Genomic DNA, 51,683 nt, shown 5'->3' on the forward strand with positions numbered 1-51,683 from the left:
GCTGCCCACTGCACAACCACAACGGCAAACCCTACATCGCAGCGGTGATCTGCTTCCCCAACGGTGAACACACCTTCTACCTGAAACAACACCTGCACGAAGGGGAAGAGGTTTACTGTACCCCCGGTTGTGATAGCGGCCTGATCGACATCAGAGGCACCCGCATCGCCCTGGCCGTGTGCGCCGACTTCACCCACCCAAGCCACGCCGCCACCGCCGCCGCGCAGCAGGCGGACGTTTACCTCGCCAGCGCGCTGATCTCCCCAGGCGGCTACGCCTACGATGCCGAGCTGCTCGCCGCCATCGCAAAACGCCACCAACTTCCGGTACTGCTCGCCAACCACATTTCCACCACAGGCGGCTGGCAAACCTGCGGCAATAGCGGCGGCTGGAACGCTGCAGGTGAGCTAGCGGTAAGCGCTAATGGCACTCAGCCCTGCCTGGTGCTGTGTCGTACTCACCACGGTGCCATAAGCGGTAGCGTGGAAGTGATGACTCGCCTTCCTCCCAAAGCACCCATTATCGACTAAAAACTAAGCCGCCGAGGTAGGCTTAACCCATGCTTGCTGCTAGGCTCAAAGTATTAGAGCGAATAACGCCGCAGGGACAACACAATGCAGAATGCCCGCATAACGCTTCACCCAAGCAAGCAGCGCATGCAAGTGCGGGTGGATGACATTCTGCTAGCTGACTCCACCAATACGCTGGGACTCTGTGAACACGGCTACCCGCCATGCCACTACTTCCCACGTGATGACGTGCGGATGGGCTTACTCACCGTTTCAGAAACGACCACTTATTGCCCGTTTAAAGGGCATGCAGTGTATTTTTCGCTGGGTGAGCGGCGGGATATTGCTTGGAGTTATGAGGAGCCGATTGAGGGGGGGGAGGCTATAGCGGGTAGGGTTGCGTTTTATGAGGAAGTAAGCGAATGAGGCCTTTTCACTAAATCGGTCATGCTGGGGAATGTAGTAGTTGTTTGAGTTTTGAATATATAGCCTAATGAAAATTTGCGTATATAAAAGTCAGAGGCATGAGAAAATCTGGCAGGCAGCAACTACAGAAAAAATGCCAACACGTTCATTCAATTATGAGTGCGCAGTATAATACGCTGTTATGCGGTTAACATTAATTTTTTCACAGTCTTTTTAAATGAAAAGGAAGTTAAATGCCAATGAATCCTATTGTTAAGGCGCAACTAGGTACATTTATTAAAATGAATCCTAATGCAACATATAGTGAATCAGATTTCTTTGAGGTCATGTCAATTTTCTCATTGGAGAATGGCATTCTTGGAGAAAATATTGACCCCTTTAGGGCTCATTTAAAAGGTGATGAGTTTGGTATAGATGGCATTTCTATTTTTATTCAGGGAACACTTTGCACTGATGTTGATGAGGCGGAAGATATTCTCTCTGTTGGAAAAAAGCATACCTCTGAATTCCGTTTCTATCAGTCAAAAACATCGGATAATTTAGATTATGGAAATGTTTCAAAATTTTTAGATGCGGTATATGACTTCTTTACTAATCAGAGTTTTGTAACTGGAACGCAATTAGAAAACTTGATTGAAGTGAAAGACAAGATATATGAATCAGCAGCTAAAACAAGCCCCACATTAAGATGCTTCTACTGTACTACAGGTTCGGGGCAAGTTTCTGATATGATTCAAAAGTTAATTGATGCCAACAAAGATCGGTTGGCTGAGTTAAATATATTTGAAGAGGTTCACATAGAATGTATAGGTGCCAAAGTAATTCAGAATGGTTTTCGATCTGCTACTAATTCATCATCTGCCAAGTTAAACTTTCCAAAAGCGATAACGATGCCAACCCATGAGAAAGTTGACGAGGCATATATAGGGTATGTTCCTGCATCTGAAATTCTAGAGATATCACTTGGCGATCCTGATCAGGATGGAGTTCGGCATATAAATAGGTCGCTATTCTACGATAATGTTAGGGATTTCAACCCGGATTCTGAAATAAATAAGAGAATTATTTCAGAGTTAGAATCGGGTGATAATGCTTCTTTTGTTTTCAAGAACAATGGAATAACCGTAGTCTCGAAAAGTATAGATCGTAAAAGTGATACTTTTACTATTGAAGACTACCAAATTGTTAACGGGTGCCAAACCACCAATATATTAGCTCACATTAGAGAAAAAGCTGAGGGTATTTCAGTTCCACTACGCCTAATCGGCTGTAGTGATATTGATTTTGTGTCTAGTGTTATAATTGGTACTAATAGGCAAAATGAAGTGAAAGAGGATCAGTTTTGGGCAATGCGCCCATTTATGAAAGACTTAGAAGAATATTGTGCCTCTCAAAGTGGTGATAGCAGAATATTTATAGAAAGACGTGATAATCAGTATCGAGACATATCAGTTGAACGCACGCGTATATTTAAGCCTTCGGATCTGATGAAGGCTGCTGCTGCAATGTTTTTCCACCAACCGCATCGAGCGGCACGCGATCATAGAGGGATTCGAAGTGAGTTTTCGGAGCGAATATTTACAGAAGGTCATAATGTTGAGCTCTATCATGTGGCTGCCCTAGCGCTGTATAAATTTGACTTCCTGGTGCGCACGGCAAAGATAGACAGGTCTAGAGTTATTTATAGATTCTATGCTTTATATGCTTTATTTCGAATGCATTGGAGTACACCTGATATATTAGATGCATCACCTAAATCGCAAAAAAAAGTCCGGGACGCAGTGATTGATGTTTTGAATGATAATGAGGCGTTTTCAGTTAAAATAGAAGAGGTTGCTGGCCACATTGAAAAAATAATATCTGAGGCTGGTATAACTACTCGTGAAAAAATTCGAGATTACTTAAGAGCTGAAAGTGTAGTAGATGAGTTTAGTAGTAGGTTTTTTCAAAAAATAGTGTAATGGTGGTCCGTATATGAAGCGCTAAATCTGGCGTGGAATATAACTAGGCTTTATATCGGCCTGCGTTGAATGTCCGCTCTTGGCTGAAGGCCGACATTACCAGCACTGCTAATGTCGGCTTTGATTACATATTACTACATATCACTAACCCTCATAACTTTCCTAGTAACCGCCTCATTCAACACTCCGAGCTTGGCTTCCACCACAGTGAGCCATTCACGGGCGCAGGTGATGCCAGTGTACATTAGCTCGCGTGTCAGGATGGAGTTCAGAGTGGGCGGTAGTAGTAGGACGATGCGCAACAACTCCGAGCACTAGGATTTGTGGGCAGTCATCGCAACACGGTTTCCGCCGCTTGCAGGAGGCATTGATTTTATTTCTCATAGTCAATGTCACTTAGTATAGATTAGTGATAATATGAGTTGCCATAGAACTAACTTAGATGGCAAAAGTTACAACCCACTTATCATGAAAACAGCTTCCGAGTAAAAATTATTAAAATTTAGTGGGTGAAAATCAAGGAAGGTATTAAAACTTTGATTTATAAATTTTCAGCATCATAGGGGTAGTATGTACATACTTAATGTTGGTTATTTTATAGACCTTGAGATATGTGTTTTCGATGCTTCTAAAGATAATTATGAAAAATTAAGATAGGCTCGATTCGCTAGGGTTTAATTAAAAATAATGCCTTGAGGATATGCTGGCAATAATTTTATTGTGACTAGTGAACTTTATTTTTTTAGCTATAGCTATATTTGAAAACTATATAATGGCTTTTTAAATTCGTTGGGGAGATTAGAGTTGATAGAGGAAGACTATAAAAAAGGTTGGCGACAGCATTTTCCTACCTATCATTTTGATGACCGGGATATTGCGCTGGAAGAATATAAAGTTGCAGCGAAAAACCTAGAATCAGAAGAGCGGGTTTTTCTCAATGCATCGAATGTGTCTCTTGTGTCGACGGCAGCCCTAGGATCACTGCTAGTAGGGTCATCAGATAGATTAGCTTCTGTGTTTGAAGGTATAATACCAGCTTATATAATCTCCATTGTTTTAATTTCAATAATTTTTGGTTTTGCTTTTGTCACTCTTAAGTATTTTGTTGATCGTCAAAGATCAATAGTTTTTTCAGGTAGGAAAGTCATTATTTTAAGAAGAATGCTTGGGCTTAGCTATGGGAGAGTTCAGCTATTATTGCCTAACTGGAGAGTTGAGGGAGCAGATCAGCCGTTAGCGGTACGTTTGTTTCCAGGGTGGTTTACCTATGTTGCTTATCCCTTTTGGATTGTGTCTATAATATCTACTTCAGTGGTATTTTTTTTAAGTGCATACATAGTTAAGCAAAATCCAGGTTTTTTTGAAGAAATATCCCCAGTATTATTTATCGTTTGCTTTACTTTAGTATGGTTTTTTTCAACTGTTTTTGTTTATAGGGTTTCGTTGCTAGATATACATGAGACATCTAGGCTGCTTTTCTATCGAATGGTAGCCAAGTTGATTAGACTTCCTTTGGTAGAAAATTTTGAATATATAATTTATCGAGCAAAACTGTCTTTCTATGAAACGGACAGGCTTGGAATAAATACCACTAAGCTAAAAGAGTTTCTTGTTTTTATAGAAGATAAAAGATTTTACGCTCATAGAGGTATTGATTATCGTGCAGTTTTGAGAGGTGTTCTTGGTATTGTTAAGATAAAAAACAGATCAGGTGGTTCAACTATTGTTCAGCAGTTGATAAGAACATTGTTTGTTTTAGATTTGAAAAAAAAGTATCGACGGAAGTTTTTAGAACTTTCTTTGGCTCCATGGGTAACAAGTATTTTTTCTAAAAATACTATTTTAGATATGTATATTTCTGCTGTTCGTTTTGAGAAGGGCTGTTTTGGTGTTGTGGAAGCAATGGAATATTTTTGGTCTAAAGTAGAAAAAAACCCTACAAATGCTCAAGCTTTTTTTCTTATAGAACGCGTTAGTAATGTACGTTCACGTTTGCTAGTGCGAAAAATTATTGAAACGGCTAGATCGGCACAGCGTAATAGCTTGATGGATGAAGAAGATTTAAAAGAATTGTTTTTCCTTTATTATCAAGCTGTTAAAAGAAACAAGATTTTAGCTTCAAATGATCAAGTTGAAAACCTTCGAAGCTCATTGGCTCCTTTTTAATGTTCGGGTTATATGCCGTTAATGATTTTAAATTTTTATTAGTTGCTGTGTGCTAGTTAGAGGCTGTTAGTTATATGCACTGGTTTGAAAGGCAGAGTGCGAAATAATGCGTATATTTTTAGTTTCGTGATTTTTGCATGAAAAATAATTTTATTAATTATCGCTTTTTTAAATAAGCCCTGGTTAATCAGGGCTTTAAAAAATACTGTCTATTTTTTGTGATGGTGGGGCTTGAGGTCTTTGTGTTTCGACTGATTCTCCGGCGTAACGCGACGTCGCTGGTCGGTTTTTCCTGTAGACTCAGCTTTAGGTTTAGGACCTGGCTTTATTGTCATGTTGATTGCATCCTTTTACTGAGGTTGGTGTGTATTCAGCGTTAAAATGCTTACCTAGCCTTACTCTTATAGCCTAAATTTTGCTATTGGCAACTATTAATTAACATCAGTTCCAACCCCACTAACCCTAACCACCTCCCTCATCACCGCCTCATTCAACACCCCGCGCTTGGCTTCCACCACCGTGAGCCATTCGCGGGCGCGGGTGATGCCGGTGTACACCAGCTCGCGGGTCAGAATGGGGTTCAGGGTGGGAGGCAACAGCAGGGCGGTGTGCAAGAACTCCGAGCCTTGGGATTTGTGTACCGTCATCGCAAACACGGTTTCCACCGCGTGGAGGCGGGAAGGCAGCACCCAGCGGATGGGTTTGTCGGTGTCGCTAGTGGGGAAAGCGACTCTTAATAGCTTCTGCTGCGGGTTGCGCGGGTCGGGTACGGCCAGGGTGATGCCGATATCGCCGTTCATCAGTTTCAGGCCGTAGTCGTTTTGGGTGACCAGTACCGGGCGGCCCTCAAACCAGCCTTTCTCCAGCGTGTAGTCGCTGCCGAACAGCAGCTTTTCGCCGCGCAGCGTGCTGGCGATGCGCTGGTTCAAGCCTTCTACGCCCCAAGGGCCTTTGCGCAGCGCGCACAGCAGTTGGAAATGGCTGTAGGCGCTGAGTACTTCGCTGGCCCAGGCGTTGTAGACGGCGGGGCTCTCCTCGAAGGATTCCCCCCGTGGGCGCTGTGCTTGCAGCACCTTGAGGTAGTGGCGGTAGCCCGTGGGCGGGGCGATGGGCTGGCCCTGGTGGTCGGTGCGGCCTTCGCCGTTGCCTGTAAAGCCGCTGGGGCTGCCGTGAATCACCAGTTTGTCCAGCGCGGCGTCGTCACTCATCACCAAATGGTGAATATCCGGGTAGCCGTGGCGCAGCACGGCGGTGACGGCCTGCTGCTTTTCCCGCTCGCTTTGCGCATGGCCCGGTTGGTTGATGGCCTTGGCGAGCTGGCCGATGCCGCTGCGTTCATTGAAGCGGTGGCTGACCCGCAGCATGGTAATGGCCTGGTCCAGCGGTTGGCCAGCGGGGTCGATGAACTCCGCTGGCAGCGGTTGCCCGGTGGCCTGGGCCAGCCATTCGGCGGTGGCCGGGGTGTAGTGGGCGGCTTCCGCGCGGCGGCACAGGTCGCCGAGTACCGAACCGGCCTCTACCGAGGCGAGCTGGTCTTTGTCCCCCAGCAGTATGCACTGGGCATGGGCGGGCAGGGCGCTGAGGGTGGCGGCCATCATTTCGATATCCACCATCGAGGCTTCGTCGATCACCAGTACGTCCAGCGTCAGCGGGTTGGCGGCGCTGTGGCGGAAGTGGCGGGTGTCGGGGCGTGCGCCGAGTAGGCGGTGCAGTGTCGTCACTTCCGTGGGAATCTCGATCTCGCTAGCTGCCGCAGAAGGTGAGTGTTCACTTAACAGCGTTGCCAACTCAGCGAGCGGTAACGCATTCACTTGCCCGGCGATGGATTCGTTCAAGCGGGCGGCGGCTTTGCCGGTGGGGGCGGCCAGGCGGATGCGCAGCGGCTGGCGGGGGTGCTGGGCGAGTTGCAGGGTTTGCAGCAGGGCGAGCAGGCGCACCACGGTGGTGGTTTTGCCGGTGCCGGGGCCGCCGGTAATGATGCCGAAGCGGCTGCGGGCGGCCAGGGCGCAGGCGGTTTTTTGCCAGTCCAGGGCGTTGCTTGGCTTGAACAGAATGCTCAGGGCTTGGGGGAGTAACTCAGGGTGACTGGCGTCACCCATCGCCCAATGAATTGGCCTCCCACTTTGGCTTTCTGTGCCCGTACTTTCTGTGCCTGTGCCTTCCAGGCGGGCGGCGATGTGTTGGTGGAGGCTTTGTTCGTACTGCCAGTAGCGGCGCAGGTAGAGTCGCGTTCTGGGGGTGCCGCTGGCTGAGTGAGTGGTTACTACTACCAGCGGCGTGTTGCCGGGGCCTTCGCTGGTGAGCAGCGGGTGGTGCAGGGCGGCTTGCCATTCGTGGAGCGTGAGCGTTGCCAGCACGTCGCTGGGTAGCGGCGGCGGGTCGGTGAGGTCGTCGCCTTCGGGCGGTAGCGAAAGGGCGAAATCCGGCGCGTTGAGCGTGGCGTTGATATCCAGGCACACGTGGCCCCGGCCTAGCTGGTGGCTGGCCAGCGCTGCCGCCAGTAGCAGCAGCGTGGGGGCATCCGGTGCTTCGCTGGCGAGAAAGCGCACCAGGGCGCGGTCCAGGTCCCGCAGCCAGCCGCGTGCTACCCAGCGTTCGCACAGGGCCAGCAGTTCCGGGGTGCTGCTGAGTGCAGGATGGGCGCTGGCGGTGGGCGCATCGCCGAACATGTCGAAGGTGTGGGTGTCGTGCTGGCGGCTCATGCCGTGGCCTCCTGCTGGGTGGCGTGGGGCTCGCCTGCAAACAGGCTGTCTAGGGCTTCGATGAGTTCAACCGGGGCGGGTTCGCCCACTACACCACGCCCAGGGCTGCGGCTGCCGCGTAGAAATACCGTCATCGAACCGCCCAAGTGCTGGTGCGGGTCGTAATCCGGCAGGCGCGCTTTTAACAGCCGGTGCATGGCGAGCAGGTAGAGTGCTGCCTGCAGGTCGTAGCGTTTGGCGAGCAGCGCGTGGCGCAGGGCCTCGGGTTCGTAGGCGCTGTCGTTGGGGCCCAGGTAGTTCGATTTCCAGTCCAGCACGTAGAAGCGCCCCTGATGCTCGAAGGCCAGGTCGATGAAGCCTTTCAGCATGCCGTTGAGGGTGTCGGCATCCAGCGCGGGGCGCTCGATGCCTGGCAGTAAGTGCTTGCTCACCAGCGCGTCGATGGCCTGAGTGTTCACCCGCTTGGCGGCAAACCAGAACTCCAGCTCTACCTGGTAGCTTTCCAGCTCATTCAGCGCCACGCTTTGCGGGGTGGGCGCGGCCAGCGGTAGCGGCGTGGTGAGCAGGGCGCTTAGCCAGCCCGCCAGCGGTGCTTGCCATGCCTGCCAGCCGCGTAGCTGTACCCGCCGCCACAGCATGTCGTTGAGCGCGTCTCTATCATGTGCGGCAGCATCGAAACCTTGCTTGCCCGCCCACTCCAGCAGCCCGTGTAGAAAGGTGCCGGGGCCGGGGCCACGGGGGAATTTGTGCAGGTGATACGCTTCCGGTTGGGAAAGATCCCGAGGTTCATCCAGTACTTCGAAGGCGGTGGCTTCCTGGGCGGTGGTGGGCTCCAGCGGTGGCAGCACCGGGGCGGTGAGCGTGCCGGAAAGCCGCAGCGCGGAGTAGCTGGCAATCCACCAGTGCTCCTTGGCCGGGCGCGTGGGCGTGCGGGCGTGGCCCAGGGTGGTGCTTTCCGCCACGGGCGTCACGCGATCAGCGGTGGGCTCGGGCGGCATGCCGAGGTGGATGTCGCTGCCTTCCACCAGGGCATCGAGCGCCTTGGGGAGCGCATCGGGGGAAAGGGTGCTGCCACCGGTCAACAGGTAGCCCAGCGCGCTGTTTTCCAAGCCTTTTAGCGGGGCCAGCCCCAGCCAGGTGGCGTGGCGGGCACGGGTGAGCGCGACGTAGAGTTTGCGCAGGTCTTCCCCCAGCCGTTCGCGGTCGGCGGTGGCGAGTATCGTGTCATCGGCGTCCAGGCTGAGCTGCAGGTTGCCCTCGCTGTCGTGCCAGCGCAGTGGTACGTCTTCGGCTTTCACCGGCCGGTGGTTGGCGATGAAGGGCAGGAACACCAGCGGGTACTCCAACCCTTTGGATTTGTGGATGGTGATCACCTTGACCAGATCCGCGTCGCTCTCCAGGCGCAGCTTGTGGCTGTCGCCGTGGCTTTCCGGGTCGGCAATGGCATCAAACAGAAAGCGAATCAGCGCGTGTTCGCCGTCCAGCTCGGCGCTGGCCTGTTGCAGCAGTTCGCCCAGGTGCAGCAGGTCGGTGAGCAAGCGCTCACCCTCTTCGAACTCTGCCAGCAGGCGGGCGGGAATCTCGAAATCCACCATGATGCGGCGCACCAGCGGCAGCACGCCCTGGCGCTGCCACAGGCGGTGGTAGTGGCTGAACTGCTCGACCCGCGCTTCCCAGGCCAGCTCGTTCTGCTGCAGGTGGTCCAGCTCGGCAAGGCTGAGCCCCAGCACTGGGGTGGCCAGCGCGGCGCGCAGGTGCGCTTCGGCCTGGCGGGAGCTGGCCAGCGGCTCGGCGCAGGCGCGCAGCCAGCGCTCTACCTGGGCGGCCATGGGCGAGCTGAACACCTTGTCGTGGTCCGACAGGTACACGCTCTTAACCCCTCGGCTGGCCAGCGCCTGACGAATGGCGCGGGCTTCCTGCAGGCCGTTCACCAGCACCGCCATATCGGAAGGCTTGAGCGGGGTGAGCGCGTCGTCGGTTTGAAAGCCGCTCTTGCCGTGTTGGCCAGCGTTGAGCAGTTCCGCCATGTACGAGGCGCAGCGTTCGGCCATTTCGGTCTGGTAGGCGGTTTTGGAGAGCGGCTCGTCGGCGGCGAGTGGCCAAAGCGTCATGGCGGGCAGTGGTTGGCCCTGGTGAACGAGCTGTTCACTTCGGCCTTTGGCGTCTACCGGCAGAAACGGCAGTGGGTTGTCGCCGCCTTCTTCGCGGAACAGGAAGGCCCCTGCCGGATGTTCATCGGCATAGCGGAAGCAGTGGTTCACTGCCGCTACCATGGCGCGGCTGGAGCGGAAGTTGGTGCCCAGCGTTACGTGGCGGCCTGCGGTGTCTTCGCGGGCTTTCAGGTAGGTGAAGATATCCGCGCCGCGAAAGGCGTAAATGGCCTGCTTGGGGTCGCCTATCAGCAGCATGGCAGCGTCGCGGCGGGGTTTGGCGACCTCGTACACCGCGTTGAAGATGCGGTACTGGTTGGGGTCGGTGTCCTGGAATTCGTCGATCAGCGCCACGGGGAACTGGCGCAGTATCTGCGCGGCCAGCGCCTCCTTGTTGGGGCCTTGCAGGGCGCGGTCCAGGTGGGTGAGCAGGTCGTTGGGGCCCATTTCGGCGCGGCGCTCCTGCTCCCGCTCCAGGCGCACCTTGCACCACTGCACGGCATGAATCAGCAGGTCGTTGCGTGGCTCGGGCAGCGTGTTGAGGGCGGCGGGCAGCTCGGCCAGCGCTTGCCAGGCCTTCGGGCAGGGTGGCGCGCCCTCTTTCCATATTTCCGCCATGCCGTCCGGGGTCAGGCGTTTCCAGGCGGCGGGGGTGAGCGCGGGGCGCTCTAGGTCGCTGTCGCTCCACTCCCGCAGTGCGCCTAGCCAGTTGGCGCGGCTTTTGGCGTTGAAGCTTTGGCCTTTGAAGGCTTTGCGCGTGGCGGCGTCTTCCAGTGCGGGCACCAGGTCGTCCAGCCATTCGGGCCAGGGGGCTTTCAGGGTGCTGAGCAGGGCGCTGCGCTCGGCGGCGGCGGTGCTTAAGGTGTGCGTGGGCTCGGGGCGTGGGGCACCCAGCGCATCGCTTTCGTGGAGCAGTTTGCGCACGTCCTGATGCAGGTGGTCGGGGGATTTCCAGTAGCTGGTGATGCTGCCCAGCGCCTCGGCGTCCAGCGGGTAGTAGAAGGTGCGCCAGTAATCGCGCACCACTTCTTGCTCCAGTTCGTGCTGGTCGTTTTCCAGGTTGAGCGAGAACAGGCTGCCGCTATCGAAGGCGTGTTCCCGCAGCATGCGGTAGCACCAGCTGTGGATGGTGGAAACCGCGGCTTCGTCCATCCACTCGGCGGCCAGCTCCAGGCGGCGAGCGCAGGCGGGCCAGGTGGCCTCGGGGTACTGGCTGCGCAGCGCCAGAAGAAGAGAGTCTTCACCCTGATCACGAAATACGGCAGCCGCCTCCACCAGCCGATGGCGAATGCGTTCGCGCAGCTCCTGGGTGGCGGCGTTGGTGAACGTGACCACCAGAATTTCCGGCGGGGTGAGCGGGCGCACGAAGGCGGTGTCGTCCTCGCCGTGCTGCCCGCCCAGCACCAGGCGCACGTAGAGCAGCGCGATGGTGAAGGTTTTCCCCGTGCCCGCGCTGGCTTCGATCAAACGGCTGCCGTGAAGCGGCAGCGTCAGCGGGTTTAGCGGGGCGGGCTGGCTCATTCTTCTTCTCCGAACATCACGGCAGGCGGAAAGCAAAGCGCCTTGGGTGGGTGACCCAAGGCACCGGCACTATATCGCGTCGCCGGGTGCTGGGCAAAAGAGCAAAGCAGCGTTAGAGGCTGGTTTGAAAGACGCTATCGAACTCGCTGGAGAAGTCTTGGGTGGCTGGAAAAATCCCTAATTGTTCAGCGCTCCATGTCACGAGTCTTTTTGACGTGATGAGAAGAACGTCAGAAAGTTCGTTCAACAGGTTAAAGTGCTCTGCTATTTGCGCGTAGTGCGTCGAGTAATCATGAGCGGCAATATTGCGAATGGCACGACAACGCTGCCAGTCGCTGGTGGCGTCCACGACGCCTTGTTTTTCAAACAGCGAAAGGACTTTGAGAAAGCTGTCGGTCGATTCACCTGCCAACAGAGCGCTGTGCCTCATGGCAGACGCAATGGAGTCCTGGAGTTTGGCAAAGCGCTCATTGATAGCGGCCAGTGTTTCAAAAAGGTCGACGTCTTTTTTATGGTCGGCTAACCAGTCACCGTCCAAAGGCCATGTGACTTTTTTGCGTGACTGGTGAAGAAACCAGGCGCAACGCTGGATGGCTTCAAGCAGCTGCGCCAGATAACGCTGCTGTTCGCTAAGGACATCTTGGCTCATGCCGCTTCCTCAAGCGTTATTGAGCGTGACTGTGCGAGCGCCATGGCTTGAAACGGGGTGGGTTCCGCCTTTTTTACGTAGGTTACGAGATCGAACGGTAGCTGGAGGCGCTGTTCAAGCGCCATTTTGAGTTCAGCGCAGGCAAGTAGCGAAATAGCGGTGGGTGAGATAAGCAGTAAATCGACATCGCCGCCTCGCTTACCATCGTCTAGTCGCGAGCCGAATACATGCACGGCCACCGAAGGCCCAGCAAACTCACGGACGGCTGTCAGAATAAGCTCACGCTGTGATTGAGAAAGACGCATGGGGTCTGCTCCTCGCTGAACGCTAATGTTTTAAAGGTTAGCACTCTATTGCCGATGGCGGATAGTCGCTCAACTGCCCGCAAGTTAGGGCAAAAGAGGGCAGGGTGTGAGGTATCGCTGCCAACTGCTAATCTAGTGGGCTAGCCGCTCTTGGCGATCTGTTGACGCTGGTGAAGGGATCTCATGCTGACCTCGCTTCTGGATAACGATTTCTACAAGATCACGATGCAGAATGCCGTGATCAAACGCTTTCCCTATGCCCATGCCCGTTACGCCTTCATCAATCGCGGGGAGCATGCCTTTCCCGAGGGCTTTGGTGAGGCGCTGCGCGGGGAGGTAGACCGCATGGTGGCGCTGTGCTTGACCGAGGAGGAGAAGCGCTATCTGGAAACCACCTGCCCTTACCTGGACCCCACCTATCTCGATTTTCTGGCGGGCTTTCGTTACGACCCCCGCGAGGTGACCATCGAGCAGCAGGGCGGCGAGCTGTCGGTGGTGATCGAAGGGCCTTGGTACCGCACCATTTTATGGGAAGTGCCGCTGATGGCGCTGATCAGCGAGCTTTGGTATCGGCTGCGCGGCGTGGCGGTGTCGGAAGAGGATGAAGCGCTCATCGAGCAGCGCACCCGGGAGAAGATCGAACTCTACCGCCAGCACGGGCTGAAGATTGCCGAGTTCGGCACTCGTCGGCGCTTCTCGTTTGCGGTGCATGACCGGGTGGTGAAAGCGCTGCGCCACTACGGCGGGGAGGCCTTCAGCGGCACCAGCAATGTGCTGCTGGCCATGCGCCACGGGGTGAAGCCCATCGGCACCCACGCCCACGAGTGGTTCATGTTCCACGGGGCGCGTTTCGGTTTCAAAATGGCCAACAGCCTGGCGCTGGAGCACTGGGTGGATGTGTACCGGGGGGATTTGGGCATCGCGCTCACCGATACGTTTACCACGCGGGCATTTTTCGAGAGCTTCGACAAGAAGTTCGCCAAGCTGTTTGACGGGGTGCGCCACGATAGCGGCGACCCGATCGAGTTCGCCGATGCCACCATTGCCCATTACCGGCGCCTGGGCATCGACCCGCTGAGCAAGACCATCATCTTCTCCGATGCGCTTACCCCTGAAAAAGTGGAGCGCATTCGCGCCTTCTGCCAGGGGCGCATTGGCATGGCCTTCGGGATCGGCACCAACTTCACCAACGATATCGGCGTGGCGCCCATGAACATGGTGATCAAGATGGTCGAGGCCCGCCCCGAAGGGCAGGGCTGGCTGCCGGTGGTGAAACTGTCCGATGTGCCCACCAAGAACACCGGCGACCCGGAGATGATTGCGTTGGCGAAGAAAGTCCTCAGCATGGGCCGTTCATAGCCGTGTGGCTTTACTCCTTTTTGCCCTTAACAGCGAAAAAGAGCGGCGCGTAAAGTGATTCGGTCAGTGTGGCAAAAGTGTGCCCGTTGGCCTGCTCGAAAAACAGCCGCTCGAATCGGGGCCACTGGTGGCTCAAGTACGCGCTTTGCGCGGCTTCGCCGGTGACCTTGTAACCCCCTTCATAGGCGGCTTCGGCGGCAGCAAAGGCGTCGCTGTCTCGGCCTTTCTCCTGCGCTATCTCCGGCGTGCCTTGCTTGGCCAGCCAGGCAAAACCGGCCTGTGGGGCCAGCGGCAGCGGGGTTTGCTGGCCCGCTTGCCAGGCGGCGAGCTGAGTTTCCAGGTGCTGGCGGGCGGTGTCGGCGGCTACGGGTTCCAGCGTGACATGACCGGCTTTGGAAAGTAGCAGGGAGGTCATCGGGCCGCTGAGGTTGCCTGCCAGGTGGGCAACCCAAGGGCGCAGCAGGTGGCTCCAGCGGTACTGGCCGCGCCCGCTGCCCTGGCTGATCAGGCTGCTGCTGAGCAGCAGCAGGCGGCAGCGCTGGCCTGCCTCATCCTGGCGCAGCTCGCCCAGGGGTTCTTCCAACGTGAGGCCGTGGGCCTCGAACTGCACCTGTGCGTCTGGCAGCGCGTGCGGCCACGCCGTGAGTGCTTCTTCGTAGGCGTTGAACAACTCTTCCATGGGGTCGGCGAGGGCATCGCGCATGCGCTCGCCGAAGGCACCCATGGCCAGTACCCCTTGGCCTTGAAAGCGCTCCAACGCGTCGTGCAGCGCCTCGATACGCGGTTGGCCGTGGTCCACTGCGTGGCGCTGGGCGGCAATCAGCTGGTCCTGGAGCTGCCAGTTTTGCAGGCCATCCAGCGCGAAGGGCTCGGCGTCCAGCTCGGCGATTGCCTCCTGCTCGAAATAGACCCCCAGCCGGGTATTGAAGAAGCTGCGCACCGGCTCGCGCAGAAAGCCGCCCAACTGCGCCAGCGAGAGGCTGGTGGGGGCGTTTTCCGGCGCGGGTAGCATGCGCTCCACCGCGGGCGGCGTGCGGGGGGCGTGCACTTCCCGCCATTCGTGGGCGTAGGTGAACAGGCGGCTGGCCGGTTGGTTGAAGTAAGCGCGGCTGAACGGCTGCAGCGGGTGTTCGGTGGTGAGACTTTCCAGCAGCGGCGCGCCGGTGTGCGTTTGCCAGCCAGCCTCCAGGTGGTCGCGCAACTGGCCCACCAGTACCGAGGGGGGCAGCGGGGAGTTGTCGATCTGGCTGCGGCCCATCCAGCTGATGTAGAGCTGGTCCCGGGCGGAGAGCAGCGCTTCGAGAAACAGGTAGCGGTCGTCTTCCCGGCGGGAGCGGTCGCCGGGACGGTAGTCGCTGCCCATCAGGTCGAAATCCAGCGGTGGCTGGGAGCGGGGGTAGTCGCCGTCGTTCATGCCCAGCAGGCACACCCGCTTGAAGGGGATGGCGCGCATGGGCATCAGGGTGGCGAAGTTGACCGCTCCGGCCAAAAAGCGCTGGGAAAGGCTGTGTTCATCGATTTGTGCCAGCCAGTGTTCGCGCACCATGGAGAGCGGCAGCGGGTCGTCGAGTTCTGCTTCCTGGCTGCTTTCCAGCATCTGCTGCAAGCCGTTTTCCAGCTTGGTGAGCATGATGCTTTCCTGGGCATCGTCGGTGAGGAAGAAGGTTTCCAGCAGTGCCCGCAGCCGCGCCACCCAGGTGGCGGCATCGGTGGGTTGGCAGAAGGTTTCCCAAGTGGCGTCGAGTTTTTCCAGCAGCGTGGCCAGCGGCCCTGCCAGGCTCGCTTCCAAGCCGCCAATATCATCGAAGGGCTCGATGCCTTGCCAGGCGTGGCCGTCGCCCACGGTGTAGCCCAGCAGCAGGCGGCGCAGGCCGAAGGCCCAGGTGTTCTGGCTCAGCCCGCTGGGCAGCTCCAGCCGCTGGCGTTGCTGGGCGTTCAGCCCCCAGCGGATGCCCGCGCCTTCCATCCAGCGCTCCAGCACCGGCAGGTCGCGCTCTTCCAGGCCAAAGCGCTGGCGCAGGGCGGGCACTTCCAGCAGGTCGAGCACATCGCTGACCGTCAGGCGCAGCTCTGGCAGGCGCAGCAGTTTTTCCAGCGCGATCATCAGCGGCAGGCGGTGGCGGCTGGCCTGGTCGGAGAGCGTATAGGGAATATGCCGCGGGTCGTCCGTGGGCAGCTGGCCAAATACCGCTTCGATGTGCGGGGCGTAGCGGTCGATGTCCGGCACCATGACGATGATATCGCGCGGACGCAAGGCCGGGTCGGCGCTGAAGGTGGCCAGCAGCTGGTCGTGGAGAATCTCCACCTCACGCTGGGGGCCGTGGGCAATATGAAACACGATGGAGTCATCGGTGGCGGACAGCGCTGGCCACTGGGCTTGGGTTTCTGCCACCGGGCGCAGCTCGCGGATATCGTCTTGCAGCTGGCTGAGCAGGCAGTGGCGCTCCTCGCCGCTGAACGGCTCGAACATATCGATGCGCAGCGCCTGCTGCTCGAAAAGCGTTTGGTAGTTGCCCGCATCGTCGTGCTCATCGAGCAGCCGTAGATAGTCGCGGCCCTGCTTGCCCCAGGCGGCCAGCAGCGGCTGGGCGTGCAGGTGCAGGGCGTCATCGGCATCGCCGGTGCCCAGCACGTCCAGCGTGTCGGGCATGCCGGTCTTGCGCCGCTGGCGATAGCGCTGGGCGCGCAGCAGGTCTTTGTGTTCGATGATGTCTGCCCAGTAGAACTGGCAGGGGTTGTGCACGCACAGCACGATCTGGCAGCAGCGGGAGAGCGCCGCCAGCGCTTCCAGGGTTTGCTGAGGCAGTGACGAAATACCGAAAATGATCAGCCGCCGGGGCAGCCCTGGCGGGCAGGCCTGGCCTTCCAGCTGTTCGGTGGCCTTCAAAAAGCGCTGGTGTACCTGGGCGCGGCTGCTGTTCAGCCCGGCATCACCTTGGGTGGCGGCCACATCGTCACGCAGGATGCGCCACAGCGCAGGCTGCCAGCACTGGTGCTCTTCCAGCGGGCGGTGTTCGCCTCGGGCGGTAATCAGCACATCGTGGCCGTTGGCCCAGGCGTCCAGCCAGTCGGCGCGGTACACCTGGTACTGGTCGAAGAGATCCGCCAGCCGCTCGGCCAGCTGGTAATGCTTGCGCTGATCGCGGTCGGTTTCCAGAAACTGCGCCAGTGGTTCGAACACCGGCTGCCCGGCCAGGGTGGGCAGCAGGCGCAGCAGCCGCCACACCAGGCGCGATTTATCGAACGGCGAGGTTTCCGGCACGGCGTCGGCATCGTGGGAAACGTGGGTGAGCACCCGGCGGTAGGCCTGCCATAAAAACCGCGCGGGCAGCATCACGTCCAGCGCCGCTGCAATGCCCGCACCGCCGTTGCCGGGGTCTTCCGCCAGCGCAAGCTTCAGCCACTGCCCAATGCCGTTGCTCTGAACCAGAATGGTTTCGTTCTCCAGCGGCCCCAGCGGGTGCAGGCGCATCCACTCCACCGCCAGCCCCCGCAAGTCCTCCAGGCGATTGGCGTGTACCACCATGAACCCGGGGGTGAGCGAAGTGGGGGAGAGCAGGGCATTGGCAGGCATACGGCGGCGTTCCTTCACGGCAATCGGCGTCTCGGGGATGCGGTCACGCTATGGTGCCATAAGATGGAGGTTGTCGTGTGTCTCTGGAGTAGGAACTTTTACACATCCTGAGTTATCATAAAAGATAACTTGATCGGAGCTGTGCTATGGAGTGGCAGGTTGAGTTTTACCCAGGCGTAGAGCAAGAAATTTTAAGCATGCCACCCAAAATACAGGCCAGAATGCTTCGGTTGCTGGAGATGGTAGAGCAGCATGGTGCTCACTTAGGGCCTCCTCACACGGAGTCCATGGGTGACGGCCTGTTTGAGATTCGAGCAAAGGCACAAGAGGGGATTGGCCGTTCCTTGTTCTGTTACGTGCATGGGAAACACATCGTCGTCCTGCACGCATTCGTCAAGAAAAGCCAGAAAACGCCGCGTCAGGCGTTAACATTAGCGCGGACAAGACAGCGCGAGGTGCAGTCATGATGAACTTAAAGGCACTAAAAGAGCAGGCGCTTCAGAACCCTGAGGTGAAGGCGGAATATGAACGTCTGGCACCGGAGTTTGCATTGGCCTCCACGCTTATTTCAATGCGCCAGCGTGCCGGGCTGACTCAGGAAGAGCTTGCCAAACGTCTGGAGACGCAGAAAAGTAACATTAGCCGCCTGGAGCGAGGAAGCAGTAACCCCGGTTGGAAAACGTTGCAGCGCTATGCAGATGCCTGCGGCTTCGAGCTGACGGTACATGTGGAACCACAAAAACAACCCTCCCACTAGACAACCAATCGCTCCCATGACGGCGGCCTTTCGTGCGTCATTGGTTCAAGCCGAAAGTCACCGGAGTCTTCTAAAGCTGCCGATGGGAGGGCGAGCATCATTACCAAAAGGAGCGGCTTACGGCGCTTCTTCTTCCTTGAACGCCTTCAATCCGCCTTCGATATTCACCACTTGGGTATAGCCCAGTTGCTGCAGGGTGTCGGCGGCCAGGGCGCCGCGATTGCCGCCTGCGCAGTGGCACACAATGGGCGTGTCTTTATCGGGAATCGCTTCCTGGATGCGCATTTCCAGCGTGCCCCGGCTGATGTTGAGGGCGTTTTCGATATGCCCCTGCTCGTACTCTTCCTTGTCTCGCACGTCCAGCACCACGTGGCCCTGGGCGATGCGCTGTTTGGCATCGCTAGGCGATACCTGGGTGGTACGCTGTTTGGCGGCTTCTGCAAGGCGTAGAAACTCTTCTGAATGATGGGCCATGGGGTGCTCCTGGTAGGTGGCGTTGGAAGGAGTCTCAACGTTGCTCAACCGTCATGGGCATGTCAATAAAATCGTGTATGGTTATTGGCTGCCTGTTGTTCAACGTTGCAAGGAGCTGAGCTTATGTCGGAACCCCGTCCTTCCTCTGATACTGCCGTATCGCCTGCTCGCATTCGAGAGGTGTTCTGGGTCTTTTTGGCGCTGGGGCTTACCTCGTTTGGCGGGCCGGTGGCGCACTTGGGCTATTTTCGTACGGAGTTCGTGGCCCGCCGCCAGTGGCTCAGCGAGAAAGCCTATGCGGATTTGGTGGCGTTGTGCCAGTTCTTGCCCGGCCCGGCCAGCAGCCAGGTGGGGTTTGCCCTGGGCCTGCTGCGGGCTGGCCCCTGGGGGGCGGCCATGGCCTGGCTGGCCTTCACGCTGCCTTCCGCGCTGGTGCTGGCGCTGTTCGCCATGGGGGCGGCGGTGCTGGATGGGCCGATGGCCAGCGGCATCATCCACGGCTTGAAAATCGTCGCGGTGGCCATCGTGGCCCATGCCGTATGGGGCATGGCGCGCAACCTTTGCCCGGATAAAACCCGGGCAGGCATTGCCCTGGCGGCGGTGTTTGCCGTGGCCATGGTCAGCGGCCCGCTAGGGCAGGTGAGTGCGATTGTGCTGGGGGGTATGGCAGGGCTGTTGCTCTGCCGCGAAAGCGCTCAGGGCGAGCTGGCGGATTCGCTGCACTTTGCGGTGTCGCGCAAGGTGGGCTTGATCTCTCTGGGGCTGTTCGTGGCGCTGCTGGTGCTGTTGCCGCTGCTGGCGGGCGGCGCCATGTGGCTGGCGGTGGTGGATGCCTTCTACCGCTCGGGGGCGCTGGTGTTTGGGGGCGGCCACGTGGTGCTGCCGCTGCTGGAAGCCGAAGTGGTGCAGTCGGGCTGGATCACGGCGGATGAGTTCTTGACGGGCTATGGCGCCGCACAGGCCGTGCCGGGGCCATTGTTCACCTTTGCGGCTTACCTGGGTGCACTGCTGCCTGGGCTGCCCAGCGTGGTTGGTGCAGTGCTGGCGCTGCTGGCGATTTTCATTCCCGGCTTCCTGCTGCTGGTGGGCGTGCTGCCGTTCTGGAACCGTTTTCGCCAATGGGGCAGTGCCCAGGCGCTCATGCGCGGTGCCAATGCGGCCGTGGTGGGGATTCTGGGGGCTGCGCTCTACGACCCCGTCTGGACCAGCGCGGTGGTGGGCCCGTACGAGTTTGCCCTGGCGCTCACGGGCTTTTTGCTACTGACCGTGTGGAAGCTGCCAGCCTGGCTGATGGTGATCGTGGTGGCCTTGGGTGGGGTAGTGATGGCGGCGTGAAGCGCGGCACCTGACATGAACGATTCGCCCCACGAGCGTGGGGCGATCAGGCATTACCTATATACAGCGCACGCCTATGGTATACAGCGCACGCCTATGGTGCAGTACAGGTGTGGTGCCGAGGTGTGATGGGGAAGTGACGTCGAGGCTGCGGCTATGGCGCCTCCAGCTCTAGGGTGCGACGCAGGACATTGAGTTCATCGATGTCCAGATGCTCCAGCCTTCCGGCGAGCAGGTCGCTGATCTTCTGTACTGGCAAGCCTGCCCGGCGGGCAATTTCTCGGCTTCCCAGGTCTGATACGGCGATCAGACGTGTGATGATGCGCATGAGGCGCGTGCGTTTTTCCAGTTCCCTGACGTCGAGGTCAGGGCTGCTTCGCGGAGGATCCTGCACTTCTGCGTGAGCAGTCGAGTATGCCGTACTCATGTGACTCCATGGGTCTGAAATGACAAACACACAATGCCGCCAACTCACGCGCTTTTCAATGCCTATTTAGATGAAAATTTCACGACCATGAGACAGCCCGCAAACGCGCTGGCTCTGGTAAACTATGCCCCTTCCCATTTTTTCAATGAGCCGCAGCCTGTACGCGGCTCGTTCCACTGTTTTTCGCTAGAACAGGCCATGGGCCGAGGAGTTATTGCATGTCGAACAGCGCACCCAAGGTGGGCGTGATCATGGGGTCGAAGTCGGATTGGCCGGTCATGGAGCACGCGGTGGCGATGTTGGAACGGCTGGGTGTTGCCTACGAAACCCGCGTGGTCTCGGCACACCGTACCCCGGACCTGCTGTTCGACTATGCGAAAAGCGCAGCGGAACGTGGCCTTCAGGTCATCGTGGCGGGCGCTGGCGGTGCGGCGCACCTGCCGGGCATGGTGGCCTCGCAAACGGCGCTGCCGGTGCTGGGTGTGCCGGTAGAGTCCAAGGCCTTGAAGGGGCTGGATTCGCTGCTCTCCATTGCACAAATGCCGGGTGGCATTGCCGTGGGCACGCTGGCCATCGGTAAAGCCGGGGCCACCAATGCGGGGCTGCTGGCGGCGCAAATCGTCGGCTTGCAGGACAGCGCCGTGCGTCAGGCCGTCGAGGCCTTCCGAGCAGAGCAAACGCAGCTGGTGCTGGATAACCCGGACCCCCGCCCGGATGCGCCTGCGGCCAGCGAATCGGCACAATAGGAAGCCCATCATGAGCGTGCATAGCAATCGCGTAAAACACATTGGCGTACTGGGTGCCGGGCAACTGGGCCGTATGCTGGCGTTGGCGGGCTACCCGCTGGGTAACACGTTTACCTTTCTGGACACCACCGGCAACCCCAGCGCCGGTATCGGTGAGGTGGTGGTCGACCCGGATAACCAGCATCTGGCAGCGTTCCTCGACAAGGTCGATGTGGTGACCTACGAGTTCGAGCACCTGCCCGTGGCGCTGGTGCAGCAGATCGAACAGCACAAGCCGGTCTACCCCAGCAGCCGTGCCATTGCCGTGTGCCAGAACCGCGTGGAAGAGAAGGCGCTGTTCGACCGGCTGGGCATCCCGACGCCTGCCTACCGGGTGGTGGAGAGCGCCGAGCAGCTGCAGGCCGCTGCCACTGAGCTGGGCTGCCCCGTAGTGGCCAAATCCGTCACCGAAGGGTACGACGGCAAGGGCCAGGCGGTGCTGAAAGCGCCAGAGCAGGCCCAGGCCGCCTGGGAGTCGATTGGCCATTCCCGGTTGATCGTGGAAGCCTTCGTCGATTTCGTGCGCGAAGTGTCGCTGATTGCCGTGCGTGGCCGCGATGGGGAAGTGGTGTTTTACCCCATGGCAGAGAACCAGCACGTAGACGGCATTCTGCGCTATTCGGTGGCGCCGCTGCCCGACCTGGACGACAGCGTTCAGCAAACCGCCGATGGCTACATTCGTGCGCTGCTGGATGAGCTGGATTACGTGGGCGTGCTGGCGCTGGAGCTGTTCCAGACCCGCGACGGTAGCCTGCTGGCCAATGAGATGGCCCCGCGGGTGCATAACTCCGGCCACTGGACCATGGACGGCGCGGTGACCAGCCAGTTCGAAAACCATCTGCGGGCCGTACAGGGCTTGCCGCTGGGTTCGACTCAGGCGATTGGCCCCACCTGCATGGTCAACGTGATTGGGCAAGAGGGAGACAACCCCGCGCTGCTGGCGATTCCCCATACCCACCTGCATCGCTACGACAAGGCCGAGCGGGCGGGGCGCAAGCTGGCCCACGTGAACGTCGTGGCGGCCAGCCATGCAGAGCTGCTGGAAAAAGTACGCGCCTGCCAGGCACTGCTGCCGGGTGCCCCGGCGGTCGAGTGGAGCTTTGCCGACACGCTCTGAGCCGTGCGTTCGATGGCTGTCATGCTCTCTTCAAAGCCGCCCTTCGAGGCGGCTTTTTCATGTTCGAAGGCTACTTTTGCTGCGTAAACATGCTAAAAGATAAGGCGTGATAAAACGTTTGTATTAATCAATAAGATTGGCCCATAGGCCAACGAAAACGGGGGTTCTATGTCGCCCAGCAAGCCAGCGGCGCCGACAGCAACTGCGTCAGGGTTACGCAGCGGCTACCAGCGCGATCACCATCTCACCCTGCAACAGCTGCGCGGAGAAAAAGTGCGGTTGTTGTATGACAACCTTTGGCAACCGGTGCTCAGTAGCGTTTTGGCGGGCGGGTTGCTGGTGGCGGCGATGTGGCCCGTGGTGGAAGGCTGGGTGCTGTTGGGTTGGTATGCTGCCTTGGTGGTGGTGTCGGGATTGCGTTTGGCGTTGGCTCACCGTTTCAAGCGCTTGCCGATTCAGCAGCAGCAACGGCACCGGTGGCTACGCTGGTTTGCCATGGGGGCCATTGTTTCCGGGGTGGTATGGGGCAGTACGGGAGTGCTGTTGTTCAGCCCTGAATATCCGGGGCAAATTGCGGCGCTGTCGATCGTGCTGGCCGGTATCGCGGCGGGAGGCGTCACGACGCTGTCATCGGTGTGGTGGGTGGCCACTGGCTTCGTATTGCCCATCCTGTTGCCTTTGAAATTCCAGTTCATGCTGATGGGAACACCGCTTTCCGTGTTGATCGGGCTGATGCTGGTCCTGTTTCTGCTGCTGATCCTGATCACCAGCCGCCGCTTGAGCCGCACCATCCATGACAATATCGCCCTACGCGTTACCATGGCGGCCCGTGAAGCGCAGCTGAAGGAAAGCGAAAACCGTTACCGCTCGATTTTTCAGCACTCCCCTCTAGGTGTTTTGCACTTTGACGACCAGGGGCAGATCACCGACTGCAACAACAAGCTGCTGGAGATCCTGGGCGCCGAGCGTTCTCGTCTGCTGGGCTATCGCATGTTGGACCGTTCAGCCGACCGAAGCGTTGCCCGGGCCGTTTCCGCGGCGCTGGAAAAAGGCACCGGCTACTACGAGGGGACCTATCGGCTGCCCCAGGCCAGTGAGGGGACGCCGCTGCGAGCGTTCTTCAACGGCGTACATGGCATGGGCAACCGGATGATCGGTGGCGTGGCGATCATCGAAGACTTCACCGAGCGCAAGCGCAGTGAGGAGATCATTTATCGCCAGGCGTACTACGATGCGCTGACGGATTTGCCCAATCGGCGCCTGTTCATCGAGCGTATGGCAACGCTGTGCCAGGAGGAGGAGACGCCGCAGCGGGGTGGCCTGGTGATGTTCATGGACATGGACCGCTTCAAACTGATCAACGACACCCTGGGACATGCCGCGGGCGATGACCTGTTGGTGCAGGTGGCGCGGCGCTTGGAGTCATGCCTGCGCGACGGTGACATGGCCGCTCGGTTGAGTGGCGATGAGTTCGTGCTGCTGGCGCAGTTTTCAGAGCCTGATCTGGACAAGCTGAGCGCCCTGGCCGAGCAGTACATGCAGCGAGTGAAGCAGGCGCTGTCGGGGGAGTATCGGCTGGAGAGCCGCTGGGTAGAGGTGACCCCGAGTATGGGGTACACCTGCTTTGAAGCGTCTACCTGTGACCATGCCGAAGTGCTCAAGCAGGCCGATACCGCCATGTATCAGGCCAAGCTGGAAGGTCGTGATCTGCTGCGCCGCTACCAGCCCTGGATGCAGGACGAGGTCAATCGGCAGGTGGCAGAAAAGACGTTCAACCTGCCAGTTGGCCGCTGATCAATAGCCACAGGGCAATCAGGGCGAAGTGCCCCGGGTACCAGGCCAGCCACAGGCGGCGGGGCATGGCCAGCGCCACGGGCGGTACGCGCTGGGCGGCGCCCGCGGCCAGCATCAACACCAGAACGCAGGTGCCGACGGTAAAGGATTTGGCCATGTCCGACGCGTTCATCTGCCCGGCGATCCACAGCACCGGAAACGCTGCCAGACCCGCCCACAGCCGCGATTTGAGGGCATCGCGGGTTTCGCTGAGGGCCTGCATGGCAAACATGAACAGCGGAATCAGCAGCAGGCCGTTGTGGCCATACTCCACCCAGAAGCCCAGCAGATACCAGACGGTGACACACACGGCGGCCCCCAGCATCAGCCAGACCAGACCCAGCGTCTGTGCCTGATAGTGCTGCCACCCCTGGCGTACCAAGGCACCGAGTGCCAGGCCGCTGGCCAGCGTAAAGCAGACATTCAGGATAAACGCATCCGAGGCCCTGGGCATCATCATGTAGGGCACTTGTGCCGCGATACCGATGATCAGGATACGGCGCGCGTAGCGCAGCGGGTTGCGGGTGTTGAACAGGCCGTGCCAGGCCACCATGGCAGCAAACAGCGGAAAGGCAATGCGCCCAATCGAAGAGCCCGCCCAGCCCAGATCCCAGGCATCGGGCAGTACGTAGCGGGTCAGGTGGTCCACGGTCATGGTGAACAGCGCAAGCCACTGGCCCCAGGCGGTCCAATGGGACGAGGGGCGCATCGTCTCGGGTAGGCCCGTGGAGGGCGTTGCGTGTGCCGCTGAGTGTTCTGCCATGTTACCTCCTTGTAAAAGCGCATTATGCCATTAAAGACCCGCATTGGCTGAGCAAGTTCGCTGGGCGGCCTCAGGGCGCTCAGGGGGCGCTGAAAATCGGTTTGCCCAGCGCCCACACGTGGTCAATGGCCCAGCGGCCTTCGCTCAACACGATGAAATCGGCATCCGAGCCGGGTATCAGGCGGCCTTTTTGGGGAAGCTTCAAGGCATCGGCGGCGGTGGTGGTAGCACATTGCAGGGCGTGTTCCATGCGGATCTGGTGGTCGTTGACACACTCGCCCAACACGTCGAACAGGCTGCTGAGTCTGCCGGGTTTCAGGCCCACGAAACGGCGCTGGTCATCGAACTCTGGCAGCGAGGCGTTGGCGTCCGAGGAGAGGCTGAGCTGGCTCGGGTCGATCCGCGCTTTCAGTGCCCGCGCTACCGCCTCGGAGGCGGGCACTTCGCCACCGGCCAGCAGCTCGGGGGTGGTGCTGGTGGTGAAATCGATGCGTCCGCCTTCACGGGCAAAGCGCAGGCCGTCTGCGAACAGTGCGCCGGTACGGTTGATGTGGGTCGGGTAGAACTGCGTGATGGGAATGGCGCTGGTGCTGGCCACCTGACGCAGTGGTTCCAGGTGGGAGTCGGCGTCGCCGGTATGAATGAACACGATGCCGGACTTGCCTGCCAGCAGCCCGGCCGTGCGGGCGTCGGAAGCCAGTCGCGTCAGCTCCTGGGTAGTGGGCTGGGAGCCACGGTGGTCGCTGATGGCCACTTCACCCACCCCGATGAATTCCGGCACGTAGAGAATGTCGCTGGCCACCGTGCCGGTCAGTGTGACCGGAGGCAGCTGATAAGAGCCGGTGTAGGCGTAGGTGCTCAGCCCACCGGCAGCGAGTTCTCGCGCCTTGCCGATCAGGTTGGCGGGGGTGCGGGTAAGGGCATCGGTGCCCAGAGCGCCAATCAGGGTGGTCACGCCTGAAGCGCAGGCGTCTGCCAGGCTGAGTTCTGCAGTGCGGTTGCCAAACCCGCCTTCACCGCCCCCGCCAATGTAGTGCACCAGCGGGTCGACCAGCCCCGGAATCACCCGACGGCCCTCCAGGTCGATGGTCTTGATCAGCGTGCCCAGTTGGTACGCTTCGTTGGCATCCAGCACGGCCGCGATGCGCTGGTCGGCGATCAGCAGGTGGCACAGCCCGCGGGGTTCTGGGGCAAAAAGCTGGGCGTTTTTGACAAGTGTCAGCATGGGCTTTCCGGAAAAGTGATGAGCAAACGTTACGCGCCGACCAAAGGCCGGCGCGTGTAGGCGGTGTGGCGCGGTTCAAGCGCGGCGACCGCCGATCTTACAAGCGTACATCGTAGTTGAAGTAACGGTTCATGATTTCATCATAAGTGCCGTTCTCTTTCACCGCACGCAGGGCGTCGTTGAAGCGTTCGGCGAGGGCCTCGTCACGGGGGCGAAATGCCATGCCAACGCCTTGGCCCAGGATTTCCGCGGGCTCTTTGATGAAGTCGCTGATGCGTTGGAAGTCGCTTTCGGGCGTGTCGATGTCGATGGCGGCTTCGGCAATCGGGTAGTCCATGAACGTCAGGTCCAGGCGGCCTGCCAGCAGGTCGGTGACCACATCGTCCACACCGGTATAGCGGCGGATTTCCAGCACGTCGCCGTAGAGTTCGGTGACATAGTTATCCTGCAGGGTTGCTCGCTGTACGCCGACCGTGAGCCCTTCCAGGCTGGCCCGGTCTTCGATGTCGATATCGTGGGCGTGGGTCGTGATCCAGGCGCTGGGAGTGGTGTAGTAAGCCTCGGAGAACAGCACACGCTGGGCGCGCTCGTCGGTAATCGCCATGGACGACATGATGGCGTCGTAGTTGCGGGCCAGCAGGCCGGGAATGATGCCGTCCCAGTCTTGTTCTACCCAGGTGCAGCTCACTTCCAGGTAGTCGCATACGGCATTGCCCAGCTCGATTTCAAAGCCGGTGAGGGTGCCGTCGGCTTCCCGGTACATGAAGGGCTCGTAGGGAATATCCACACCCAGACGGATCTCGTCGTAGTCCCGGGCCAGTGCGGCAGTGGATACCATGGAAAGTGAAGCACCAGCCGCCAGCACGGCAGCCACGGACAGCGTTGCATAACGCATGGTCAGTCTCCTGAAGCGATGTTAGTTAGGTATGCAGGTGTTGCTTTATGCCAAGCGCCGAAAGGGGCGGCTACAGCATGGGGTGCGCCAGGCGTGGGAGTGCCCTGCGTCGATCACGCATGGCAACATGCACGCACAGGGGCGTGTTTCGGCACGGGCGTGCCAAAGAGGGGGCTATTCGTCGAACCACTCGCTCAGGTAGAAGCGGGCAATGGTGCCACGGGTACCTGGGCGTTGCGCATGGGGCGCAGAGGGGAGTAGGCGGTCTGGAGTCATGGTATTGGCGTGCTGCCATGCCTTCCCTGAGGAAGGCATGGCGAGACGGTCAATGCTTACTCTTCGCCAAAGTAGCGAGTGTAGATTTCATCGTAGGTGCCGTCTTCCTGCAGTTCGGCCAGTGCTTCGTTGAAGCGCTCGGCCAGGGCCTGGTCGCGCTGGCGGAAGGCGATGCCAAAGCCGTCACCGAAGTACTCCTTGGGCTCGCTGATGCGCTCGCCTACGACCACGTACTCGGTATCTTCGTTGTTCAGCAGGGTGGACTGGCCGATCGGATAGTCGAGGAAGACGATATCCAGGCGCTGTGCCTGCATGTCCAGCACCATGTCGTCAGCGGTGGAGTAGCGGCTGACGCTGGCAATACGGCCGTACTGGTCGGTCACGTAGTTGTCTTGCAGGGTGCCGCGCTGTACGCCGATGGTCTTGCCGGCCAGGGTCTCTTCGTTGGCGTCACTGAGTTCCAGGCTGGCGGGGGCAAACCAGGCCGACGGCATGGTGATGTAGGGGTCGGAGAACAGCACCTGCTGACGACGCTCGTCGTTGATGGTCATCGACGACATGATGGCATCGTAGTTACGTGACATCAGGCCCGGAATGATGCCGTCCCACTCCTGCTCGATCCACTCGCAGGTCACGCCGATGCGCTCGCACAGGGCGTTGCCCAGGTCGATATCGAAGCCGGTCAGCTCGCCCTCGGGGGTGCGGTATTCCATGGGCTCGTAAGGTACGTCCACACCGATACGCACGTGGTCGTAATCACGGGCTTGGGCAGAAGACGCAGCAGCCACGGCCAGGCCCAGCAGAGAAACGGTCAGCAGTTTTTTCATTGTAGACTCCAAAGGAAGCAGGTTCACCAGAGGTGATCCCCTTTAAGCTACCCCAGCTTGCGGTTGGCGAAAAGGGGGATGACCTGAATTAAACCAACGCTTGTTTTACGTTGGCGTGCGTTGGATTTTTCGTCATGCTCAGGTTTGTGGCCGCAAATGTGCCAGCAGCCGTTTTTCCAGGTAACGGAAAAAATACAGAATGGCAAAAGTGAGGCACAGATAAATGGCCGCCACGAACAGGAAGGCATCGAAGGGGGCATAGAAGCGTGCATAGACGAAGCGTGCGGCCCCGGTCAGGTCCATCAGGGTGACGACGCTGGCAATGGCGCTGGCATGCAGCATGAAGATGACTTCGTTACCGTAGGCGGGCAGGGCACGGCGAAAGGCGCTGGGCAGGATGATACGGCGCATCATCAGGCTGTTGGACATGCCATAGGCCTTGGCGGCTTCGATTTCACCCCGTGAGGTGGCCTTGATGGCACCCCGGAAAATCTCTGTGGTGTAGGCTGCCGTGTTCAAGGTGAAGGCGATCAGTGCCGGGTAGAAGGCTTCGCGCAGCAGCGGCCACAGGAAGGTTTCCTGAATGCCATCGATGAACACCACCCCGTAGTAGATGATGTAGAGCTGAATGAGCAGCGGGGTGCCACGAAACACATAGGTATACACATAGACCGGCAGGCTGATCCATTTGTGCCGTGAGCTACGCATGATGGCCAGCGGGACAGCCAGGATCAGCCCGGCCACCAGCGAGAGGAACACCAGCTGTGTGGTGGTCACCAGGCCTTCCCAGTAGTAGCCCAGGGTGGTGGGGGTGAAGATCAGGTTACCCGCCAGTAAATCGTTGAACCATGCAGAGATGTCCAGCATGTCACTGCCCCCCGAAGCCGATGTCGTAACGTTTTTGCAACCGTGCGAAGACCCACTCGGAGACGCTGGCAATCAACAGATAGGCCGCCGCCACCGGGATCAGGAAGACAAACGGCTCGTGGGTGGCCCGAGAGGCTTCTGCCGCCACCCGCACCATGTCCGTCAGGCCGATCACCGACACCAGAGCGGTGGTCTTGAGCAGTACCATCCAGTTGTTGGAGAGGCCGGGCAGCGCATGACGCATCATCTGGGGAAAGCGAATACGCCGAAATACCAGTGCGTTGCTCATGCCGTAGGCCTTGCCTGCCTCGATCTGGCCATTGTCGACGGCCATGAATGCCCCGCGAAAGGTTTCGCCCATGTAGGCGCCGAAGATGAAGCCGATGGTGATGACACCGGCCGCGAAGGCGTTGAAGTTGATGTAGATGTCGATGTCGTAGCGGTCATAGAGCATATCGCTGATCGCATTGACCCCGATCTGCCCGCCGAAGAACAGCAGCATCATCAGCACCAGGTCGGGCACACCACGAATCACCGTGGTGTAGACCGTTGCGCTACGGCGCAATAGCCAGTTGCGGGACATTTTGGCGCTGGCGGTCAAGAGCCCCAGCACAATCGCCAGAATCAGCGAGAGGAGGGCCAACTGAACGGTCACGCCTGCGCCTTCCAGCAGGCGGGGGCCATAGCCTTGCAAATCAAGCATCGTGCATGCCTCGCAGGTCAGTATTTGGGCGCCAGAAACTGCTTCAGGCGCGGCGATTGCGGGTTGCCCAGCACGTCATCGGGCGTACCGGCTTCTTCCACGAGGCCCTGGTGCAGGTAGATCACCTTGCTGGACACGTCCCGGGCAAAGCTCATCTCATGGGTCACCACTACCATGGTGCGCCCTTCGTTGGCCAAATCGCGCATGACCTTGAGCACGTCGCCTACCAGCTCAGGGTCCAGCGCCGAGGTGGGCTCGTCGAACAGCATGACTTCCGGGTCCATGGCCAGCGCCCGGGCGATGGCGCCACGCTGCTGCTGGCCACCGGACATTTGCGCCGGGTAGGCGTTGGCACGCGCGCTGAGGCCGACTCGGTCGAGCAGAGCATGGGCGTGTTCGATGGCTTCTTTCTTGGGTTTACCCAGCACGTGAATCGGCGCTTCGATGATGTTTTCCAGCAGCGTCATGTGGGCCCACAGGTTGAAGCTCTGGAAAACCATGGAGAGCTTGGCGCGCATCTGCACGACCTGTTTCCAGTCGGCGGGTTCGCGGCCATGGCGGGTGGTCTTGAAGCGGATCTGTTCGCCGTGGACGATCAGGTCGCCGTCATCGGGCTGTTCCAGCAGGTTCATGCAGCGTAAAAAGGTGCTTTTGCCAGACCCTGAAGCACCAATCAGGGTGATCACATCACCTTTCTGGGCTTCAAGAGAGAGGCCTTTGAGGACTTCTGTATCGCCGAAGCGCTTTTTGATGTTACGCACTTCAAGGGGAGTCGGCGTAGCGGCCATAACTTAGGCTCCAGTACAGGGTTGCCGCAGCAACAACGAATGAGTGTCCGTGTTTCTGTGCGGCTGGCGCGAAAAAAGGGGCGATTCTATCAGGAGTGCGCCGGAGACGCGTACTTTATCAGGCCGACCTTGGTCGTGTTGCCTGAAGAGCACTCCTGATGGCCCCTCTACGTTATTGTTATCTAACTGCCTTTTTCATCAACGGGACTTTCTGTGGCTAGTTTGCCGTCCGTTCCGGCGCCACCAGCAAGGCGGCCCGAGCACCTATCTCGACTTGTGCGTTGGGAAACACCACATGCAGCGGCGTCTCTTCCACCACGAAGTCACCGGCGGCGGCATCCTTGGCCAGGCAGGTGCCGATATCGAAGCGGCTGAAGTTGGGCACGTCTTCATCGAAACACAGCGTGAAGTCTTCGGAGTGACGCATCAGTTCATGCTGCACCCGGTAGAATGCCATGGTGCTGGCCGACTGGGAGGGGGGCGTATAGCCGCTGCCCAGCGCACTGATCAACGTGAGCATGGGAGCCAGGGCGTCCATGTCGTTGTGGCCGAACGGGGCGACTTGCCCCAGCTCGAAGGTAAAGGCCTGGGCGCCATGGTAGTGCTTGCTGTAGTGAGAAAACGTCCAGCTATGTTGATGCTGGTGCAGCACGGCCTGCATGTCGGCAGCCGCCAACCACTCCCATTGTTCAGGGTCGGTCGCCGACTCGGCGAACGGCTCGACCGCGAAGCGGGTATGCAGGCTGCCGCGGATGGCGGTATGCAGGTCGTAATGCAACCGAGGCAGGGCGTGATGGCGGGCATAGAACGTATCCACGGCTTCCATCAGTTGGCGCGCCCGTTCGGGCTCGTCGCCCTGGTCGGCCAGTTCACGCTTGAACAAGCGATTCAAGTTGGTGGTGATGTAGCGCTGCTGGGCCTTGAGGGCGGGAATGTTGCCCAGAATCACCAGCACGGGAGCGCCCAGTTGCAGGGTGCTGGCTTCCAGAGCGGCCAGCCATTCGCCCAGCAGTTCTACCGGAGCGGTCTCGTTGCCATGAATGGCGGCAGAAAAGACACAGGCCCGGGCATCGGGGCGCAGAATGTTGGGCGTTAGCTCCAGTATGCCCGGTCGGTGCAGATGGTAGCTGCCGCTGGCAAAGCGGCCTATGCGTGGCGACGGGCGTTCATCGTCAAGGGTCCAGTCGAGCCATTGGCCTAGCATGAAAGTGTCCTTGTGCATGGGCATCTACTTGTGTTGCCCTACCTTTACCACGCTCAGCTCGTGTCACAAGGGGTGGCGTCGTGCGCGTGAAAATGGTCGGTGCGAGGATGAAAGTAACCCGTAAAAAAGCGCCCATGGCGTGAGCCACAAGCGCTTTGCAATACCGGGCGGGTAAGGCCGGGAGGTCAGCCCGACCGTTGGCGCTGCATTTCGTCCTGATACTCCTTGGCCAGCGTGGTTTTCTGGGCTTCCTGCAAGCCCCGACCGGCCAGTTGAAAGACTTCCTGTTCTTCTTCGTCCAGATGGTGGGTCACCAGATGCTGCAGCTGCTTGGCGTGGGTCAGCCAGTGGCTGGCACTGTAGTCGGTGTCGTCCAGCAGCTCGATCAGCTCATCGATCTCGTGGTGTTCGGCAACGCTGTGGCGCGCTTTTTCCTGGATGAGGTCGAGGTCCATCATCGGAATATACAGAGCCCGCTCTTCGGCGTTGGCATGGTACTTCAGCTCCGCCCGTACCCGTTGGTAAAGAGAGTCGCGGGCGTCGCTGTCACCGTGGGTCTCTACCAGTTGGGCCAACAGGTCACGCTGAATATCGTGGTCTTTACGCAGTGCTTCGAAAATGGTCATGCCTGGCTCCTTGGCGTTGTACCCGAATGAAACGGCAAACAAGTTGAATATAAAAAAATTAGTGCCGAAGTGGCAAAAGTGCAAGGTGCCCACATCGATGAAATCGATTCAGAGCGTCGAAAACTTTCGCTGATAAGTGGCTGGGGCTGGACTATGGTGTAACCAGTCCTTGCTGCCCGTCTGGGGTAGCGTGTCATCACCTGAAAGGAGTGAGCCATGACGAAGGTATTGGTACTGTATTACTCGATGTATGGGCACATCGACACCCTGGCGGCCGCCGTGGCAGAAGGCGCCGAGGGCGTGGAAGGGGTCGAGGTCACCGTCAAGCGCGTACCGGAAACCATGCCGGAAGACGCGTTCAAGAATGCCGGCGGCAAGCAGGACTTCACTACTCCGGAAGCCACGCCCGGGGAGCTGGCCGACTACGATGCCATCATCTTCGGCACGCCGACGCGCTTTGGCAACATGGCTGGGCAGATGCGTACCTTCCTCGACCAGACCGGCGGGCTATGGGCGAAGGGCGCACTGCGTGGCAAGGTCGCCAGCGTGTTTACCTCCACCGGCACCGGGGGCGGCGACGAGATGACCATCACGTCGACCTGGACCACCTTGGCCCACCACGGCATGGTCATCGTGCCGATTGGTTACGGCATCGAAGAGCAGTTCGATATCTCGAAGGTCAGCGGCGGCACGCCCTATGGCGCGGCGACGCTGGCAGGCGGCGACGGTTCGCGTCAGCCGGATGACCGCGAGCTGAAAATTGCCCGTTTCCAAGGTAAATACGTGGCTGAAGTCGCTGCCAAACTGGCCAGCTAACGCTCAGCGCGCACAGTGTGAACGCCTGCCCCGTTGAGGGCAGGCGTTCGCGCTTTTACAACTGCCGTTTCAACCACTACCGTTTCAACCACCTTTACCAACCATTTTTACCAACCACTTTTACCAACCACATCGATCAACGACATGGCCAGTGGGGCCTGGCGTTAGCCTTGGCCGCGCAGGCGCTCGGCAATGGCCTTGCCCAGGCTTTCCGTGGTGCCCTGGCCGCCCACGTCGCGGGTGAGCACCTGCGGGTTCCCTTCACTGAGCACGGCTTCGATGGCCTCGACCATGGCGTCGGCAGCTTCCTTGTGTCCCAGGTGTTCCAACATCATGGCGCCTGACCAGATTTGGCCGATAGGGTTGGCAATGCCCTTGCCCGCAATGTCGGGTGCGCTGCCATGAACCGGCTCGAACAGGCTGGGGAACTTGCCTTCCGGATTGATATTGGCGGAAGGCGCAATGCCGATGGTGCCGGTGCAGGCCGGGCCCAGGTCGGAGAGGATGTCGCCGAACAGGTTGCTGCCCACGACCACGTCGAACCAGTCAGGGTGCAGCACGAAGTTGGCTGTGAGGATGTCGATATGGAACTTGTCGACGTTGATATCCGGGTACTGCCTGGCCATCTCGGCGACCCGCTCGTCCCAGTAGGGCATGGTGATCGAGATGCCGTTGGACTTGGTGGCCGAGGTGAGCTTCTTGCGTGGTCGCGTCTGGGCCAGGTCGAAGGCGTATTTCAAGACTCGGTCGACCCCGGTGCGGCTCATCACGGTTTCCTGAATGACGATCTCCCGCTCGGTGCCTTCGAACATCTTGCCGCCGATGCTGGAGTATTCGCCTTCGGTGTTTTCACGCACCACGTAGAAGTCGATATCCCCCGGGGCGCGACCGGCCAGCGGGCTCTTGATGCCCGGCATCAGTTTGCAGGGGCGCAGGTTGATGTATTGATCGAACTGGCGGCGGAACTGCAGCAGCGAGCCCCACAGGGAAATATGGTCAGGCACTTTGTCCGGCCAGCCCACGGCGCCATAAAACAGCGCATCAAAGCCCTTGAGCTGCTCGTACCAGTCATCCGGCAGCATCTTGCCGTGCTCGAGGTAGTAGTCGCAGTTACCGAACTCAAAGGTGGCGAACTCCAGCGCGAGGTCGAAGCGCTCGGCCACCGCTTCCAGTGCGCGAATACCTTCCGGCATGACTTCGGTGCCGATGCCGTCGCCAGCGATGACTGCAATCTGATGGGCCATGGGGCCTCCTTTTTTTATGGTCGTGTGAAAGGCGTACCGTTCATGCAGTGTAGCGGCTGTTGGCGATGAGATAATCAGGCTACTATTCAAGCCATTGTTGCTTTCAGGTGTAGAATCTCATGGCTCCACTGGACGATCTGGCGTTTTTTCAGCAGTTGGCTCGAGCGGGCAGCCTGACGGCAACGGCCCGCGAGTTGGGTATTTCCCTCTCGGCGGTGAGTAAACGGCTGAAGCAGCTGGAGGCGCGGCTGGGGGTGTCGCTGGCGGCGCGCACCACCCGCCGCCTGACACTGACCGCCGAAGGCGAGCGCTATCTTGCCCAGGGCAGCCTGATTCTCGATGAGCTGGACGCCCTGGAGAGTGACCTGCTCGATGCGGCCAGCCAGGGGCTGCAGGGGCGGTTGCGGGTCAATGCCACCTTTGGCTTTGGGCGACGCCACATTGCGCCGCTGCTGTCACGCTTCTGCGTTCAGCATCCGAGCATCGAGAGCTGGCTGGAGCTGACCAACTTTCCCCTCAATCTCAGCGACCACGGGTTCGATGTGGGGATTCGCATTGGCGAACCGCCGGATTCACGGCTGGTGGCTCGGCGTATCCTGCCCAATCGGCGCATGCTCTGTGCGTCGCCGAGCTACCTTGCCAACATGCCCGCTCTGCGTACGCCGCAGGACCTGGCGCAGCACCGCTGCCTGTTGATCCGCGAGAACGATAGTGACTTTGCGCTGTGGCGCTTCGAGCAGCGCTCCGCAGCGCGGCGCCAGCAATCGGTCAAGGTCAGTGGCCACCTGGCCAGTAACGATGGCGAAGTGGTGACCCGACTGGCGCTGGATGGCCATGGCGTCATGCTGCGCTCCTGGTGGGATGTCAACGAACACCTGGCCAGTGGCGAGCTGCGGCTGCTGCTGCCCGAGTGGCAGGGCGTACGGGCAGACTTCTATGCGGTGTTCGAGCAGCGCCGCCATACCCCGGCCCGCATCCGTGCACTAATCGATTTTCTCCAGCAGGAGATCGCGGGCCGAGTACCTGCGTTGCCTGACGCTGAGTAGGTGCTGTGCAGGCGAGCATGGCAGAGACTAGCGGCCGGGGCAGCGCTCGTCTTGAACCACATCGATCAGCTCGTCGGTGGGGAAGTCCAGCTCGGCGGCTTGCTGGCGCAGGCGTGCTTCCAGCTCGCTATCCAGCGTGGGTGTGCGTGCCAGAATCCATAGGTAGTCTCGGTTCGGGCCGGAGACCAGCGCCCACTGATAGTCATCATCCAGTGCCAGCACGTTGTAGCCGCCGTAGAACGGGCCAAAGAAGCTCACCTTCAGGCGGCCAACGCTCTCATCGTCGATGAAATAGGCCCGGCCTTCGGCTTCGTCCCAGCTGCCTTCTGCCAGGTTGTAGCCCCGGTTGATGACCCGCACACCGCCATCGTCGCGCAGGCTGTAGTTGGCGGTCACGCAGTCCAGGCCGCGCTCGAAGGAGTGGTCCAGGCGAGCGATTTCATACCACTCCCCGAGGTACTGATCGAGTTCGAACCCGGTGACGGCCTCGGTGCCATCGGGGATGCCCGTGCATCCGGCCAGCAGCACGCTTGAGACACAAAGCGCCGATGCCGTTGCCAGTTTCCTTGGCGACAGTAGGGAATAGCGCATGACGACCTCCATGTGAACGGTTCCTTGTAAGCGGTGGGAATGTCGCCATTCAATTTAACAGCGAGGCGACGCCACCGCCATGGCGGCGATGACCTGTGGTGAGTTTTATGGGTGCGCGGCGAAATAGGCTATGGTTGAACGAAACGTTTGGGTTTGACGACACCCATGCTTGTTTGCAGGCCCACCATGACAAAGGAGTGTTTATGTGGCACCAACAAGAGATTCACCTGCCCGACATGCCCAGGGGCTTCCATCTGATCACTGATGAGATTGCTCGGGCACTGCCCTGCCTCGAAGAGTGCCATCAGGGGCTGGTGCACTTACAGCTTCTGCATACCTCGGCCTCCTTGACCTTGAACGAAAACAGCGACCCGGATGTGCGCCACGATCTGAACGCCTTTCTGCGTCGCTTGGTGCCCGAAGGGCTGGATTACTTTCGACATACCCTGGAAGGGCCGGACGACATGCCTGCCCACGTGGTGTCCAGCCTGCTGGGTACCCAGCTTTGCCTGGCCGTGCGGGATGGGCGTTTGGCGCTGGGCACCTGGCAAGGCATCTGGCTGGGCGAGCATCGCGAACAGGGCGGGCCCAGAAGAATCCTGGCGACCATTACGGGCTGCTGAGCATGGCGCAGCGTTTCTTTCCGTGTATGGACTAATTTGCCATTTTTCTTGCCATTTTGGTGCAGCCGTGAAGAATGATGCGCCTTCACTTTATTCAATCAAGGTTGATTAACCATGGATGCGACACTTTCATCCCTGTTGACGGCGGTCGTGGATCGCAGCAACGGGCTGTTATGGGGCAGCGTACTGATTTATCTGCTCATTGGGGCAGGTCTCTATTTTACCGTGATGACACGGGGAATTCAGATTCGCTATTTTGGCCACATGTTCAAACTGCTGCGCACCTCGCGGCAATCCAATGGCGGGATCTCCTCCTTTCAGGCGCTCTCGACCAGCCTGGCGGCCCGAGTGGGAACGGGGAACCTGGCCGGGGTGGCGGTCGCCATTTATTTCGGTGGCCCAGGGGCGATTTTCTGGATGTGGATGACCGCCATGGTGGGCATGGCGACCAGTTTCGTGGAGTCCACGCTGGCGCAGGCCTACAAGACCGACCACGGCGACAATACCTTCCGTGGCGGCCCGGCTCGCTATATCGAGCGTGGCCTTGGGCTGCGCTGGCTGGCGGTGCTGTTTTCGATCTGCCTGATCATTGCCTTCGGTCTGGCCTTCAATAGCGTGCAGGCCAACTCCATTGCCCAGGCCATGGAGCAGGCGTTTGCCATTCCCACCTGGGCCATGGGGCTGGTGCTGATGGCCGTCGTGGCGCCGATCATCTTTGGCGGCTTGAAGTCGATTGCCAAGGTGGCCGAGCTGGTCGTGCCGCTGATGGCCCTGCTGTATCTGGTGCTGGCGCTGATCGTGGTGGCCATGAATATCGCCGACCTGCCCGCTGCGCTGCTGACCATCGTGCAGAGCGCCTTCGGCATCGAGCAGGCCGCCGGCGGGGCCATGGGCTATGCCATTTCCCAGGCCATCATCAACGGTATTCAGCGTGGCCTGTTCTCCAACGAGGCGGGCATGGGCTCTGCTCCCAACGCGGCGGCCACGGCCAGCACTCGGCCGGATCATCCGGCGGCCCAAGGGTTCATCCAGATGCTGGGGGTCTTCCTGGATACGCTGGTGATCTGTACCGCCACGGCGGCCATCATCATCATGGCGGGCCCAGAGCTGCTGGCCAGTGAGGAGAGCAACGGCATCCAGCTGACGCAGATGGCGCTCACCAGCCATGTGGGCGAATGGGGCGGCATGTTCATTGCGGTAGCGATTCTGCTGTTTGCGTTCACGTCCGTGATTGCCAACTACTCTTACGGTGAGTCCAACATCGAATACCTGGCTGGCCGCAGGGCACCGCTGGCGGTGATGCTGTATCGTCTGGCCGTGCTGGGCATGATCATGGTGGGCTCGGTGGCCAGCCTGGGAGCCATCTGGAATTTTGCCGACCTTTCCATGGGTATGATGGCGATTATCAACCTGGTGGCCATTCTGATGCTGTCGCCCATTGCCTTTGCGCTGTTCAAGGATTACGACGCGCAGCTGAAGGCGGGCAAGGAGCCGGTGTTCGACCCGAGCCAGTTCCCCAAACTGGCCAACAAGGTGGACCCCAAGGCCTGGCCCAAAAAGCCCTGAACGCGTCATGAAAACGCCCCGCCCGTGTTGCCGCCATGGCCACGGAGCGGGGCTTTTTTAAGGTCATTGCATTCTAGCGAGACAGTGAAGCCATTCCCGGAAAAGTGCGATGAACCTTGTTGATGGCGGATTGTGGGAGGCCAATTTCATTGGGCGACTGTCTGAGCAGGCACCCCTATCAAGCTGGGTGCCGGAATCATCGCGAGCTGAAGCTCCCTCCCACAACCTGAGCAAGCACCTTGCCTGAATCACCTTGTGGGAGGCCAATTGATTCACGCGAGTCTGCGTAGAACCTTTTTTTATGGAGCACGATTCGATTTTGTCGAATGAACGGCGGAAAACGTTGCGCTTTTGCTTATTGGAAAGCGCCTTAGAATAGCGCCATCTCTTTAATCTTTGGCAAGGAATCTTACGATGGCAACTCGTACTCTGTTGGTCACGTCTTCCGTTCTGGGTGAAAACGGCCAGTCCAATGCGTTGGCGAACCATTTTCAGCAGCAGGTCGCTGCCCGTGGCGGCGTGGAGGTCAGCCACCGCGACGTGGTGGCCAATGCGCTGCCCCACCTGGACATCGAAGAGCTGGGCGCATGGCAAACCCCCGCTGACGAGCGCAGCGACGCCCAAAAAGCACTGGCGGCCCGCTCCGATGAGCTGCTGGCCGAGCTGCGTTCCCACGACGTGCTGGTGCTGGCGGTGCCGATGTACAACCTGGGAATTCCTTCGCAGTTGAAAGCGTGGTTCGACCGCGTGCTGCGCGCTGGTGAAACGTTCCGCTATACTGAAACTGGCCCGCAGGGGCTGCTGGAAGGTAAGCGCGCCATCATCCTGGCGGCCCGGGGTGGCCAATACGCTGGCACCGAGTTCGATAGCCAGACCCCGCACCTGAAAACCATGCTGGGCCTGATGGGCATCAGCGATGTGGACGTGGTGTTCGCGGAAGGCCTCAACATGGGTGACGCCCAGCGTGATAGCGCACTGAAAGAAGCCTTCCAGGCCATCGATCAACTGGTGGATGGCCTGTAAGCCACTTCACCTTGGAGTTCACGCATTCGAGGTAGCCATGCCGCGTCCCGAGCTGTTGGAGCAGATCTATACCATCGTCGATCAGATCCCGGCGGGGCGGGTGACCACTTATGGGCGCGTGGCCAGCATGACCGAAGGGGCCTCGCCGCGCATGGTGGGGTCTGCCATGCGACACTTGCCCGAGGGGCACCAGGTGCCCTGGCACCGCGTGATTGCGGCATCGCTGACGTTGGCCGACCATGGCGGCGCGGCGCGCCAGCACCAGAAGTTGCGTGACGAGGGCGTGGTGTTCGATGCCAAGGGCAGGGTGCCTGCCCATCTGGTATGGCCGGATTAGCACAGCCGTTTCTTATCCAGCCATCACGGCAGCCGAAGGCTTACTCTTCCCGTAGGGCTTACTCTTCCCGTAGGGCTTACTCTTCCCGTTTGGCGCCGGACTTCAGCGACCAGTCCCGCCAGCGCAGGTCGAAGAGATCCTTGCGGCGGTCCTTGAGGTTGGTCACCGAGCCTTCTGCACGCACTACGGTCAGGCGGGTCAAGTCCAGGTCCGAGAAGATGATCATCTCGGTGTTGGGCGTGGTTTCGGCCAGCACCGCGTCATGGGGGAAGGCAAAGTCGGAGGGGGTGAATACCGCCGACTGGGCATACTGGATATCCAGGTTCTCGATGGACGGCAGGTTGCCGACGCTTCCGCAGATGACCACGTAGCACTCGTTTTCGATGGCCCGCGCCTGAGCGCAGTGGCGCACACGCAGGTAGCCATTTTTGGTGTCGACCCAGAACGGCACGAACAGAATATCCATGTCCTGGTCGGCCAGCAGGCGGCCCAGCTCCGGGAATTCCACATCGTAGCAGATCAGGATGCCGACACGGCCTGCATCGGTATCGAACACCTGCAGATCGTCGCCGCCTTCGATCACCCAGTCGCGCCGCTCCTGTGGGGTGATATGCAGCTTCGACTGTTTCTCCACCTCGCCGTCCCGATGGAACAGGTAAGCCACGTTATAAAGACGGTCGTCCTCGCCCACCTCGATCATCGAACCGCCGACGATATTGATGTTGTAGGACACCGCCATCCGCGACAGCTCGCTCTTGAAACGGTCGGTGAAGCCCGCCAAAAAGCGGATGGCAGCGGTCTGGTCTTTCTGCGCGGCGCGATCCTGCAGGCCCATCAGCGGCGTGGTGAACAGCTCCGGGAAAACGGCAAAATCACTTTGGTAATCCGAGAGCGCATCGACGAAATACTCGATCTGCTGAAGCGCTGCTTCCACCGAGGCAAACTCACGCATTTGCCACTGCACTGCGCCCACTCGAACCTGCGTCGGGCGGGTATCCAGCACGCTGTCGGCGGGTTCGAAGAGGATGTTGTTCCACTCCAGCAGCGTGGCGTAGCCACGCGACTGCTCGTCTTCCGGCAGGTATTTGCGCAGCAGGCGCTTGACCTGAAAGTCGTTGGCCAACTGGAAGGAGAGGATCGGGTCGTAGATCTCCTTGCGAGAGACCTTGTCAATGTACTGGGCCGGGGTCAGCTCGCCTGCATGCTGGTGATACTCGGGAATGCGCCCGCCGGCCAGGATGGCGCGCAGGTTGTGGGAGCGGCACAGCTCCTTGCGCGCTTCGTACAAGCGGCGGCCCAGGCGGTAGCCACGGTAGTCGGGGTGGATCAGGACATCCAGCCCGTACATGGCGTCGCCGTCGGGGTTGTTGAGAATGATTTTCCGGTGGCCGATCAGGTCGTCGTACTTGTGCGGGTTGGAGAACTCGTCGTAATCCACTTGTACCGTCAAGGCCACGCCCACCAGCACGCCGTCGTCTTCGATGGCAATCTGACCGTCAGGAAACTCCTGGATCAGCTTGGCAATGGTGTGCTCGGGCCAGGCGCCACCAATATCATGATACACCGCGTCCATCAGCGACTTAAGCTGCTCGTAATCGTCGCTACTCAGGTTACGCAGATTAAGGTGCAGTTCTTCCAGGGACATAGGTCAGGGGTTCCCATTCAGCGAATGAAGTTAGCCTATTGTATCATTGCTGGGCGCTGCTCGTTTTACTGGCCGCCACGCGGCTGACCAAGGGGCGGGTCAAGGTCTGCGCCATGATCACGCCTGCCAGGATCAGCAGCCCGCCAATGAAGTGGAAGCCCGCTACCCGCTCACCCAAAAACGCCATGGCAATCAGGGCGCTGAACAAGGGCATCAGGTTGATGAAAATACTCGACTGGTTGGCCCCGATCTGACGGACGGCCCGCATCCATAGGAAGGTAGTGATCACCGAGGCCGGAATGCCTGCGTAGAGAATCAGCCAGACGTTGCTGCTATCCACTGGGGTCATGGGGCCCATCAGGTACGCGGGCAGCAGGAACAGCACGGCAAAACAGACCTGGGCGTAAAGCATCACCCAGGGCGGAAGGTTCATGGCCCAGCGTTTCAGCATAACGCCATACAGCGCATAGCAGGTGGCTGCCACCACCATCAGCGCGTCGCCCTGGGCCACCTGCAGTTGCAGCAACGACAGCGGGTTGCCACGCCCCAGCAGTACCGTCACGCCAATGAAGGCCAGCACGCCGCCTGCCACGCCGCCCATCGTGGGGGGCTCACGCAGAATCAGCGCGCTGAGCAGCACCGTCAGCAGGGGTACCATGGCCGCCAGAATGCCCATGTTGGTGGCGGTGGTGGTTTCGGCTGCCACGTAGGCAAGCCCCTGCCACAGGCCCATGCCCAGCAGCCCAAGCAGCGCCAGCTTCAGCCAGTTGCGGCGAATCTCGTCGCGGTGACGCAATACCGCAGGCAGCACGAAAGGGGTCATGACCGCCAGCGCCAGCAGCCAGCGTAAAAAGGCGATACTGCTGGGCGCGATGGCGCCGACCGTCAACTGGTTGATGGTCATGTTCCCCGACCAGATCAGCACGGTGGCCAGTGGGGGCAAGAAGTAGATCAATGGCATAGCGCATTCCCTTAAAACAATCCCTTATCGTTAGCCGGTTAATGTGACCTTCTTTTCCATGATGAGCAAGGGGGCAACGGCGGTAAAAGGCTGTACGCCGAAGGAACTATGTCATACGCTTGTTTGAATATGAGAGGCTTGTCTTTCTAACAACTCCAAAGGAGCGCCGTGATGCACGCTTATCCGCACCTTTTTCGCCCGTTGACCGTGGGCCACCTGACGCTGCCCAACCGGGTGCTGATGGGCTCCATGCACACCAACCTGGAAGAGGCCCCCAACGGCTTTGCACGTTTGGCGGCGTTCTATGCCGAGCGGGCGCGGGCGGGGGTCAGCCTGATCGTCACTGGCGGCATTGCGCCGAATGCCGAGGGTGCGGTGTTTCAGGGGGCGCATGCGCTCACCGAGGCCAGCCAGCTCGAAGAGCACCGCCAGGTGGTGGACGCCGTTCACCAGGCGGGCGGACATCTGTGCATGCAGATTCTGCACGCCGGTCGCTACGCTTACTCCCCTGAGCTGGTGGCGCCTTCGGCGTTGCAGGCGCCCATCAATCCGTTCGTGCCCCGTGCGCTGACCAGCGACGAGGTCGAGCAGCAAATTGCCGACTACGTGCGCTGCGCCACGCTGGCCCAGCAGGCGGGCTACGATGGGGTCGAAGTGATGGGCTCCGAGGGGTACCTGATCAATCAGTTCATTTGTCGCCGCACCAACCACCGGGACGATGAGTGGGGCGGCGACTTCGCAGGGCGTATACGCTTTGCGGTGGAGATCGTCAGGCGCATTCGTGAAGCCGTGGGCAGCCGCTTCCTGATCATCTTCCGGCTGTCGATGATTGACCTGGTAGAGGGGGGCAGCACCTGGGAAGAGGTCGTGCAGCTTGGCCAGGCCATCGAAGCGGTGGGCGCCAACCTGATCAATACCGGCATCGGCTGGCACGAAGCGCGGGTGCCCACCATCGTCACCAGCGTGCCTCGGGCAGCCTTCAGCGAGGTGACCAAACGGATTCGCAGCGCGCTGTCGATCCCGCTGATCACCACCAACCGCATCAATATGCCCGACGTGGCCGAGCGCCTGCTGGCGTCAGGGCACGCGGACATGGTCTCCATGGCGCGGCCTTTCCTGGCAGACCCTGAATGGGTGCAGAAAGCTGAGCTCGGCAAGGCCGAAGAGATCAATACCTGTATCGCCTGTAATCAGGCGTGTCTCGACCATACCTTCATGGGCAAGCTGACCTCTTGCCTGGTCAACCCGCGTGCATGCCACGAAACCGAGCTGCCTTTGGTGGCTGCCGAGTCTCCCAAGCGAGTGGCCGTGGTCGGCGGCGGGCCTGCCGGGCTTGCCACCGCCGTGGAAGCCGCCCGCCGAGGTCATCGGGTGGTGCTGTTCGAACGGCACAGCGAGCTGGGCGGGCAATTCAACTTGGCGCGCAAGATTCCGGGCAAGGAAGAGTTCAACGAAACGCTGCGCTACTTCCGCGTCATGCTCGACAAGTACGGCGTGGAGGTACGCTTGAATACCGACGCCACGCTGGAGGCGCTGGCTGCCTTCGACGACGTGGTGCTGGCCACCGGCGTGACGCCCCGTGAGCTGACCCTGCCTGGCGCCGACCATCCCAGCGTGTTGAGTTACGCCGAAGCCATTGCGCAGCCCGAGCGAGTGGGCCGCCGGGTGGCCGTGATTGGTGCCGGAGGTATCGGCTTCGATGTGTCGGAACTGCTGGCGCATCATGGCCACCCGGCCCTGGATCTGCAGTCCTGGTGTGAAGAGTGGGGCGTGGACCTCACGGTGAGTGAGCCAGGCGGGCTGAAAGCTCCCACACCGCCCGCTTCACCACGCAGTATCGTGATGTTGCAACGCAAAAGCTCCAAGCCCGGTAAAAACCTGGGCAAGACGTCTGGCTGGGTGCATCGCGCGTCGCTCAAGCAGCGCGGGGTGCGTACCCTGACTGGCTGCGAGTACCTGAAAATCGACGATGCCGGGCTGCATGTTCGTCAGGGTGAAGAGGCGCAGGTGCTGGCGGTGGACACCATCGTGGTGTGTGCGGGTCAGGAGTCGGTGCGGGACCTGCTGACGCCCCTGGAGCAGGCGGGCAAACGCGTGCATGTGATTGGTGGCGCAGACGAAGCGGCCGAGCTGGATGCCAAGCGGGCGATTGACCAGGGCACCCGTCTGGCTGCCACGCTGTAGCCATATTGAGCGCGTGACGTTGACGTTGAAATGACGATAGACTGAAGGTCAACCCTAACGACTAAGCCCTGTTAGGGAATTAAGGCGCAGGTGGCACCCGGCCTGCGCTGCACGACCGCCAGAGAAAAAGGATAATCGTCATGCCCTCGGAGTGTACCCCACGATTTTTAGCCAGTGACAACACCTCGGGTATTTGCCCGGAAGCGATGCAGTACCTGATGGAAGCCAATCAGGCCGATGACCTGGCCTACGGCAACGACCGCTGGACTGCCCGTGCCGCCGACCGCTTTCGTGAGATGTTCGACTACGATTGCGATGTGTTCTTCGTGTTCAACGGCACCGCTGCCAATTCACTGGCGCTTTCCGCGATGGGGCGCAGCTACCACAGCGTGATTTGTCATGAGTTGGCCCACATCGAAACCGATGAGTGTGGCGGCCCGGAGTTCTTCTCCAACGGGGCCAAGCTGCTCACCTCCCCGGGTGCCAATGGCAAGCTGACCCCCAAGGGAATCGAAGCGCTGGTCACCAAGCGTAGCGATATCCACTACCCCAAACCCAAGGTCGTGTCGCTGACCCAGGCCACCGAAGTGGGTACGGTCTACTCCCGTGAAGAGCTGTTGGCGATTCGCGCCATGGCCGACAAGCATGACCTGCGCCTGCACATGGATGGCGCGCGCTTTGCCAATGCCTGCGCCAGCCTGAAGGCGTCACCGGCCGAGCTGACCTGGCAGGTTGGGGTGGATGCGCTGTGCTTTTCGGGCACCAAGAACGGCCTGGCGTTTGGCGAAGCCATCCTGTTTTTCAACCGGGAACTGGCCGAGGATTTCTCCTACCGCTGCAAGCAGGCGGGCCAGCTCGCCTCCAAGATGCGCTATGTCTCGGCGCCTTGGCTGGGCCTGCTGGAAAGCGGCGCCTGGTTGACCAATGCCGAGCACGCCAACGCCATGGCCCGCTATCTGTCGGAAGGGTTGCAGGCGCTGCCTGGCGTCTCGCTGATGTTCCCCACCGAAGCCAACAGCGTTTTCGTTGAATTGCCTCCGCAAGCCATCGAAGCGTTGAAAGCGCGCGGATGGACCTTCTATACCTTCATTGGTGCGGGCGGCGCACGCTTCGTGTGCGCTTGGAACACCACCATCGAACTACTGGACCAGCTACTGGCCGACGTCAAATCCGTGCTGGAGTAAGCCGCCAGCGAGGCTCGTTCGTGGTCGTCGCGCCGCCTGCTCAGGCGGCGCGTTGCGTTGTCAGCAAGGGATTCTCTTCACTGCTGCGCTTTCAACGCAACTATTTTGCCTCGCCTTTGCTCATAGCCATATAAGACGCGGATCGTTGCGCTGCGTTGAAGGTTTCGTCATCACATTTTGCTAATGCTGACTACGCTGATAGAGCGACACTTCGAACGGCAGGCGGCCTGGGGTTTGGGTCAGGCGATGGCTGCCGGGGATGGGCCACAGGAGAGTTCCATGAGCATCTTTGATCACGTTCAAGACCGTTTTGCCCGCGTTCAGCAAGAGGACATGAGCCTGGAGGAGTATCTGGCGCTGTGCCGCCGTGATCCCAAGGTGTATGCCAGCGCCGCCGAGCGCATGCTGGAAGCCATAGGCGAGCCTGAGGTGATCGACACGGCGAAAGACCCGCGTCTGTCACGTATCTTTTCCAACAAGGTGATTCGCCGTTACCCCGCGTTTGCCGAATTTCACGGCATGGAAGAGGCCATCGAGCAGATCGTGGCCTACTTCCGCCACGCCGCCCAAGGCCTGGAAGAGCGCAAGCAGATTCTCTACCTGCTGGGGCCGGTGGGCGGCGGTAAATCGTCGCTGGCCGAGCGTTTGAAGCTGCTCATGGAGCGTATCCCGTTTTACGCCATCAAGGGCTCGCCGGTGTACGAATCTCCGCTGGGGCTGTTTTCACCGGAAGAGGACGGCAAGCTGTTGGAGCAGGAGTACGGTATTGCCAGCCGCTACTTGCGCAGCGTCATGTCACCCTGGGCCGCCAAACGCTTGAAGGAGTACGGCGGAGATATCTCCCAATTTCGCGTGGTGCGGCTCTATCCGTCGCGCTTGAACCAGATCGCCATCTCCAAGACCGAACCCGGTGACGAGAACAACCAGGATATCTCCTCGCTGGTGGGCAAGGTGGATATCCGCCAGCTGGAGCTCTACTCTCAGGACGACCCGGACGCCTATAGCTTCTCGGGCGGGCTGTGCCGTGCCAACCAGGGCCTGATGGAGTTCGTGGAGATGTTCAAGGCACCCATCAAGGTGCTGCATCCGCTGCTGACCGCCACCCAAGAGGGGAACTACAACCCCACCGAAGGCATGGGCGCGATCCCCTTCGATGGCGTCATTCTGGCCCACTCCAACGAATCCGAATGGCAGGCCTTCCGCAACAACCGCAATAACGAGGCGTTCCTCGACCGTGTATACATCGTCAAGGTGCCTTACTGCCTGCGCGTCTCCGAAGAGATCAAGATCTACCAGAAACTGCTGGAAGACTCGTCCCTGAACGCCGCGCCTTGTGCCCCGGACACGCTGCGCATGCTGGCCCAGTTCTCCGTGCTGTCCCGGCTGAAAGTGCCCGAAAACTCCAGTATCTACTCCAAGATGCGTGTCTATGACGGCGACAACCTCAAGGATACCGACCCCCGCGCCAAGTCCATTCAGGAGTATCGCGACGCGGCAGGCGTCGATGAAGGCATGCAGGGGCTGTCGACCCGCTTTGCCTTCAAGATCCTCTCGCGGGTATTCAACTTCGACAGCCAGGAAGTGGCAGCCAACCCGGTTCATCTGCTGTACGTGCTGGAGCAGGCGCTTGAGCGGGAGCAACTGCCGTCGGAAGTATTCGAGCGCTACCTGGGCTTCATCAAGGAGTTTCTGGCCCCGCGTTACGTGGATTTCATCGGCAAGGAGATTCAGACCGCGTACCTGGAGTCCTACAGCGAGTATGGTCAGAACATTTTCGACCGCTATGTCACCTATGCCGACTTCTGGATTCAGGATCAGGAGTACCGCGACCCCGAAACCGGCGAGCTGTTGAACCGCCAGTCGCTGAACGAAGAGCTGGAGAAGATCGAAAAACCGGCCGGGATCTCCAATCCCAAGGACTTCCGTCATGAAGTGGTCAACTTCGTGCTGCGGGCGCGGGCGCAGAACAACGGCATGAACCCTAGCTGGCAGTCCTACGAGAAGCTCAAGGGCGTCATCGAGCACAAGATGTTTGCCAATACCGAGGAGCTTTTGCCGGTCATCTCGTTCAACGCCAAGGCATCCAGGTCCGATCAGAAGAAACACGAGGATTTCGTGGCGCGCATGGTGGACCGCGGCTATACCGAAAAGCAGGTGCGGTTGCTTTCCGAGTGGTATCTGCGCGTTCGCAAGTCCCAGTAGCCAGCCGGTTACGGGGGTGAACCTCACGATGGGCGGGCGCGAATGTTCAGCGCTCCCGCCTGAGGCATCAAGGAGGTCGAATGACCTACTTCATTGATCGCAGACCTAACGCCAAGCACAAGAGCGCGGTCAATCGGCAGCGCTTTCTGGAGCGTTACCGCAAGCATATCAAGCGTTCGGTCGAGGAAGCCGTGAACCGTCGCTCCATCACCGACATGGAGCGCGGCGAGAAAATCTCGATTCCAACCAGGGATATCTCCGAGCCGGTGTTCCAGCACGGCAGCGGCGGCGCCCGCACCATCGTTTCCCCCGGCAACAAGGAGTTTCTGCAGGGGGACAAAATACGTCGCCCCGGTGGGCAGGGCGGCGGCGGTGGCGCGGGTGAAGGCGGGGCGTCCAATCAGGGGGAGGGCAACGACGAGTTTGCCTTCACCCTCAGCCGCGAGGAGTTCCTGGAATTCGTTTTCGACGGCCTGGAGCTGCCACACTTGCAGCGCAAGCCCTTGAAGTCGCTGGAGGAGGTCAAGATGGTGCGGGCGGGGCTGGCCCGTGACGGCGTACCTTCGCGCATCAGCATTACCCGCTCCATGCGCGAAGCCTACGCCCGCCGTATTGCCATGCGCGCGCCCATCAAGCGGGCTTTGAAAGAGGCTGAAGAGGCGCTGGCGGCGGAAGAGCGCAAGGACCCGGTGCTGCGCAACCCGGCCCGGGTGGCGGAGCTCAAGGCCGAGGTGGAGCGGCTGGAGAAGCGCATCGAGGCGATTCCGTTCATCGATACCTACGACCTGCGCTATCACCAGCTGGCCGCCCAGCCGCAGCCATCGAGCCAGGCGGTGATGTTTTGCGTGATGGACGTTTCCGGCTCGATGACCCAGAACCACAAGGATATCGCCAAGCGGTTTTTCCTGCTGCTCTACCTGTTTCTGGAGAAGCACTACGAAAAGGTCGAGCTGGTATTCGTGCGCCACCACACCGCCGCTCGGGAGGTCAACGAGGAGGAGTTCTTCTACTCCCGCGAAACCGGCGGAACCATCGTCTCCAGTGCGCTGACGCTGGTGAACAGGATCATCGAAAAGCGCTACCCGGCAGGCCAGTGGAATCTATATGTGGCCCAGGCCTCCGACGGCGACAACTGGGACGATGACTCCAATATCTGCCGCGACCTGCTGGTCAAGCAGCTGATGCCGCAGCTGCAGTATTACGCCTACGTGGAGATCACCCCCCACGATCATCAGTCGCTTTGGCATGAGTATGAAACCGTGGCTGCCCAGTTTCCCGAGCGTTTTGCCATGCGCCAGATCGTCGATGCCGGGGATATCTATCCCGTCTTCCGTGAGCTGTTCAAGCGCCGCCTGAGCCAGGAGCGCTAACGCGCGTTAAGGAGTGGGCCATGAGTGTTGACCGCAACCCCATTGCAACGGGTTCCGACTGGAACTTTGGTATTCTGGAGCGCTTTGACGAAGAGCTGGCGCGGCTGGCTGACGAGTATCGGCTGGATACCTACCCCAATCAGATAGAAGTGATCACCACCGAGCAGATGATGGATGCCTACGCCAGCGTGGGCATGCCGGTGGGCTATCACCACTGGTCGTTCGGCAAGCAGTTTCTGGCCGTGGAGCAGGCCTACAAGCGGGGCCAGATGGGGCTGGCCTACGAGTTGGTGATCAACTCCAACCCCTGTATCGCTTACCTGATGGAGGAGAACACGTTGATGATGCAGGTGCTGGTGATTGCCCACGCCTGCTACGGCCATAACTCTTTCTTCAAGGGCAACTACCTGTTTCGTACCTGGACCGATGCCGAGTCCATCGTCGATTATCTGGTATTTGCCCGCAAGTACATCGCCCAGTGCGAAGAGCGCCACGGTACTCACGCCGTGGAGCAGTTGCTGGACGCTTGCCACGCCCTGCAGAATTACGGGGTCGACCGTTACAAGCGGCCTTCGCCCATGTCGGCCGAGGAGGAGGCCAAGCGCCAGGAGGAGCGAGAGGCCTACCTGCAAACCCAAGTCAACATGCTCTGGCGCACCATTCCCGAGCCACCGACGGGTGCAGAGCCGCTACCCGGGGCGCTGCACAGCGACGATGACCCGTTAGGACTGCACAGTGGCGGGCGCTACCCCTCGGAGCCCCAGGAGAACCTGCTCTACTTCATCGAGAAGAACGCGCCGCTGCTGGCCCCTTGGCAGCGGGAGATCGTGCGCATCGTGCGCAAGCTGGCGCAGTACTTCTACCCTCAACGGCAAACCCTGGTAATGAATGAGGGCTGGGCGTGCTTCTGGCACTACACCCTGATGAATCGGCTCTATGACGAGGGCAAGGTGGACGAAGGGCTGATGCTGGAGTTTCTGCAGTCCCACGCGGCGGTCATTAATCAGCCGGGGTTCGATAGCCCTCACTACAGCGGCTTGAACCCTTATGCGCTGGGCTTTGCGATGTTCATGGACATTAAGCGCATCTGCGAAGACCCCACCGCCGAAGATCGCGAATGGTTTCCGGACATTGCCGGTAGCCCCTGGCGGGAAACGCTGGAGTTCGCCATGCGTAACTTCAAGGACGAGTCGTTCATCCAGCAGTTTCTATCACCCAAGGTGATGCGTGACCTGAAGCTGTTCATGATCGTCGACGACGACCAGTCGGAGATGTTGGAAGTGGCGGCGATTCATGACGAGCGGGGGTATCGGCGGGTGCGCAATGCGCTCTCGGCCCAGTATGCGCTATCGGTACGCGAGCCCAACATTCAAGTGGTGGAGGCCGCCATTCGGGGGGATCGCTCCCTGACACTGCATCACGTTCAGGACCATCGTCGTCCGCTGGCCAGAAGCGTGTATCCGGTGATTCGTCACCTTCAGCAGCTGTGGGGGTTTCCTGTGCACCTGGTGTCGCTGGACGAGGGGCGGGTGACTCGCCGCTACCAGTGGCCGGTAGAAGAAGAGAACAAGGAAAGCCATCCCTGAAAACAGTGACCCCGCGGCGAGCGCGGGGTCCAGGGCATTAGCCTTGTGCGGTCCAGGACTGGCACCAGCCGTCCGGCTCGACACTGTTTTCCGGGAACAGCTGGCAACCTTCGGTGCCTTCCACGAAAAACATGCAGTTGGAGCACAGTTCACCCTCTTCGAAAGCCGGGTGGTCGCTGGCGTCACTGGCTTCTTCAACGTAGTTCAGTGCTTGGGCCGTCGGTGAGGACGGGTCCAGACGGGGCAGCTCCTGAGCAAAAGCAGTTTTCGACAGGATACCCGCACCAAACGGCAGGGCAGCAAGCCCCAGCACGCTGTTACGCATGAACTTACGACGGCTCTGATTAGCCATGGTGTCTCCTTATCGTCACGGTCTGACGGTGTGCTACGGTGATCGGGTGGTGGGCCACCTCTATAAAACTCCGACAGCGAAACGCTGCTGGAGATCTCTAGTACATGCTAGCGCAAGCGTAAAATTAGTGCGAATAACCTTATGAAAAGCGCGACAATTGGCCACGCTGCCCAGCAAGGCTTGGCCCCGCCGGGCAGGCTGCTATACTCGCTGCGTCGTGCAGTATTCATCTTACCGCCACTCATTTGCGAGGACGCCATGCAAAGCGCAGTCATCCTGATCAATACCGAAAAAGGCCAGATCAAGGCCGTGGCCGAACGCCTGGCCGATGTGGAAGGTATCAGTGAGGTGTACTCCACCTGCGGCCGTTACGATCTGGTGGCCATTGCGCGCACCCGCGATTTCGAAAGCCTGGCCGAGCTGGTGACCGAGCGGTTGAATGCCGTGGAAGGCATCAGCGATACCGAGACGCTGAACGCCATGCAGGTTCACTCACGCCATGATCTGGAAACCATGTTTTCCGTTGGCTGGTAACGCCCCAGAAAGTTGACGAAACGAATGATGAAACGCCGCTGATAAGGCGTCTTGAAAGATAGCAGGGGAGTCCTCCGTTGGCTAAATCACTTGTAACTATTCAGGTGGTTGCGGATAGCCTGTCGACAACCACCTGATTTTTCTGGCATAGTGCACAGCATCATTCGGCACACCTATGCGGCGATATGACCATCA

At 59.4% G+C, this 51,683-nt stretch carries 44 protein-coding genes (1 of these 44 cut by a window edge); 23 read left to right on the top strand and 21 right to left on the bottom strand.

Annotation, left to right across the window (positions count from 1 at the left end):
• From IE091_RS11405 to IE091_RS11420, 4 genes are all read left to right on the top strand, one after another.
• On the top strand, positions 1-530 hold the 3' portion of the coding sequence (locus tag IE091_RS11405; RefSeq protein WP_189463683.1) for a carbon-nitrogen hydrolase family protein. 259 nt of this gene lie to the left of the window's left edge; only the last 530 of its 789 coding nucleotides appear in the window; its start codon lies off the left edge, out of view; the stop codon is at positions 528-530.
• Between the two features lie 84 nt (positions 531-614).
• Entirely contained in the window at positions 615-935 is a 321-nt protein-coding gene (locus IE091_RS11410) for a DUF427 domain-containing protein (protein WP_189463684.1), read from the top strand.
• A 233-nt stretch (positions 936-1,168) separates the two neighbouring features.
• Entirely contained in the window at positions 1,169-2,896 is a 1,728-nt protein-coding gene (locus IE091_RS11415; protein ID WP_189463685.1) for an AIPR family protein, read from the top strand.
• A gap of 804 nt (positions 2,897-3,700) precedes the next feature.
• Positions 3,701-5,062, top strand: a complete 1,362-nt coding sequence (locus IE091_RS11420; protein WP_229800820.1) for a biosynthetic peptidoglycan transglycosylase — start codon at positions 3,701-3,703, stop codon at positions 5,060-5,062.
• Between the two features lie 431 nt (positions 5,063-5,493).
• Here IE091_RS11420 and recD read toward each other — a convergent pair whose 3' ends face one another.
• The 4 genes from recD to IE091_RS11440 all read right to left on the bottom strand — a co-directional run bounded on the left by recD (position 5,494) and on the right by IE091_RS11440 (position 12,389).
• Positions 5,494-7,764, bottom strand: coding sequence for an exodeoxyribonuclease V subunit alpha (recD, locus tag IE091_RS11425; protein ID WP_189463686.1), 2,271 nt, complete (start codon positions 7,762-7,764; stop codon positions 5,494-5,496).
• Entirely contained in the window at positions 7,761-11,435 is a 3,675-nt protein-coding gene (gene recB, locus IE091_RS11430; RefSeq protein WP_189463687.1) for an exodeoxyribonuclease V subunit beta, read from the bottom strand. The genes recD and recB overlap by 4 nt, the downstream gene beginning before the upstream one ends.
• Before the next feature lie 112 nt (positions 11,436-11,547).
• Positions 11,548-12,084 carry a hypothetical protein gene (locus IE091_RS11435; RefSeq protein ID WP_096921249.1) on the bottom strand — a complete coding sequence of 179 codons (537 nt, stop codon included), beginning with the start codon at positions 12,082-12,084 and terminating at the stop codon, positions 11,548-11,550.
• On the bottom strand, positions 12,081-12,389 hold the full coding sequence (locus IE091_RS11440; RefSeq protein ID WP_189463688.1) for a nucleotidyltransferase domain-containing protein: 309 nt from the start codon (positions 12,387-12,389) through the stop codon (positions 12,081-12,083). Before IE091_RS11440 ends, IE091_RS11435 begins: the two co-directional genes overlap by 4 nt.
• 183 nt (positions 12,390-12,572) lie before the next feature.
• Here IE091_RS11440 and pncB point away from each other — a divergent pair, with 183 nt between their 5' ends.
• Positions 12,573-13,748, top strand: coding sequence for a nicotinate phosphoribosyltransferase (gene pncB / locus IE091_RS11445; protein WP_189463689.1), 1,176 nt, complete (start codon positions 12,573-12,575; stop codon positions 13,746-13,748).
• A 10-nt stretch (positions 13,749-13,758) separates the two neighbouring features.
• Here the strand turns inward: pncB and recC are convergent, their stop codons facing one another.
• Positions 13,759-17,322, bottom strand: a complete 3,564-nt coding sequence (gene recC, locus IE091_RS11450) for an exodeoxyribonuclease V subunit gamma (protein WP_189463690.1) — start codon at positions 17,320-17,322, stop codon at positions 13,759-13,761.
• Positions 17,323-17,468: 146 nt separating this feature from the next.
• Between recC and IE091_RS11455 the strand changes: the two genes are divergently transcribed.
• Positions 17,469-17,789 carry a type II toxin-antitoxin system RelE/ParE family toxin gene (locus IE091_RS11455; RefSeq protein WP_189463691.1) on the top strand — a complete coding sequence of 107 codons (321 nt, stop codon included), beginning with the start codon at positions 17,469-17,471 and terminating at the stop codon, positions 17,787-17,789.
• Entirely contained in the window at positions 17,786-18,079 is a 294-nt protein-coding gene (locus tag IE091_RS11460) for a helix-turn-helix domain-containing protein (protein WP_229800821.1), read from the top strand. Before IE091_RS11455 ends, IE091_RS11460 begins: the two co-directional genes overlap by 4 nt.
• Before the next feature lie 117 nt (positions 18,080-18,196).
• Here IE091_RS11460 and IE091_RS11465 read toward each other — a convergent pair whose 3' ends face one another.
• On the bottom strand, positions 18,197-18,553 hold the full coding sequence (locus tag IE091_RS11465; RefSeq protein ID WP_039175970.1) for a rhodanese-like domain-containing protein: 357 nt from the start codon (positions 18,551-18,553) through the stop codon (positions 18,197-18,199).
• Between the two features lie 123 nt (positions 18,554-18,676).
• On the opposite strand from IE091_RS11465, the gene chrA reads away from it, so the two are divergent.
• Positions 18,677-19,888, top strand: a complete 1,212-nt coding sequence (chrA, locus tag IE091_RS11470; protein ID WP_189463692.1) for a chromate efflux transporter — start codon at positions 18,677-18,679, stop codon at positions 19,886-19,888.
• 154 nt (positions 19,889-20,042) lie between these two features.
• Here chrA and IE091_RS11475 read toward each other — a convergent pair whose 3' ends face one another.
• Positions 20,043-20,315, bottom strand: a complete 273-nt coding sequence (locus tag IE091_RS11475; protein WP_016916522.1) for an XRE family transcriptional regulator — start codon at positions 20,313-20,315, stop codon at positions 20,043-20,045.
• A gap of 218 nt (positions 20,316-20,533) precedes the next feature.
• Here IE091_RS11475 and purE point away from each other — a divergent pair, with 218 nt between their 5' ends.
• The 3 genes from purE to IE091_RS11490 all read left to right on the top strand — a co-directional run bounded on the left by purE (position 20,534) and on the right by IE091_RS11490 (position 24,011).
• Positions 20,534-21,061 (top strand): 5-(carboxyamino)imidazole ribonucleotide mutase, encoded by a 528-nt coding sequence (gene purE, locus IE091_RS11480; RefSeq protein ID WP_016916523.1) that lies wholly within the window; start codon positions 20,534-20,536, stop codon positions 21,059-21,061.
• A 10-nt stretch (positions 21,062-21,071) separates the two neighbouring features.
• Positions 21,072-22,217 carry a 5-(carboxyamino)imidazole ribonucleotide synthase gene (locus IE091_RS11485; RefSeq protein ID WP_189463693.1) on the top strand — a complete coding sequence of 382 codons (1,146 nt, stop codon included), beginning with the start codon at positions 21,072-21,074 and terminating at the stop codon, positions 22,215-22,217.
• A 168-nt stretch (positions 22,218-22,385) separates the two neighbouring features.
• Entirely contained in the window at positions 22,386-24,011 is a 1,626-nt protein-coding gene (locus tag IE091_RS11490; RefSeq protein ID WP_189463694.1) for a diguanylate cyclase domain-containing protein, read from the top strand.
• Here IE091_RS11490 and IE091_RS11495 read toward each other — a convergent pair.
• The 9 genes from IE091_RS11495 to IE091_RS11535 all read right to left on the bottom strand — a co-directional run bounded on the left by IE091_RS11495 (position 23,989) and on the right by IE091_RS11535 (position 32,224).
• Positions 23,989-24,813 carry a TraX family protein gene (locus tag IE091_RS11495; RefSeq protein WP_189463695.1) on the bottom strand — a complete coding sequence of 275 codons (825 nt, stop codon included), beginning with the start codon at positions 24,811-24,813 and terminating at the stop codon, positions 23,989-23,991. The two genes, IE091_RS11490 and IE091_RS11495, sit on opposite strands and share 23 nt — an antisense overlap.
• 79 nt (positions 24,814-24,892) lie before the next feature.
• Positions 24,893-26,038 (bottom strand): beta-aspartyl-peptidase, encoded by a 1,146-nt coding sequence (gene iadA, locus IE091_RS11500; RefSeq protein ID WP_096921242.1) that lies wholly within the window; start codon positions 26,036-26,038, stop codon positions 24,893-24,895.
• 97 nt (positions 26,039-26,135) lie between these two features.
• Positions 26,136-26,933 carry a transporter substrate-binding domain-containing protein gene (locus IE091_RS11505; RefSeq protein WP_100731299.1) on the bottom strand — a complete coding sequence of 266 codons (798 nt, stop codon included), beginning with the start codon at positions 26,931-26,933 and terminating at the stop codon, positions 26,136-26,138.
• 332 nt (positions 26,934-27,265) lie between these two features.
• Positions 27,266-28,036, bottom strand: a complete 771-nt coding sequence (locus IE091_RS11510) for a transporter substrate-binding domain-containing protein (RefSeq protein ID WP_100731298.1) — start codon at positions 28,034-28,036, stop codon at positions 27,266-27,268.
• Between the two features lie 138 nt (positions 28,037-28,174).
• Positions 28,175-28,903, bottom strand: a complete 729-nt coding sequence (locus tag IE091_RS11515; protein WP_081135305.1) for an ABC transporter permease — start codon at positions 28,901-28,903, stop codon at positions 28,175-28,177.
• Position 28,904: 1 nt separating this feature from the next.
• Positions 28,905-29,606 (bottom strand): ABC transporter permease, encoded by a 702-nt coding sequence (locus tag IE091_RS11520; protein ID WP_189463696.1) that lies wholly within the window; start codon positions 29,604-29,606, stop codon positions 28,905-28,907.
• A 17-nt stretch (positions 29,607-29,623) separates the two neighbouring features.
• Positions 29,624-30,394: an ABC transporter ATP-binding protein gene (locus tag IE091_RS11525; protein ID WP_081135308.1), complete on the bottom strand. Its 771-nt coding sequence runs from the start codon at positions 30,392-30,394 to the stop codon at positions 29,624-29,626.
• Between the two features lie 217 nt (positions 30,395-30,611).
• Positions 30,612-31,598, bottom strand: a complete 987-nt coding sequence (locus tag IE091_RS11530; protein WP_189463697.1) for a succinylglutamate desuccinylase — start codon at positions 31,596-31,598, stop codon at positions 30,612-30,614.
• A gap of 185 nt (positions 31,599-31,783) precedes the next feature.
• Entirely contained in the window at positions 31,784-32,224 is a 441-nt protein-coding gene (locus tag IE091_RS11535) for a hemerythrin domain-containing protein (RefSeq protein WP_189463698.1), read from the bottom strand.
• Between the two features lie 216 nt (positions 32,225-32,440).
• Between IE091_RS11535 and wrbA the strand changes: the two genes are divergently transcribed.
• Entirely contained in the window at positions 32,441-33,040 is a 600-nt protein-coding gene (wrbA, locus tag IE091_RS11540) for an NAD(P)H:quinone oxidoreductase (RefSeq protein ID WP_039181945.1), read from the top strand.
• A gap of 164 nt (positions 33,041-33,204) precedes the next feature.
• Here wrbA and IE091_RS11545 read toward each other — a convergent pair whose 3' ends face one another.
• Positions 33,205-34,284, bottom strand: coding sequence for a tartrate dehydrogenase (locus IE091_RS11545; RefSeq protein WP_189463699.1), 1,080 nt, complete (start codon positions 34,282-34,284; stop codon positions 33,205-33,207).
• A gap of 119 nt (positions 34,285-34,403) precedes the next feature.
• On the opposite strand from IE091_RS11545, the gene IE091_RS11550 reads away from it, so the two are divergent.
• Positions 34,404-35,330: a LysR family transcriptional regulator gene (locus tag IE091_RS11550; RefSeq protein WP_189463700.1), complete on the top strand. Its 927-nt coding sequence runs from the start codon at positions 34,404-34,406 to the stop codon at positions 35,328-35,330.
• A 27-nt stretch (positions 35,331-35,357) separates the two neighbouring features.
• Here the strand turns inward: IE091_RS11550 and IE091_RS11555 are convergent, their stop codons facing one another.
• Complete coding sequence (locus IE091_RS11555; RefSeq protein ID WP_081192811.1) at positions 35,358-35,921, bottom strand: lipocalin family protein; 564 nt, start codon at positions 35,919-35,921, stop codon at positions 35,358-35,360.
• A 203-nt stretch (positions 35,922-36,124) separates the two neighbouring features.
• Between IE091_RS11555 and IE091_RS11560 the strand changes: the two genes are divergently transcribed.
• The 4 genes from IE091_RS11560 (at position 36,125) to IE091_RS11575 (ending at position 39,470) form a co-directional block, all read left to right on the top strand.
• Positions 36,125-36,544 (top strand): secondary thiamine-phosphate synthase enzyme YjbQ, encoded by a 420-nt coding sequence (locus IE091_RS11560; RefSeq protein WP_081192256.1) that lies wholly within the window; start codon positions 36,125-36,127, stop codon positions 36,542-36,544.
• 114 nt (positions 36,545-36,658) lie between these two features.
• The gene (locus IE091_RS11565) at positions 36,659-38,110 is read left to right on the top strand and encodes an alanine/glycine:cation symporter family protein (RefSeq protein WP_189463701.1); all 1,452 of its coding nucleotides are present in this window, start codon (positions 36,659-36,661) and stop codon (positions 38,108-38,110) included.
• Between the two features lie 414 nt (positions 38,111-38,524).
• Complete coding sequence (locus IE091_RS11570; RefSeq protein WP_189463702.1) at positions 38,525-39,133, top strand: FMN-dependent NADH-azoreductase; 609 nt, start codon at positions 38,525-38,527, stop codon at positions 39,131-39,133.
• Positions 39,134-39,170: 37 nt separating this feature from the next.
• Entirely contained in the window at positions 39,171-39,470 is a 300-nt protein-coding gene (locus tag IE091_RS11575) for an MGMT family protein (protein ID WP_081192250.1), read from the top strand.
• A 76-nt stretch (positions 39,471-39,546) separates the two neighbouring features.
• On the opposite strand, the gene IE091_RS11580 is transcribed toward IE091_RS11575, so the two are convergent.
• Both IE091_RS11580 and IE091_RS11585 read right to left on the bottom strand, forming a co-directional pair.
• Entirely contained in the window at positions 39,547-41,115 is a 1,569-nt protein-coding gene (locus IE091_RS11580; protein ID WP_189463703.1) for a bifunctional GNAT family N-acetyltransferase/carbon-nitrogen hydrolase family protein, read from the bottom strand.
• A 43-nt stretch (positions 41,116-41,158) separates the two neighbouring features.
• Positions 41,159-42,076 (bottom strand): DMT family transporter, encoded by a 918-nt coding sequence (locus IE091_RS11585; protein WP_081192246.1) that lies wholly within the window; start codon positions 42,074-42,076, stop codon positions 41,159-41,161.
• A gap of 171 nt (positions 42,077-42,247) precedes the next feature.
• Between IE091_RS11585 and IE091_RS11590 the strand changes: the two genes are divergently transcribed.
• From IE091_RS11590 to IE091_RS11610, 5 genes are all read left to right on the top strand, one after another.
• Positions 42,248-44,260: an NADPH-dependent 2,4-dienoyl-CoA reductase gene (locus tag IE091_RS11590; protein WP_189463704.1), complete on the top strand. Its 2,013-nt coding sequence runs from the start codon at positions 42,248-42,250 to the stop codon at positions 44,258-44,260.
• A gap of 140 nt (positions 44,261-44,400) precedes the next feature.
• A complete protein-coding gene (locus IE091_RS11595) occupies positions 44,401-45,444 on the top strand; it encodes a threonine aldolase family protein (RefSeq protein WP_189463705.1) in 1,044 nt (347 codons plus the stop codon).
• A 279-nt stretch (positions 45,445-45,723) separates the two neighbouring features.
• The gene (locus tag IE091_RS11600) at positions 45,724-47,646 is read left to right on the top strand and encodes a PrkA family serine protein kinase (RefSeq protein WP_039181971.1); all 1,923 of its coding nucleotides are present in this window, start codon (positions 45,724-45,726) and stop codon (positions 47,644-47,646) included.
• Positions 47,647-47,726: 80 nt separating this feature from the next.
• Positions 47,727-49,016, top strand: a complete 1,290-nt coding sequence (locus IE091_RS11605; RefSeq protein ID WP_081192240.1) for a YeaH/YhbH family protein — start codon at positions 47,727-47,729, stop codon at positions 49,014-49,016.
• A gap of 20 nt (positions 49,017-49,036) precedes the next feature.
• Positions 49,037-50,602, top strand: coding sequence for a SpoVR family protein (locus IE091_RS11610; RefSeq protein ID WP_189463706.1), 1,566 nt, complete (start codon positions 49,037-49,039; stop codon positions 50,600-50,602).
• Positions 50,603-50,639: 37 nt separating this feature from the next.
• On the opposite strand, the gene IE091_RS11615 is transcribed toward IE091_RS11610, so the two are convergent.
• Positions 50,640-50,954: a high-potential iron-sulfur protein gene (locus IE091_RS11615; RefSeq protein ID WP_189463707.1), complete on the bottom strand. Its 315-nt coding sequence runs from the start codon at positions 50,952-50,954 to the stop codon at positions 50,640-50,642.
• A 258-nt stretch (positions 50,955-51,212) separates the two neighbouring features.
• On the opposite strand from IE091_RS11615, the gene IE091_RS11620 reads away from it, so the two are divergent.
• On the top strand, positions 51,213-51,488 hold the full coding sequence (locus IE091_RS11620; RefSeq protein ID WP_026002022.1) for an Lrp/AsnC family transcriptional regulator: 276 nt from the start codon (positions 51,213-51,215) through the stop codon (positions 51,486-51,488).
• Positions 51,489-51,683 lie beyond the last annotated feature (195 nt).

The organism is Vreelandella hamiltonii, from assembly GCF_014651775.1.
Classification (GTDB): domain Bacteria; phylum Pseudomonadota; class Gammaproteobacteria; order Pseudomonadales; family Halomonadaceae; genus Vreelandella; species Vreelandella hamiltonii.

Coding starts and splice junctions, on each gene's coding strand:
- recD (WP_189463686.1), bottom strand. CDS start 7,764: ATGAGCCGCCAGCACGACACCCACACCTTCGACATGTTCGGCGATGCG.
- IE091_RS11505 (WP_100731299.1), bottom strand. CDS start 26,933: ATGCGTTATGCAACGCTGTCCGTGGCTGCCGTGCTGGCGGCTGGTGCT.
- IE091_RS11580 (WP_189463703.1), bottom strand. CDS start 41,115: ATGTCCCTGGAAGAACTGCACCTTAATCTGCGTAACCTGAGTAGCGAC.
- IE091_RS11560 (WP_081192256.1), top strand. CDS start 36,125: ATGTGGCACCAACAAGAGATTCACCTGCCCGACATGCCCAGGGGCTTC.
- IE091_RS11585 (WP_081192246.1), bottom strand. CDS start 42,076: ATGCCATTGATCTACTTCTTGCCCCCACTGGCCACCGTGCTGATCTGG.
- IE091_RS11485 (WP_189463693.1), top strand. CDS start 21,072: ATGAGCGTGCATAGCAATCGCGTAAAACACATTGGCGTACTGGGTGCC.
- IE091_RS11490 (WP_189463694.1), top strand. CDS start 22,386: ATGTCGCCCAGCAAGCCAGCGGCGCCGACAGCAACTGCGTCAGGGTTA.
- purE (WP_016916523.1), top strand. CDS start 20,534: ATGTCGAACAGCGCACCCAAGGTGGGCGTGATCATGGGGTCGAAGTCG.
- IE091_RS11550 (WP_189463700.1), top strand. CDS start 34,404: ATGGCTCCACTGGACGATCTGGCGTTTTTTCAGCAGTTGGCTCGAGCG.
- IE091_RS11465 (WP_039175970.1), bottom strand. CDS start 18,553: ATGGCCCATCATTCAGAAGAGTTTCTACGCCTTGCAGAAGCCGCCAAA.
- IE091_RS11455 (WP_189463691.1), top strand. CDS start 17,469: ATGGAGTGGCAGGTTGAGTTTTACCCAGGCGTAGAGCAAGAAATTTTA.
- iadA (WP_096921242.1), bottom strand. CDS start 26,038: ATGCTGACACTTGTCAAAAACGCCCAGCTTTTTGCCCCAGAACCCCGC.
- IE091_RS11520 (WP_189463696.1), bottom strand. CDS start 29,606: ATGCTTGATTTGCAAGGCTATGGCCCCCGCCTGCTGGAAGGCGCAGGC.
- IE091_RS11535 (WP_189463698.1), bottom strand. CDS start 32,224: ATGACCATTTTCGAAGCACTGCGTAAAGACCACGATATTCAGCGTGAC.
- IE091_RS11515 (WP_081135305.1), bottom strand. CDS start 28,903: ATGCTGGACATCTCTGCATGGTTCAACGATTTACTGGCGGGTAACCTG.
- IE091_RS11595 (WP_189463705.1), top strand. CDS start 44,401: ATGCCCTCGGAGTGTACCCCACGATTTTTAGCCAGTGACAACACCTCG.
- IE091_RS11565 (WP_189463701.1), top strand. CDS start 36,659: ATGGATGCGACACTTTCATCCCTGTTGACGGCGGTCGTGGATCGCAGC.
- IE091_RS11545 (WP_189463699.1), bottom strand. CDS start 34,284: ATGGCCCATCAGATTGCAGTCATCGCTGGCGACGGCATCGGCACCGAA.
- chrA (WP_189463692.1), top strand. CDS start 18,677: ATGTCGGAACCCCGTCCTTCCTCTGATACTGCCGTATCGCCTGCTCGC.
- wrbA (WP_039181945.1), top strand. CDS start 32,441: ATGACGAAGGTATTGGTACTGTATTACTCGATGTATGGGCACATCGAC.
- recC (WP_189463690.1), bottom strand. CDS start 17,322: ATGCCTGCCAATGCCCTGCTCTCCCCCACTTCGCTCACCCCCGGGTTC.
- IE091_RS11410 (WP_189463684.1), top strand. CDS start 615: ATGCAGAATGCCCGCATAACGCTTCACCCAAGCAAGCAGCGCATGCAA.
- IE091_RS11615 (WP_189463707.1), bottom strand. CDS start 50,954: ATGGCTAATCAGAGCCGTCGTAAGTTCATGCGTAACAGCGTGCTGGGG.
- IE091_RS11510 (WP_100731298.1), bottom strand. CDS start 28,036: ATGAAAAAACTGCTGACCGTTTCTCTGCTGGGCCTGGCCGTGGCTGCT.
- IE091_RS11600 (WP_039181971.1), top strand. CDS start 45,724: ATGAGCATCTTTGATCACGTTCAAGACCGTTTTGCCCGCGTTCAGCAA.
- IE091_RS11415 (WP_189463685.1), top strand. CDS start 1,169: ATGCCAATGAATCCTATTGTTAAGGCGCAACTAGGTACATTTATTAAA.
- IE091_RS11440 (WP_189463688.1), bottom strand. CDS start 12,389: ATGCGTCTTTCTCAATCACAGCGTGAGCTTATTCTGACAGCCGTCCGT.
- IE091_RS11525 (WP_081135308.1), bottom strand. CDS start 30,394: ATGGCCGCTACGCCGACTCCCCTTGAAGTGCGTAACATCAAAAAGCGC.
- IE091_RS11435 (WP_096921249.1), bottom strand. CDS start 12,084: ATGAGCCAAGATGTCCTTAGCGAACAGCAGCGTTATCTGGCGCAGCTG.
- IE091_RS11610 (WP_189463706.1), top strand. CDS start 49,037: ATGAGTGTTGACCGCAACCCCATTGCAACGGGTTCCGACTGGAACTTT.
- IE091_RS11575 (WP_081192250.1), top strand. CDS start 39,171: ATGCCGCGTCCCGAGCTGTTGGAGCAGATCTATACCATCGTCGATCAG.
- IE091_RS11460 (WP_229800821.1), top strand. CDS start 17,786: ATGATGAACTTAAAGGCACTAAAAGAGCAGGCGCTTCAGAACCCTGAG.
- IE091_RS11590 (WP_189463704.1), top strand. CDS start 42,248: ATGCACGCTTATCCGCACCTTTTTCGCCCGTTGACCGTGGGCCACCTG.
- IE091_RS11555 (WP_081192811.1), bottom strand. CDS start 35,921: ATGCGCTATTCCCTACTGTCGCCAAGGAAACTGGCAACGGCATCGGCG.
- IE091_RS11475 (WP_016916522.1), bottom strand. CDS start 20,315: ATGAGTACGGCATACTCGACTGCTCACGCAGAAGTGCAGGATCCTCCG.
- IE091_RS11495 (WP_189463695.1), bottom strand. CDS start 24,813: ATGGCAGAACACTCAGCGGCACACGCAACGCCCTCCACGGGCCTACCC.
- IE091_RS11570 (WP_189463702.1), top strand. CDS start 38,525: ATGGCAACTCGTACTCTGTTGGTCACGTCTTCCGTTCTGGGTGAAAAC.
- IE091_RS11620 (WP_026002022.1), top strand. CDS start 51,213: ATGCAAAGCGCAGTCATCCTGATCAATACCGAAAAAGGCCAGATCAAG.
- IE091_RS11530 (WP_189463697.1), bottom strand. CDS start 31,598: ATGCTAGGCCAATGGCTCGACTGGACCCTTGACGATGAACGCCCGTCG.
- recB (WP_189463687.1), bottom strand. CDS start 11,435: ATGAGCCAGCCCGCCCCGCTAAACCCGCTGACGCTGCCGCTTCACGGC.
- IE091_RS11605 (WP_081192240.1), top strand. CDS start 47,727: ATGACCTACTTCATTGATCGCAGACCTAACGCCAAGCACAAGAGCGCG.
- pncB (WP_189463689.1), top strand. CDS start 12,573: ATGCTGACCTCGCTTCTGGATAACGATTTCTACAAGATCACGATGCAG.